Source organism: Vulcanisaeta sp. JCM 14467 (assembly GCF_001316245.1).
Classification (GTDB): domain Archaea; phylum Thermoproteota; class Thermoprotei; order Thermoproteales; family Thermocladiaceae; genus Vulcanisaeta.
The window spans coordinates 1-54,237 of sequence record NZ_BBDM01000003.1 but is presented as its reverse complement, the minus strand read 5'-3'; the positions used below and the strand labels follow the sequence as shown (position 1 = coordinate 54,237).

Here is a 54,237-nt window from a genome sequence, read left to right as displayed (position 1 = left end):
TGGCAGGTGAATCTTATGTAACCCCATCTTCTTCATCTCCCTAATAGCGTCATACAATGGCGAACCTGGCGCAACCCTATCCCTAGGCTCCATCCTATCAACCTTAATGGATAACGGCCTAAGGACCTCCTCAGCAAACCTATGCATGTTCTTCCTTATTAACTCATCATCACTGTCTAATCTATCAAGGTCTAGATAACTCATCATAAACTTATTATAGTTGTAGGTATTTTAAACGTAACTACTATATACTATATATTAATTTATTAATTATAATATATAGCATTTATATAAATAAACCTCTAATATAATTGAATATGTACTAATAATGTATGGCAAGCGAGGGCTTTGTATATCCAAGTCCACAGTGGGCTGAGGCCTTTTGCAAGGCAATAAATGAGAATCAGGAGTATAGGGAGGCGGCCAAGGATTGGAAGTGGGATGTGGCCTTTGTTGCGACTGAGATACCGGATAATGTGGCTGATAAATTGTCAGAAATCCTTGGACTACCCAAGCCGAGGGATCTCGGTGTTAAGGTTAATTCCGGCGCAATAAAGCTTGTGCTTAGGAATGGTACGTGCCAGGGCAGTGAGTTTTACATTGATTTACCGACTAACTTACCGCCTAATGTGAGTGTGCCCGCCAATGTTAAGATTGGTAAGGTGGATGCCGACTTCATACTGGAGGCCACGTACTCCTTCTGGAAGGACATAATCACGGGTAAGGCAGACCCAGTCGCCGCATTGCTCTCTAGGAAGATAAAGGTGAAGAAGGGTAGCTTCCTAACCCTAATACAGTATTCATCGGCCGCCGTGAAGCTTGCAAACACCACGAGGAATGTACCAACAAAATTCGTAGACTAACCACCAAATATAGTCTCTATTCTTCAAAATTATCCTGGTTATTTACGTAATCAATACGAAGTAAATTATCGGTATTTGTATATTCTAAATATAAGTTAAAACTAATAATCCGTGAAGTAATAAGGCAAGGTATGAAAGCAGCAACATACAAGGGACCAAATAAGCCATACCTGGAGATTAAGGAGGTATCAACACCAAAGCCAGGCCCCGGCGAAATACTCGTTAGGGTTGCCGCGACCGGCATATGCCACAGTGATATACACCTATTCAAGGGTGATTTCGGACCTGTTATGCCAGGTTTCATACCTGGGCATGAAATCTCAGGTTGGGTTGAGGACTTTGGGCCCGACGTTAAGAACCCATGGGGTTTAAAGAAGGGTGACCCAGTCATTGTCTCCTGGATAGTCCCAGACGGCATTTGCAAGTACTGCGCCAGTGGTAAGGAGAACTACTGCCCGGCAGCGGCGGGTAGGATGCCGGGCCTCGTCGGGCTTAATGGCGGCCATGCAGAGTACCTAACAGTGCCTGAGATAGCCGTTATACCGCTTGAGAAGGGTGTTGATATTTACTACGCAGCACCGATAGCCTGCGCCTACGGCACCGCCTACCACGCCCTCAGGGAGGCGGGTGTCGGTCCTGGCACCAGCCTAGTTGTAATCGGCGTCGGTGGTGTTGGGCTGTCTGCGGTTCAGTTAGCCAGTGCCATGGGTGCATACCCAATAATCGCAGTCGACATTAGGGACTACGCGCTGGATAAGGCCAAAGAGCTCGGTGCAACCCACGTCATAAACTCAACAAAGGAGGACCCAATAAGCAGGATAAGGGAGATACTACCAGACGGCGCTGACGTGGTTCACGAGGCAAGGCCAGAGCCGGACCTCAAGCTCTCCATGGAGGTTGTGGCTAGGGCCGGTACGATAGTGGTTACAGGCCTCGGAGGGCCTAAGTCCTACTTCAGCGTTAATGTACTGCCGTTCGTGGTGAATGGCATCAGGATAATTGGTAGCCTTGGCTATAGGCCTAGGCTTGACCTGCCCGAGATAATTAAGTTGGTGGCTTCAGGTAAGGTTGACGTTAAGAAGCTCGTTAGCCACACATACGTGCCTGAGCAGATAAATGAGGCCTATGAAAACCTCGAGAAGGGACTCCACGCAAGGGCTATTGTTAAGTGGGGCTGAGTTTACTATTTTTAACCTGCTTTTAAATACGCAAAATGATTATTTCCTACCGAATAATGCCATTAATTGCCTAGTTATTGGTGTTGGTACTGCGTCAGGGTTTACTAATACGTCTGCAATGCATGGTTTACTAACTCCATATATGCACTTCTCAAGCCCGTCCTCAAGCTCCTTCTTATCGCTGATCCTGACACAATCAATGCCTAGGGACTCTGCGAATTTACAGAAGTCCATGGGGTACGTGTGCGATGCGTAGACCTTACCACCATAGAGAAGTCTCTGCTGCAGCTTCAGAACTCCCTGAGCCCTATCATTGAATATCACGAATGCAACCTTAAGATTTAACTCGGCCGCTGTCGCGATTTCCATGCCTGTCATGAAGAATGCGGCATCACCCGTGGTAGCCACCACGGTGGCCTCCGGCCTAGCCACCTTGGCGCCGATCGCCGCCGGTATTGCGAAGCCCAGTGACGTGAATCCGGCCGGGTTGAAATAGGTTCTTGGCTTGTAGACAGGTAATTCGAACATTGCAACTTGATTACCACCCGCGTCGCACGTGACAACGGCCTTCCCCTCACGCATGTCATTATCGATCACGTGGGCGAGGGCTTTAACCAAGTCGCTTGGGTTTATCCTGGACTCGTCATAACCGAGCTCCCTCAATTGCGTATTACCGACAGATGCCCTAACCTCATTAATCAGCTTAACACCCCTATCCCTGCCCGGCCCCTGCCCCTGACCCTATCATAGAGTGCATTTAGGAATTCCAACGCATCTGATACTATTGCCATGTCGGTCTTGTAGTTCCTGCCCATGTCATTGGGGTCAACATTAACGTGGATCAACCTACCCCTTATCGGCAACGACCACATGCCAGTACCCAACTCGCTAAACCTAGTGCCTATCGCGAGTACCACATCGGCATTCTCAACGAGCTTCACGGCAACGGTATCCCCAAAGTAACCCGCCGCCAAGCCGCCATGCAGTGGGTGGTCGAAGGGTATTGCTCCCTTACCCATGACTGAAGTAACCACTGGGGCGCCCAACTCCTCGGCAACCTTGATGAGGGCATCACTTGCATTTGCGGCTATTACGCCACCGCCAACGTAGATCACGGGCCTCTCGGCATTGAGTAACTCCTTGGCTGCCGCATCCACTAGGCCTGGGTCGGGCTTAATCCTCGTGGGCTCCTCCCTAACATAGCCAATCCACTCAGTCTCACTCTCAATAACGTCCCTAGGCAACTCCACATAGACTGGGCCAGGCCTACCCTCCCTAGCCACCCTGAAGGCCCTCGCCAATACCTGGGTATTTCCCTGGGGTCCTCAACCCTAACCGCGTACTTAGTGAATGATTTGAAAATATTTAATTGTGCATTTACGTCCCTAAACTCGTGGTAGTAACCCCTACCAGCCGTCCTTATTGGCGTTAAGCCGGCAAGTGCTACAATAGGCACGCCCTCGACAGATGCCTGGGCAAGTGGCGTGACTAGGCCTGTGGCGCCTGGGCCTGCTGTGACTATTACGACGCCGACCCTACCACTAGCCCTTGCATAGCCATCGGCCATGAACCCCATGCTTGGTTCGAATCGGCCAAGCACGTGTTTTATCCTATCACGGTAGTCATGAAGCGCCGCGTATAGGCCCAGTACGTGGGTTCCAGGTAAGCCGAATACCGTATCCACGCCCTCCTCAATGAGGGATTTAGCGATTGCTTCACCGCCGGTTACCATAACCACCCTCACCTCTTAAATGCCATTAATGCGTCCCTAACACCCTTAGCCACGTATAATGTGTACCTCTTCACCGACTCCCGCGTGACCCCCGCAATGTGACTAGTTATGAATAGGTTCGGCACCTCACCCCTCCTAAATGCCCTAAGTAACGGTGACGTCTCCTCGGTTGGTGGTTCACCAGTGAGAACATCTGTTGCGTAGCCGGCTATTTTGCCGCTTTTCAAGCCCTCTAGGATTGCATTCTCATCAACAACCTCACCCCTCGCCGTATTAACGATGTAAACACCATCCTTCATGAGGCCAACCTCCCTCCTATCGATTAATCTCCTGCTCTCTCTGGTCAACGACGTGTGTATTGTTATGAAGTCTGACTGCCTGAGTAAATCGTCAAGATTCTCAACTTGTGGCATTAACCTCGGTGAACCTCTCCCTATCCACAAACGGGTCATAAGCTAGAACCCTCATTCTAAAGGCGTTGGCTATTGATGCAACGTAGGAGCCAATCCTCCCAAGTCCGATAATGCCCAGGGTCTTACCGAATAACTCAATACCCGGTGTTAATAGTGAGCCCCACTCACCATTCCTAACCCTGCCCATGTTCTCGGGAATCCTCTTAACCATCATTAATAATAAGCCGAAGGTGAACTCGGCGACGCTATATGTCGAAGCACCAGCGGCGCTGACGACCTTAATACCCTTACTCTCCGCATACTCAACGTCGATGTGGTCGGTACCTACTGATGCCGTACCAATGACCTTAAGGTTCCTGCCTGCATCAATTATGTCCCTAGTGACCCTATGCCAGACACTGACGATGACTGCGTCATAATCACGTACGGCCTCCCTCAATTGTTCCGTGGTCATTGGTCTAACATCAACATCACCAACCTCACTGAGCCATTTCATTGCTTGAGGACCTACGTCCGGATCCACGAGTGGTATCGTGACTAAAATCCTCATATAGTTATTAAATTAGAAATCACGTGGTAATAAATATACCCATTATTTATAATATAGGAATAATGATTTAGTTTTAATTAATGTGTGTAAGCCTATATACTTGATTATCACTATTTGCTACGTGCGGTGTTTATTAAGTCTACAAGTGTTGCCGCATCTAGTATGTTACCTACCACTTTAAGCGCTCCTGAGAAGTATGCCTGCATTGCGTCGAGCTGGCCCTTAATCATCTTCAGCAGGTTATCCTTATTCACCTGTATTGTGGCTGTTGGTGATCGATGAGTACCCTTATTGAACTTCACAGTGCCGCCACCAACCTCAACATAGAACGGTTCGTAGCCCTCCCCAGTAAATTGAAACACCTTAACGGGCCCACTAAGTTTGCTGGTGATTTTTGGTAAGGCTTGCTCCGTCATTGACTTGAGAAGTTCAAAGGGATCCTCAGACATATTAATCGAAAAATATCACTTAATTTCTTAATTTTAAGTAATGTTGCTATTTATACTATATATTCATCACTCGCCCTTAAACTCGGGCCTCCTCCTCATTGCAAATGCCATAACACCCTCCTGGGCATCCTTCGTATTAACCGCCATGCTGAAGAACGCGGCCTCAAGCATCATACCTATATCAACCGGCACCTGCGTGCCGAAGTTTATCGCGTACTTCGCATACGTCAGGGCTATTGGTGGGCCCTGGGCCAGCCTCATGGCGAAGGACCTGACCTCCTCCTCAAACTTCTCCCTAGGCACAACCCTATTAACAAGGCCGATCCTATATGCTTCATCAGCCTTAATCCTATCGCCAAGCATTATCAATTCCTTAGCCCTACCAAGGCCGACATACCTAATCAACTTCTGCGTGCCTCCAGCGCCCGGTATTATGCCGAGGTTAATCTCTGGCTGGCCAAGCTCGGACCTGTCAGTGGCTATCCTGAAGTCACAGGCCATGGCAATCTCCAAGCCACCGCCAAGGGCGTAGCGTCAATGGCGGCTATAACGGGCTTGGGAAACCTCTCAATCTTGTTAACTGCCTCCTGGAACTTCCTATTGTATATGAAGAAGTAGTATGTGTGTAGTGGTCCCTGAAACGATGTAACATCAGCACCGGCTGAGAATGCCCTGTCACCTGCCCCCCTGATTATTACGACCCTAACCTCCCTATCATCCCAAAGCATGTCAAGTACCTTGCTTATTTCATCAAGCATTGTTAGGGTTAGGGTATTAAGTCTCTGCGGCCTATTCAGTATGATCCAGGCAAGCGGTGGTTCCTTCTTAAATATTATTTCCTTGAACTCTGTTACGCCGACAGCACCATACTCATAGAATCCCCTACCACTCTTCTGACCGAGCCTACCCTCCTGAACCATCTGCGTCAGTAATGGGTCTGGCTTGAATAATTCATAGCCATACTTAGAGTATAACTGATTAAGTGCCTCAACAACCTTATCAATGCCGTACTCATCGGCATACTCAAAGACTCCCTTCGGCCAACCGAGGCCGAGCTTAACGCCCTTGTCAATGTCGTCCCTTGAGGCAATGCCCTGCCTAAGGAGCCAGGCAGCCATGTTTATGGCAGGCGCAAATATCTGCACTAAGTCAACCTTCTCACCAGCCTCCCTCGGTATGTTAGCCCTCTCGTATGGGCCACCCTTGTACTCATAGAACCCACGGCCACTCTTCTGACCAAGCCAACCCTTCTTGTACAGGTCCTCAATTAATGGACATGGAACCCTAAGTAATGGATCCCTTATGGCAACTGCCATGCCAACCATGTAACCAACGTCTATCCCCGTGAAGTCCTGAAGCTCGAAAATCCCCATGGGCAGCCCAGCCCTGTACTTAACCGCTGAGTCGATCTCAACAATTGAGTACACGTTATTTGCCGCCAATAAACACGCAGCGGAGTTAAGTGCTACTAATATTCTATTAACCACGAAGCCGGGCACATCCTTATTAACCATTATTGGCTCCTTACCGAGACTCTTGACGAAGTCGTAAGCCCTCTTGGCAACCTCATCACTTGTTTGCGCGCCCCTGATTACCTCAACGAGGGGCATTAAAACCGGTGGATTGAAGAAGTGAATCCCAACGACCCTCTCGGGCCTCTTTGTGGCACTTGCTATTTCCGTTATTGGCAGGCTACTCGTGTTTGTTGCCAGTATTGCATGGGGCGGCGCGTTTGCGTCTGCCTCTGCAAAGACCTGCTTCTTTAGGTCTAGATTCTCCGGTACGGCCTCAATCATTATGTCGGCGTTCTTAACGGCCTCCGCTATGGATAGTGAGGTCTTTATTCGACCCATGACCTCGCCAACCTTCTCCTTACTAATCGTACCCCTCTCAGCCAACTTATCAAGGCTCCACTTAATCCTCTCCAACGCCTTATTTAACAAGTCCTGCGATACATCAACCATTACAACCTCATAACCTGCCAGAGCGGACACCTCGGCTATTCCATGACCCATTGTGCCGGATCCTATAACCGCAACCTTCCTGATCTGCGTACTCATCATTCCTAACTTTCTGGTCTAAGTTATTAAGTGCGATTTCAATTTACTCAAATTACTTGCATCGAGGCAATATATAATGAATATAGTGATAATGACCAAGCAATAGTGAACAGAGGGGCATTACTATTTAAGGCGTTTTTCGAAATATATGGGGAGTTATGAGGGGGGTGGCTATTGTTGGGGTTGGACATGCGAAGTTTGGGCGTAGGACTGATGTAAACCTTGGCGAGCTTGCCTGGGAGGCCGTTAAGGAGGCCCTTGAGGATGCAAGGCTTGATCAGAAGGATATTCAGTACTTCGTTGTTGGTAATGTTGGCGGTTGGAGCGCGGAGCCTTTGCCTGCGGTTGTCATTGGTGAGTACTGCGGCTTAAACCCAAAGGGTACTATGAGGGTTGAGGCGGCATGCGCCACTGGTAGCGCTGCCCTTTACAATGCCTACTTAGCCGTGGCCTCAGGAATGGCTGACATAGCCATGGCCATAGGCGTGGAGAAGATGTACGAGTCGCCAACACCAACAGTGGTTGAGTTCATCGGTAGGGCAGGCAATTATTTCTGGGAGTTCGAGAACTTCGGCCTGACATTCCCTGGCTATTACGCACTTTACATGACTGCATACATGAATAGGTTTAGGGCCACTGAGGAGGATTTCTGCAGGGTGGCGGTTAAGAATCATTACTACGGCTCCATGAACCCCAAGGCCCAGTTCTACGGGTTGAGGATAACCGTTGATCAATGCCTAAAGTCCAGATACGTTGCGTGGCCCATAAAGCTCTATGACTCAAGCCCAATAACTGACGGCGCAGCCGCCGTAATACTAGTTAGTGAGGAATTAGCTAGGAAGATAACGGATACACCTGTGTGGATTAGGTCGGTTGGCGTTGCCACGGGCACTGCAAACCTAAGTAGAAGGTCTGACTTTATAGGGCTTGACGCTGCTTACCAGGCTGCTGAGCAGGCATTTAAGAGGGTTGGTATTGAGCATAGGGATACCTGGAGGTACTTCGATGTTGCCGATGTTCATGACTGCTTCACAATAGCCGAGGTTATGGCCTATGAGGACCTGGGCTTCGTTGAGAGAGGCATGGGCATTCAATTGGTTAGGAATGAGCAGACGTATAAGGGTGGTTTAATACCAGTTAACCTGGACGGTGGGTTGAAGGCTAAGGGGCACCCAATAGGGGCCACTGGCGTTAGTATGGCCGTTGAGATGACCAAGCAGTTGAGACAGAGTGTTGAGCCTAGGGATAGGCAGGCCGATATCCATGTTGGTTGGGCATTAGCGCATAATGTCGGCGGTACTGGTCATTATGCCTATGTCACGTTATATTCATTGGATAAGGATGGATCACCGAAGGTGAAGCCTAAGAGGTGATGGGGATGTCCGTGGAGGCTAGGTATGAGGAGTTTTGGAGGCAATCCATTAAGCAATTGAATGAGGTTGTCAAGGCCACTGGACTACCCATAGCGCCTGATGAGAAGGGGCAGTACAACCTTTGGTATGATGTTAGGGAGTTGAGACTTAGGTTCTCAATAAGTGTTGAGAGGATTAAGAGGTTCTTCGAGGGATTGAAAGAGGGCAAAATATACGCGACCAGGTGCAGGAGGTGTGGTAGGTATTACTTCCCACCACAGATTGATTGCCCGTACTGTAAGACTAGCGACATGGATTGGGTCGAGATTAGTGGTGAGGGTGAATTGCTCACTTACACTATGATAAATACGAAGCCACTGACGTACTCCCACTACCCTGACTACATAGTCGCCATTGCCAGGATGAGGGAGGGATTTAACGTGCTGGCTTGGTTGAGGGTTAATGACCCCGAGAAGGTTAGGGTTGGCATGAAGGTCAAGTTGCAAGTAACTAGGAGGGAGCCTGAGGGTTACTTAACGTATGAGTTTGTGCCAGCCGAGCAGTAGGTGGTGTTGAATGTATAAGTACGTACTTATTGATGATAGGGGACCCATAACAATATTCACACTCAATAGACCAGAGAGGCTCAATGCATTAAGCCCAGAGTTAAGCTGAGTTGTTGGATGCCCTACGTAGGTTCAATAATGACCCAAGTAAGAGGGTCGGCATAATAACTGGCGCAGGTAGGGCCTTTTCGGCCGGTGCCGACATATCCATTAAACCAAGCGGCCCTGGTGCAATTAATCTCGAGGATGAACTCAGGAACTCCTTCCACTTAATCCTGAGGGAGATAAGGTTTAGTGATAAGATATTCATTGCGGCAGTTAATGACGTGGCGGCAGGCGCGGGTATTAGTATAGCCCTAGCATGCGACTTTGCCTTCGCCTCGAGGAATGCCAGGTTCGTAATGGCCTTCCAAAACATCGGCCTAATGCCGGATACCGGTTTGACACTCATGATGCTAGGTTGGCCGGCGCCAAGGCGCTTAGGTACTTGCTCATTGGTGGTGAGTTTACCGCTGAGGAGGCCGAGGCCATGGGCCTCGTTAAGGTTGTTGATGACCCATTGGGTGAGGCTATTAAGCTTGCTAATGAGGTGGTTCAGGGGCCGTTTAAGGCTTATTCATACGGTAAGAGACTGATTAATGAGGCCTTGTTTAAGGATCTTGATCAATTCCTGGCCACGGAGGCTAAGTTACAGGGTGAGTTGGGTAACACGCAGGACTTTGTGGAGGGCGTCTCTGCATTTCTTGAGAAGAGGAGACCCAGGTTTGTTGGTTATTAGTCACTATATGTATATAAAAACGGCATTCGTCTAATATTTACTCGGTGTTTATAAGTTAAAATATGACGCATTATTTAAAAATAGGCAAGTATTTTTATTTCTATTAATGGCAGAGTATTACTTCGTTGATTTTCACGTACATCCGGCTGTGGAGCTCAAAAAAATTGAGGGATAAACTTCATAATGCCGGTGCCGTCGCATCAACGCTCTACCCAATCGATGTCGACCCAACACTCAGCCTAACGCTTAATGGCTTGTATAGGTTGGCTAGGGACTTGGGTATGTATGTTGATGTTAAGTCCGTGGTTAGGGAGGTCTATGACTTGATTAGTAAGTGGCCTGAGTATATGTTTGATAATATGAAGCTTTGGTATGAGATCTTCAAGGAGGGGATGAGTGACTTCTTCATCCCATTCTCAAGCATTAACCAAGCTTCGGCAGTAAGTATGTTAAGCAGAAGATCAAGGAGCTGGAGCACCTGGGCCTAAGGGGTGTCTTTGTCTCGCCAACGCTCCAATTCTTTAACCCAGCCACAAGCCCAGCCTTCAAGCAGTTAATGGAGTATGCGGAGAAGAATAACGTGCTCATCATAATGCACCTTGGGATGCCCAGGGATGTTGATGAGAGAATAATAACGCATGTAATGCCTAAAAACCTCGTGGAGGTCCTTGATGAGTATAGGCCCTACATGGTGATAAGCGGGCTTGGTACACCACCCGAGAGGTTTAGCCTATGGGTTAGGGAGGTCCTCAGGGTTATGAGGAGGTATGACAATACGTACCTGAGCACCCCCGGAATCAATTGCTACCTGTTCAATGATGAATCGGCAAAGCCCATATTGAATACCCTGGGCCCTGACAGGGTCTTATTCGGCAGTGGTTATCCGTATAGGAGGTTCAGGGACTTGATTGGCGATATTAAGTGCGTTGAGGGTAGTAATGAGGTTGGTGGTGTTGATAAGGAGATGATAATGATGAATAACGCCATCGAATTGTTTAAGTACCACGGCTTCAAAATAAATGAATACCTAAGTACCTAGGGTTATTGGGTTACCATGCCCGGGATAAATAACCCTGGGTTTCAGGCTAAGTAACTTATTGAAACTCCTTACCGCTTCATCCATGTCAAGCGTGAAACTCCTCGGCGGCAATGCCGGTTTACCACCATGCTCAACAACCGCGTCCCCAGTGAATAATAAGCCATCCTTGTAATAGGCGGTGCTACCCGGCGTATGTCCTGGCGCATATACTGCTCTGTAACCCCCAATTATGTCACCATCATTGACCTTAACATCCACACTCACGGGCTTAACCCTCATGATTGCGAAAATGAGTGATTGAAGAGCTCCAGCGGACCTCGGTTTCTCCCTACCCTCAACCACGCCGGAGTCAGGTATTGATGCAACTACCTTACAGTTAAATGCCTTAACAATATCATGGGCATACCTAATGTGGTCAACGTGGTAATGCGTTATGAATAGGTACTTAACATCAATGCCGTGTTCTCTGGCGATTCTCATCACATCACTTGCCTTCACACCAGCATCTATTAGCACGCCATCACTCGTTAAGTAACTATTCGACATACCTCTTATTACGAAGACCTCCATCACAACTCACAACCCTGATTATCTTGACTATATTTTTAACTCACATTTTCAAGGGATTAAGGGCCAAGGGTTATTTGAAACCTCTCCCTAAGCACCTTCTTATCCACCTTGCCAGTGCTCGTCTTTGGCAATTCAGACTCAACAATTATTACCTTGTCTGGTATCCACCACTTAGGCATTTTACCCTCATTAACCAAGCCCATTAGGTATTTCTTGATGTCGTCTTCCGTAACCCTCTGGCCAGGCTTGGGCACAACAATTGCCACGGGCCTCTCACCCCACTTCGAATGCGGAGCTCCGATTACTGCTACTTCGTAAACTGCTGGGTGTGTGCTTATTAAGTCCTCAAGCCTTGTGCTCGATATCCACTCACCACCACTCTTGATAACGTCCTTAGCCCTATCCATAATCCATACATAGCCCTCGCTATCCCAAACCGCTATGTCATCAGTGTGGAACCAACCATCACGCCATGCATTCTTCGTCTTTTCAGGATCATTCAAGTACTCCCTAGTTATCCAGGGAGCCCTAACCACTAATTCACCCATTGTCTTACCATCCCTAGGCACTTCCCTGCCCTGCTCATCAACAACCTTTATGTCCACAAGTGGTATTGGCAAACCGGCACTAAGGATCAGGTTCCTCTTTTTGTCTTCTGGCCAATCTTTCATCTTGGGCTTCTCCATTGACAATAGGATGACTGGCGCGGTCTCTGTTAAGCCAAAGCCCTGAACACGTGTATGCCCCTCCTCCTAGCCTCCTTGAGTAAGCCCCTGGGTAGCGCCGAGCCGCCGACTATGAACTTCAGCTTGCTTAGGTCGTACTTGGGCGAGTCTGGGTGGTATAGTAGGTTGTATAGTATTGTGGGTACGCCATTAGCTATTGTCACACCCTCATCATTGATCAACTTAAGGACCCAGCCCCACTCGAATCTCCCTGGATAGACCTGCTTAATGCCGGTGAGCGTCGCTATGTACGGCAGTCCCCAGGCATGCACGTGAACATGGGCACCAGGGGCATTGCCACGTCATAGATATTGGCGTTTATTGGTGGCGTAGTTATTGACAGGGCAACGGACATGGCGTGGAGCACCAACTGCCTATGCGTGAAGTACGTGCCCTTGGGCCTCCCTGTTGTTCCTGATGTGAACATCATCGTGGCCACGGTATTCTCACTAAGCTCCTGGAAGTTGTAGGGCCTTGCTCCTTCATTAAGTCCTCATACCAATAAACCTCAGCCCCATCAAAGCTAACCTCACCATGCTCGACCTTATCGCTCATTATCACGACTTTCTTAATCGTCTTCACGAGGGATACCGCAACCCTTGCGAGGGGTATGAAGTCCTCATTTATGAAAAGTACCTCGTCCTGGGCCTGGAGTAGCGTGTATATTATGTCCTCGGGAGCCAGCAACACATTTACCGTATGCAGTACGGCACCATACATGGGCACTCCAAAGTAAAGCTCGTAGTGCCTAATGGTGTTCCAATCAAGGACCGCAACCTTACTACCGAACTTACCAGCTCGCCAGGCCTTACGCCCAACTCCTCGAGAACTGAACCAAGCCTCTGTATTCTATCCCACTCATTGGCATAGTTTGACCTTATTATTGGTCCGTTGGGTGGTGCATAAACAATCTCGGTGTCTGGGTACACTAGGGCTGCCTTACGTATTAACTTATCCAGCGTTAATTGGTAATCATAATATTGAGAACTCATGTCATTCTAAGCTATTAACTAAATGAAATAAAGTATTGCCCATATATTGACTATATACCTATTTACGTGAGACTAAGTAGTAATTAATAAAGCTACCAATCCTAATAATTCCACTCCTAATGATGGTAAAGCCCACGCTGGAGACCTCACCCTCCAACTCACCCTCCCTATAAAGCCTGTAGTACCTGGGAATATCCCTATTAAGGCCGTGACTCCAGGTAATGAAGCCCTCACAATCATTAATTGGTCTCAACCTCCTGACCGTGGCCTCATTACAACCCCACACGGTTGCCACGAATAGGCCTCCCGACTTTAATACTTCGTATATGTCGCGTAGTGCATCACCTATTAGGGACTTGGGTATGTGGTGTAGCGTGGCTATTGAGATCACGAGGTCTACGAATCCACGCCTCATTGGCACGTACGTTGCTGAGCAATTAATCCAGTCAATTGGCTCGTGCGACGCCCTTATCATACCAAGACTCAAGTCACAACCAATGTAAAAAGCCCTGCCTAGAAATGACTTGGTAACCCTCAGGTTACCGCCAACCCCGGCACCCACGTCAAGCACTACTGATGGACTCGACCCACGGATTAAGTCCCCAATGTCATTAAGTAATTTCCTAGCCAACAACCCCTCCTCCCTAGTTTCCGCGTAAATCCTCGAAATGGTGTCATAAACCGCCATTAAGTCCCTTAAACGCTCCACAATGGAGTTCTCGGTGAGGAGCTATAAAATTAATTCTCCAGAGATGCAGAAGACTTATTACAGCCTTAAACCATATTATGGTGAGTTAGGATGCAGGAACTACCTAAGCCCTGGTTCGACCTGGAGGGCTACAAGAGGGCTAGGCTCCTCGAGGCTAAGTACGAGGCAGAGTTGGCGCTTAAGTTCCTCGAGACTGGGCTTTACAGGAACGCGGCTGGCAAGGCGTTCCAGGCGGTTAAGGCGTTGTTGGCTGCCCTAGCCGTGGATCATAGGGATAGGTTGGCTCAGAAGTATATGGGTACGGTGAAGCTCAGGGGTGGTAAAACCCTCGATAGGGTTGATTGGTTAATAGCCGTAATGCCCACGAACCACATGCTTGGGTTATCTGCGATGATCAGCGATGACATTCATTACCTAACTGCAATAGCGCTTTACCTACATCAGTATCAGTATAATGGGCCTGACAGGGAGGGCTTGTTGAGCCAGTATAGGAATGATGATGAGGCTAAGGAGGACATATTGCTGGTGGTTAATGGCGTTAATAAGATTTTAAGTAAAATAGGTATTTAGGAGATTGATTTAACCACTGGCCATGCTTCGAATTGAATGGTTATCGCCAGGTTTGATGATAGCGGCACCTCGGCGTGGAATGAGTCGTAGGGTGTCTCCGTATAGTTTATGGCCGTGCCATTAACGTAAATACCCTCGAGAGTGTACCCATAGATTGGCCACGCGATTATGAATAACGTGGTATTCATCGGCACCAGTAATGATTGTGTTGTTGGTCCATTAATGATTAATGATTGGCTTGTTGCAAAGCCCGGCGTACTAAGTATCGCTATAACGCCTCCACCGCTGGTTACGTTTATCGTGGCGTTGATATGTGGAACGCACTCAATGGTTATGTACTCATAATTGGCACCCTCAGACAGCGTTATATTACTTGATGGTTCATATGTGATTAATGGGTACTCACAACCTGATAGTGATGTGACGTTAAATGTCACAGTGGTACCTGGCTCACCAACATAGGCGGGCCCGAAGACTTGGAAACCGCTTCCCTGGTAATATGCGTACCAACCATTGGACGCATTTGCGTATATGACCCAGTTGGCATAGCTGGGTGCCGTGATGTTTATGAAAAGGTATGATGGTGGTGGCGGTGTTGCCGTCGATGATTGAGTAGCTGGCACGTACATGCTCATGGATAGTGCGTAATGAGTAAGTAGTACTGTGATTGAGGGTATTGCTGCAAATAGTATGTACTTCTTTCAGGTCATATTTCAATCAATATATCCTAATAAGGTACTTTTTAAAGGATATCTTTTACATATATCTAATGATGCCGTAGGCATATCCTCCACATTCTTGTTGTGAATAACAATCATTAATGCGTGGTCATATGCTGTGGGAAGTTTACACTCATTAAATGACAAACTTTAATCGTTAGTATCATCAGTATCCCGACCCTGCCTTAGCCACGGTAATTCATTAAGCTCAAGCCACCTACCATACTTAATGATGCTCAGCATGTTCCACATTATGAGCCCCGCCACAATGTGCTTACAGACCTCGCCCCTAATTACCGAGGCCTCACAGGTGCATTTTGCGCCGTATGGGCCAACGGACACGTAGTAATACGTGTTATCCCTGGTCTCCGATGGTACCTTAAGCCTAACGCCACCTATCGCCTTACCATCATCCCTAACGTCAATTATCTCCGAGCGCTGTGCCAGCTTATACGAGTCCAGGACCTTATCAACCCTCCAATTAAGTTTACCGGCTAACTCCAGTAACCATTCCTTCAACCTCCTACTCAACTGCGGCGTTAACTCCTCAGTCAAAATTAATCACCGACTGATTCTACGGTGAGTTTCGAAATTGGCTTAAATTAATCTTTCTAGCCCATGAATAGGTATTACACATTTAATGATTAATCGCTAATTCGAGATAGAGCTCATCAATTACTGAGTTCCAATCAAATATTAATGAACCATCAATGTTCCTAAGCGCCCTCCTGGCCGCATCACGTAGCTTCCAACTAACTCTGAGACCACACCTAATGCAGTAAACACTGACGTTCTTACTATCCTCCTCCATGAACAACGCACCACCACACCTTGGACAGTCAAGGTTTAGTCTAATCCTCATCAACTTCACGCTAAGTAAACGCCTATTTAACCCCTCCTAACACACTAACTAATTAGAACAGCAAAACTTTCACCTAACTCCCAACGACTCAAGGAAGCCCCTGACGAATTCGGCATTCCTACTAACGACCACGCTAAACCTCCTATCACCACTCACCAACTCACTACCCAACTCACCACCACTCAGCGTATACGTGCTGACCTTCATGGCCCTGGCAACCACGTAGGCGCCGGCTATATCAAATATCCTAAGCCTATTCCTAAGGTCCATGAAGGCCAGGAACCTGCCCATGGATGCCATGACCATCTCAAGGCTCGCCGCGCCAAGGCTCCTAATCTTAAACCTACCAAACCTATCATAGACAGCCCTAAGCCCCTTCAGCAACCCCTCATTGGCGTCAGGCTCCAGGTAAAGCGACACTACTGGCCTATCAATATCCTCACTAAGGTCGCCCAGGTCGTCGCCCTTAAAATCAACGCCTCCCGAACCACCGTAGTAAATGGCGTCCTTGGCTACGTAGTAAATAACGCCGTCGGTTAGATCGCCGAACCTGAGGATACCGCTATACTTACCAGCGGCAATCGATACTGAGTAGAATGGTATCCCAAGCACAAAGTTCAGTGAGCCATCTAGTGGATCAACCACGAATGCATGCTCAGGATCGCCATCACCGACCTTAACGACCCCCCTCTCCTCCGTGATAATCACAGCCCTCAACCCCTCCTCCTCAACGCCCCTAATAATCACGTCCTCAGCCTCCAGGTCAATCCTCCTGGAAACGTCTGTCGCGCCCCTCTTCATTATTTGCCTATAGCCAATGTCATTGGCCTTAGACCTAATGAGTGAGCCAGCCCTGGTGGCTAGGTCCTTAATGAGTGATTCCAGGTTAACCTCCACGTTGGTTAACCCTCGATTGCTTTATTTAAAAATCCTACCTAGCCCCTAACTAGGAAGTAATTCTTCAACTTACTATCCTCAATGATTAAGTAAGCCATCCTGAGCACACCCTCAGAGTACTCACTACCCGCATTAATCACGGGAACCCTAACGCCATTATTACTCCTGACGTAATCAACGCCAGGCGCCTCGTGTATATGCCCATGAAGCCCCATTAACGGTGAGTACTCCTCAATCAACGCCCTAACCGACTTACTACCCACGTGGGTCCTAAGGACCTCACCACCCCTGACCACGGGCTTAAAGTCCTTGGTCAATTGATATGCCTGATCAATGAGTGTGTTGTATGGTGGGTCGTGAATCACCATGATAAGCCTATTAAGTCTTGACTGGTCAACCTCCCTAATCAACTTCTCAACCCTAGCCCTAAGCTCCTCCTCACTAACCTCCCTGGGCGTGTTCCAGGGCGTTGGCGTTGAGTAGCCAAAGCCAAGGAAGTAGTAACCGTTGAATTCAACCACGTCCTCATCAATTGGCACCAGCACGTCTGAGGCTTGCTTCTTCACGTAATCCGCAACCTCTGGGTAATCATCATTGCCGGGCATTACGAGCAGCTTAACCCCAGTCTCCCTATACCTATTGACCACCTTGCCCAGGTCCTCCTCGAGCGCGTTAATCATGAGCTTCACGAACGTCTCCCTAACCCTATCCCTATTGTTGGCTAGCTCCTCATAACCAGTCCTGTCAATGATGAATGGGTAGTAGCCCCTACTCCTCAATTCCTTAATTACCTTATCAAGGTCCTTATCACCCACTGCCTTAACATCGCCAAAGACATTAACCACATACTTACTAACGCCAGAACCAAGGCTGAAGGAACCATCCTCCCTAACAATGGCACAAGGGCCTTACCAGTGAGGTCGCCTGCGAAGACCACCACATCCGCCTTATAGAACTTAATGGCATTGGACAACTTACCAAAGGCCACGCTTGAACCATGCAGGTCCGATACGAGTAAAACCCTCAACCTACCCACAAAGGGGTTCGTTTTAAACAATATTTAAACCTAACCCATTAAAACATGAGAAATACAGGCTAATTCATTTAAACAAATAATTAAACACGGAAACAAAGAAATTATTAACTGGTAGTACCACCAGTAACTGGTGGTGGTACCAGTGCTCTTCGACCTAAAGCCCAAGGAGAGACTCGAGGAGCTTTATGACTTTAGGGATGAGATTGATCGGTTAATGACTTGTTACAGGGATGGTAGGATGGCATTAATACTGGGCCTTAGGAGGATGGGCAAGTCGAGTCTATTGAGGAGTTTCCTGAATGGTTATGGTATACCGCACATACTGATTGACGCTAGGAGGATTGTGGTTAATGAGGGTAGGATGAACATTAGGGGGTTCATGAACGAACTCTCGCAGGCGTTGACGGAATTCCTAAGGCGTAGGTCTGGCATTAGGGATAGGTTATTAGACGTGTTGCGTAACATTGATGGAGTCTCCATAGGCACGTCCCCACTTAGCGTATCAATATCCTGGCGTAGGGGCAGGACCGTGTTGACGGCATTGCTGGATGCGGTGAACAGGATTGCGGAGGGGTTGGGTGAGAAGGTCGTCCTGGCGATTGATGAGGTTCAGGAGTTGAGGGCCCTGGGCCTTAACATACCCATGCTCCTTGCTTACATCTATGATAACCTGGGCAGTATCGTGGCCATACTAACGGGCTCCCAGGTGGGCATGGTGTATGATACGCTGAGGCTTGACGACCCAAAGTCGCCACTATACGGTAGGGCCGTGGTTGAGGTTAGGCTTAGGAGGTTGAGTGAGGAGGAGTCCATGGACTTCCTGAGGAGGGGTTTTGAGCAGTATGGCATTCACGTCGATGATGGGGTGCTCAGGTCGGCAGTGAATAGGCTTGATGGGATAATTGGGTGGTTGACGCTGTTTGGTTGGAATTATGTCCATGGTAATAGGGACCTGGACTCAATAATTGACACGGCTGCTAGGCAGGAGGTTGAGGAGTTGAGGTCATTCATAACCAAGTCCAGGGCCGAGGCTAGGTATAGGGCCATTCTTAGGTTTGTTGCTGAGGGGCTGAGGAGGTGGTCGGAGATTAAGAGGGCTGTTGAAGCTGAGGAGGGGATCACGGTGGATAGTCACAACTTCACTGATTTACTGACGCACCTGGTTAAGATGGGCATACTGGAGAAGCAGGGAGATACCTATAGGGTGGCCGACCCAGTAATGGAGTACGCCATTAGGAAGTACCTGCGCCCATAGCACCCTGGTCAGTGATTAACGGTTAATAAGGGGATACAGCTCTGCAAATTTGGAGTTAATACATGGTCACTAGCCTGATAGACGCCATGAGGTCCATGGACGTAGACTTCGGCGTAATTGCGGGTAACCCAATCAGGGTTGGGTTTAGGGATAGGGAGGGTGAGGCTAGTGAACTTCTCAGGGCCTTTAGGTTTGATGGTGTCAGGATCATCTATGGACCACTGGGTTGCGGCAAATCCACGCTATTGAACATCCTGGGCAGGTCAATTAATCACCTTAGGGAGACTGAACCGAATGCTACCATTAGGATTGGCGAGACCAACGTGAGTGTTGAGGACGTGTTCTACCTATACATTAATTATGAGAAGTATAGTGTTGAGTTAACGGCGCCCTATCTAACCACGGATAGGAGGTCCAGGGTGTTAAACGCATTAATGGAGCTCATTGACTCGATAGCTGTTGGGAGTGGTATCGCCAGCATCTCCGGGATTTATGACCTACTAAACAAATTAGTGACCGAGTTCAGTATGGACTTAAGCAATAAGTGGGTCTTCATAATCCATGACGAGGTTGATAAGGCCTATGCAACGCTTGTGAATAGGGCTGGGGTTGGTAATGATTACGGCGGCCTTGAGGGCGTGGTAGCCAGCTACGCAGGTCTCTTCGAGAACTTCAGGGATGAGTTATACAGTAGGTCAGGGGCTAGGCATGTGGTTGTGGTATTCTCAATGAGCGACCAAGCGGCGGTTAAGGTCACAGGGAAATTGAGGGGCAAGGGATTACTCACTCAATACTTGCTATGGAACCTGCCCAGGGAATCATTCATAGACGTAGTTAATGAATTAATGACTAAGGTGCCGCCCAACACCCCCGTGGATCATGAGTTACTGTGGAAATTACTCGGTGGTAACCTGAGGGCATTGACCGCGTTAGCAATTGTTTATTCCTGGGACGTCAGTAAGTGGCTCGGGGCTGAGGTGATTAATGGATTGGTTAATGGCTTAATTAGGCAGTTGATCGGCCATGGAAGGGCTTACGAGGACGAGGAACAATTCATACATAGCCTAAGGAGGGTTAGTGCTGAGCCAGACGCAGTGGAGGGCATAATCAACGCCGGTAATGCCGCGTATAGGTCTAACGTGTTGATTGAGATCTCAGGCCAATCCATATCGCAACTGCCCAGGGAGCCCTGGATCGGTAGATACGTGGCCTATCAATTACCTGCATATTACTGGGCGTTAAGGTCCATGGCCAGTAGGGGCTCAATAAACGTGGAGCCAATCGACGTTATTAGGGAGATAGGCTAGCAGTCCCAACGCCTCAAGCCACCCATTAATGGTGGTATTCCCAACGTAGGGTTTAATAGGCACTGGTGCCCCACCAGTTACTGGTATGCCACCAGTTTACTGCGGCTTCTTCGACACGAGACCCAAGGCCAGTAGGGACTTTGTGTTTGGGAGGGATGACGTCATTAATGAGCTTGAGCGATTATTGAATAATGGCTTCTGGCCTGTGATCCTTGGCCCTAGGAGGGTTGGTAAGACCACGGTAATGAGGGTCGTGATTAATGAACTTGGTGGCATTTACATTGACGCATCCACGGCAATGGGGCTCAGAGGCCTTGGCCTTAGGCTCGTTGATGAGGTTAGGAGACTGAACATTAGAGTCAGGCTCAACCTGGCGGTGCTTCAATTAGATATTGAGAGAAAGCCAGCGGCCACCATTGAGCGCTTAATTAAGGAGTTGGGCGACGTGATCATCGGTATTGACGAGGTCCAGAACATAATAAGCCCGAGACTCCCCGCACTACTCTCAGTGGCTTATAACGAGTCCAGTGTTAGGTTCATCTTCAGCGGCTCATTAGTGGGCACCACGCGGTTAATAATGAGGAGCCCAGAGTCCCTGGGTAGGCCCCTGATTAGGTTTGAGCTAAAGCCGTTCATCAGGGAGCAGTCCATGGAGTTCCTACGACTCGGCTCCAGGAACTGCGGTATTGGCATTAGTGATGCGAGATTGAGGATGCCGTGAGCAAGTTTGACGGCATTGTTGGGTGGTTAACCTACTACGGGAGCCTCAGGTCGAGCAGCATGGACCACGTGAGAGCCATGGAGACCCTAGAGGGTATTGCCAGGGAGGTCATTAAGGACGAGTTAAGTAAGTTGAGTAAGTACGAGGCAGTCACCTATAGGGCCTTGGCCACGTTGGGCAGGGCTAGGTGGGTCGAAATTAAGAGACTCGCCGAATCCCTAATGGGCCGCTCTATCGATGATAAGACATTCACCACGGCCCTAAAGGCCCTGGTTAACATGTACATGGTTAGGGAGGTTGAACACGGCATTTACGAGGTCGTTGATGGGTACATGGCCAGGTTAGTCCGTGAGTACGGCATTTAACCTCAGTCATCACTAGATACACTGGCCTTTACTGCGTATGCTATTACGCCCGTTGCCCAGGCAATCATCAACCCAACACCAACACCCCTAAGGTATTGACTCTTCACGACATAGGATATTAAGAGGAATACCACGCTTAGGACAAACTCGAATATTACTAAAACAATGTCAAGGCGCCTCAACAATCTAACCCTCCATCCAGGATGCATGATTATCTACTTGGCTTGACCTCCCTATCCAACTCCCTAATTAATTCATTGAGCACCTGATCCCTATTAAACCTAGTTAATTCAATGACTTTAAACCCATGCCTACTAACGAAGGAGGCCACGGGCTTATTGGTTTTGTAGGCCATGTATATAGTACCCAGGAAATGAACCCTATCAACCACCTCCTCAAGCGCCTTAAGAAACTCGCCATGTAGAAGCTCCATTTTGCCGATCTCGTCAATGACCGCCAAAGAGCCGGGAGTTGCCGCCTTAATGGATGGTATACCAATTTCCTCCATGGCCCTCAGATTAACGTTGTACCTACCAACCATTGGACCGCCCCTGAATAGACTTACGTGAGCCAGCCATGCCTCCCTGCCGCTGTTTACATCAACGATTCTAAACCCGATTCTTGAGCCTCCCTCCCTGACCTCCGTGGTTATGAATCCGTAGACCCCCACGCCCAATGACCTGGCGTGCTCTATTAATCGCTTGATGAGTGTGGTTTTCCCCACGCCTGGTGGGCCCGTTATTAGTACCCTTAGCATTGCCCTGGTAGTTAATGGGAGAAGATTAATTAATGCCTTGCGTCTACGTCATGTGGTTGAGGAGGAGATTAGGAAGGTCGTGGCTTCGGGTAGGTCTTCAATAGCCATTACTATCCCTAAGAAGTGGGTTTCGGCGTTGGGTATTGATGTTGGCTCCTACGTATTACTTAGGTTCATGGGCGACCACGTGGCCGTTGTGCCGTTGGGCCGCTCCATGCGTGATTCTGGCATTAGTAATGTGGTTGATGTTGATAGGGATAACCCTGACTACGTGCTTAGGAAGTTGATAACCCAGTACCTTAGGGGTGTTGATGAGGTTAGGGTCAGGTTTAATGGGTATACGGGTATTAAGGGCGTGGTTAAGGACATGGTTAGGGAGAGGATTTCTGGGGCTGAGGTCATTGAGGAGGGTAGTGACTACGTGGTTTTTAGGTTCGTCACGCCAACACCTGAGGTGCCAATTAAGAGGTTGTTAAATAGGATGGTGCTCACCGTCCTCGGCATGCTTAAGGACTCACTCGACATGCTACGCGGATCCGTGGTTGAGCCGGAGGACATAATTGATAGGGATAACGAGGTTGATAGGCTTTACCTACTCATTGAGAGGTTGGTCATGATGGGGATCACGGATCAGTCAGTTCTGTCGAAACTCGGCGCAGGCAATTCCAGGGAGTTGGTTAATTCCCTAATGGTCTCCAAATCAATAGAGAGGGCTGGTGATCACGCCTGGAGGATTGCCCAGATAATTGGTGAGGCAAGTAGGATGTGTTGTAAGCTTGGTGAGCTCCCGATAGTGGATAGTATTGTTGAGCTTGGGCTCAATTCCACGGACATACTTAGGGAGCCGTAATGGCCTTCATAAACGGCGACATCAATGATGCGATGGAGGTTCTGGACAGGAGGGTGGTAATGAGGAGCAAGAGCCTTGATGTTATTAAGTCGATATACGGTAGTGGGCTTCACGTTGATATTGGTGGCAGGTTGATGATGATTGTGGAGAGTATTAGGAGGGTTTCCGAGTATAGCTATGACATTGCGGAGATAACCCTCGACACTTATGGATGATCATTATGTCGTCAATACCAATATTTAACAGGTATGCCAGGGATTATGACAATTGGTACGTAAAGCACACAGACACGGCGGAGTCTGAGGTTAAGGCCGTGTCAATGCTCATACCTAGGGGTCTCGGGATTGAGGTTGGTGTTGGTAGTGGCTTCTTCGCGGGTAGGTTAGGCATACCGATTGGTCTTGAGCCTGCCCTGGCAATGGCTGAGTTAGCCAGGGATAGGGGTGTCGATGTTATGGTTGGTGTTGGAGAGTCCATGCCTCTTAGGGATTCGTCATTTGATTACGCAGTCATAATAGTGACCATATGCTTCCTAGACGACCCAAGGAAGACCCTTGCCGAGACCCTTAGGATACTTAAGCCAGGTGGTAAGTTAATCACCTGCATCGTGCCTAGAAATAGCGAGTACGGTAAGTACTACGTGGAGTTGGGCAGGAGAGGTCATAGGTTCTACTCGGTGGCTCACTTCTACACAGTGGGTGAGGTTAAGGACGTGCTTGAGTCGCTCGGCTTCTCCGTGAGTGATAAGGCTGTTGCGGTATTATCGAGAGGTGTTGGCGATTATTACGAGGATCCACAGGTGGTTACGTTGGAGGAGGCTGAGAGGTTTGGGTTTGCGTGCATTGAGCTGTGCGTAAATAAATTACTACTTCACCAGTACCTTACTCATTGCCAATGACCTTATGACCTCCGCATCGCGCGTGAACTCACTTGGTAGTGAGTCAATGAATTGGGAGACGACCTCATGTATGATTAAGTCGGTGACCTCATCCTTACTTATACCCCTGAGTCTCAGGTAATTAACCTGGTCCTCATCTGGCGATGCATCTGCCGCGCTGTGTCTCGCGCCATTCACGTCGCCAGTATCAACCATTATTATGGGCACGGATGCTGCGTGGGCCCCCTCATTCATTACGAAGACCTTACCCTCAACACTCGTGTCACTCCACCTGGCCGTCTCGATTATCCTGCCCAGGGCCCTATGTATTATGAAGGACTTGTCCCTGGCTATGCCGAGGACCCTTGAGTAGCTCGTGCCGTACTCACCAGTGTGTATTGCATTTACCTGGTAATCAATCCTTGATGTTCCATAACCAACCTCAAGCCCTAGATGATTTAGGCTACTCCTCACTCCCTGCATTAGGTAGTCCTCTCTATGGTGGTTCATGGAGCCTCCCATGATTAGGGTCCTCGCTGTTACCGATGACTCATCAGCGGCAATCACCTTGATTAGGGTGTACGCCGGCACTTGCTCATGAACACCCGTGATTAGTAGGTTCAACCTCGAGTTCCTGCCCAGGTAAATCTCCACGGTGGTTGATGGGCAACCGCCAGCGCCGAGCATGAATATGCTTAATGAGGCGTTGACCCCATCATTAATGAGTACCGTGTAGTGAGTTGGCAGTAGTACTTGCCTTGATAATGAGGATGCAACCCCAATCCTAAGAGGCTCCCTTAAGACGTCATTAACCTCCACGTATACTCCAGTGACTAAGTTGCTACGTGCCTCGCCAAGGCCTTGGATTCGGAAATATCTATTGATTTGAATAGTAATTTACCAAATTCCTCACCAAACTCGTTAATATTCATGGCAGTAACGCCACTTGGCACCTTCGTAATACTCACGCTACCGTTTATTGACGCGACGTTTAATTCGTAGGGAATCTCCAGTGGCTGTGGCTTGGTTAGGTCCTCGGGGCTTGGGTCGGCGCAGTGATCAAAGACTGTCCAGTCAGTGTAATACTTGACTGAGGGTGAATCCCTGATTTGTTGGTAAGGTATTTTCTGGGCCAGCTCCCTCGCCCTTAGCCTTAACTCATCAAGCCACTTACCCATTAGTGATCACCCAGTTTATGGCTCTCCCTTTTAAATCATCCTACCTTAGATAACTTGCTGAATTCGAGCTCGATGACCCTGTTCAGGGTCATTGCATACTCCGTGGGCAGCCTAACGGTTATGTCCTGTATGAAGCCGAGAACCACTAGGCTCCTGGCGGTGCCTCATCGAAGCCCCTACTACGCAGGTAAAACAGTTTGTCCTCACTGATCCTGCCCGTGTATGCTTCATGCGTCACGGTTGCCGTCTCCTCAAAGACTTGGTCATGAGGTATTGTGTAGGCCCTTGACTTATCGTCCAGTATCAACGAATCGCAGGACACGAAGGACTTGGCATACCTAGCACCCTCCCTAACATAAACAAGACCCCTGTAGACCACAGTTCCTCCATTAATGCTCACGCTCTTATTCACAATCTTGCTTGATGTCCTTGGCGCGTCATGGTATGCCTTGGCCCCATTCTCCTTCCAGAACGGACCGTTGGCTATTGTGACACCTATTATGCTCGTCCTCGCACCCTCACCCTTAAGCACGGTACTTGGGTATGTATAGCTAACCTTACTGCCCAGGCTACCCTCCATCCACTCGACAGTCGCGTTCTCCATGGCTACGGCCCTCTTATTATTGAAGTTTATTATGTTCCTACTCCAATTCTGTATTGTGTCAATCCTCAAGTGCGCATTCCTAGCTGCGTAACCCTCAACCATACCATCGTGGAAGCTAAACCCCTTATACACAGGGGCTGCGCAGCCCTCAAGCCACTCAACACTTGCACCCTCGTCAGCAATTATCAATGAGTGCTCGAACTGACCCTCGCCAGAGCTACCTATTAGGAAGAAAGACTCGATCGGCATGTCAAGCTTAACACCTGGCGGCACATAAACGAATGTACCACCACTCCACAACGCAACGTGTAATGCGGCGAACTTGTGCTCGCCCGGTGGGAATACCCTAGCGAAGTACTGCTTAACAATGTCCGGGTATTTCTTAACGGCCTCATCCATCGTGGTCACAATGGCGCCCTTCTCCTCAAGATACTTCTTAACGTGTAGGTAAACAACCTCCGAATCAAACTGGCCAAGTAATCCAGCTAAAACCTTAGCCTCTAGTTCGGGCATTCCCAAGGCCTCGTAGTACCTCCTAATCTCCTTGGGCACGTCATCCCAGGACTTAGCTCTTTCGACGCTAGGCTTTGCATAGAGGACTAGGGACTCAAGGTCAATCTCCTCCTTAATCGGCAACCACTTAGCTCGGGCAGCTTCTCGAACATTTCCAGAGCCTAAGCCTAAGCCTCCTCATCCAGTCCGGTTCGCCCTTAATCCTACTCAATTCCTCAACCATGTCCTTCGTAATCCTACCTTAATCACAGCCTCCCAGGGGACGAACTCCATCTCCGGACCGAGCAATTCCTCAACAGAGCTTTTCTCAATAACGGTCTTCAATGACTCTGCCGAATTGCTGCTCATCAGTGTCACCGAGCTTCCCTACTGTGGCTATTTAAAAACCAGTCCCCGGCAATAACTTATAATGAACTACCCAACACCGCCCATCCTCGAGAGCTCCAGCTCGATCGCCCTATTGAATATGGACACGTACTCAACGGGTAGGTTAACCATTATATCGTGGAAGTAACCAAGGACTATTAAACTGCGCGCCTCCTCCTCGCTTAAACCTCTGCTACGTAGGTAGAATAATTTATCCTCACCAATCCTACCCGTATAGGCCTCGTGGGTGACCGTGGCAGTATCCTCAAAGACCTGCTCGTGCGGTATTGTGTATGCCTTTGACTTATCATCAAGGATGAGTGACTCACAACTTACGGATGACTTGGCATACCTAGCACCCTCCCTAACATAAACAAGGCCCCTATACACTGACGTACCGCCATTAAGGCTCACACCCTTACTCACGACCTTACTATATGTGTGCGGTGCACTGTGGAAGACCTTGGCACCCTCCTCCTTCCACGTTGGCCCGTTGGCTAGGGCCACGCTTGTCACAGTGGTTCTCGAGTTAATGCCCTTGAGGACGCTCATTGGGTATACTATCGTAACCTTACCACCCAGGGAACCGCTCAACCAATCAACGCTTGCGTTTTCCTCGATAATGGCCCTGTTATTGCCGAAGTAAATAACGTCCTTGCTCCAATTCTTCAGGTCAACAAGCCTAACCCTGGCGCCTCTATGTACGTAGGCCTCGGTCATCCCATCGTGCAGACTAAGCCCCGTGAAGACGGGCGCTGCGCAGGCAACTATGAACTCGGCATTGGCATTCTCACCGACAACGATTAATGAATGCTCAAACTGACCAACACCAGCACTGCTTATCAGGATTACTAATTCAATGGGCATCTTAACATGGACACCAGGCGTACGTAAACAAAAACGCCACCACCCCAAAGGGCTATGTTCAATGACGCGAACTTATACTCCGGCGGGAATACCCTAGCGAAGTACTGCTTAACAATGTCCGGGTATTTCTTAACGGCCTCATCCATGCTCATTGCAATAATGCCGGCCTTCTCAAGATCCTTCTTAGTATTTTCATAAACAACACCACCATCTACCTGCCCAATAACCCCAGCTAGCACCTTCGCCTCGAGCTCGGGTATTCTCAATGTCTCATAATACTCCCTTAATTCCCTGGGTAATTCATCCCATGACCTAGCCCTCTCCACACTTGGCTTAGCGTAAAGGACCAAGGACTCGAGGTCAATATTACCCTCAAGCGGTAGCCAATTTGGCCAGGGCTGTTTCTCGAACATTTCCAGAGCCCTAAGCCTAAGCCTCCTCATCCAATCAGGCTCATTCCTAATTTTGCTTATTTCCTCAATGACATCCCTCGTGATCCTGCCCCTAATCTCCACCTCCCACTTAATTGGTTTTGCACGGCCCAATATGCTTGAGTACTCCTCGGTCTTCGCAACCTCGAGCCTAATGCCGTCCCTACTCATGCTATTCTTTAGAATACTTACTTAATTGTTATTAAGCTTTCTAATGATAAGCCCACATAGACACTGCCGAAAAGTTTTTTAATCAGTGTCACAAGAGCTACGTGACCAATAATGACAAGGCTTGAGGTAATTAACCTAAGCGTTGAGGTTGATGGTAAGAGGATACTAAACAACGTTAACCTAACCGTTGAGTCTGGCGAGGTCGTAGCCATAATGGGCCCAAACGGCAGTGGAAAAACCACGCTCTTCCTAACAATTGCCGGCCACCCCAAGTATAACGTGGTTAGTGGCGATATTAGGCTTGATGGTGAATCAATACTGAAGCTATACCCTGAGGAGAGGGTTCAGAAGGGAATACTACTCGCCCTACAAAGTCCAACTCCAGTCCCTGAGGTTAGACTCTCAACACTAATAACGGCAATGCTCAATAAGAAGGCTGGTAAGCGAATAACGGACCCACCACAGCCACAGATCGTTGCCGAGATGACAAAGTTAACTGCTGAGCTTGGTTTAAAGTCTGAGCACCTATCGAGGGGTGTTCATGCAGGTTTCAGCGGCGGTGAGTCTAAGAGGGCTGAGATGCTTCAACTCCTCATGTACAAGCCCAAGGTGGCTATGCTCGACGAGCCTGACTCGGGCCTTGATGTTGATGGCATTGCCATAATAGGTAGGTCAATAGCGAGGCTTGCCAAGGAGGGCACGGCAATACTCGTCACGACACACCACGCGGAGATATTGCACTATGTTAAGCCAACCAGGGTAATAGTAATGGCTAGGGGCTCCGTGGTTCATGTCGGTGGTGAGGAGGTTGTTAAGATGATTGAATCTATGGGCTATGAGAGGTTCTTTAGGGAAGTGGTTAAGTTAGGCGCGTGATTACCGCGGTAAATAACTTTAATTTCGGGTTAATAATTACTCATTAATGGGCGTCTCTAAGGTCGACTTATTAATTAGGGCTAGGGCCTACGTGAGGGGTAGCGTTAAGGAGACCTACATAGGCATTACGGGCAGTGAAATATCATACGTGGGTAACGAGCCCATTGAGACGGGGAACAAACTCGAATTACCAAGCCAGTACCTCCTACTTCCAGGTTTCGTGGATATTCACGTTCATTTCAGGGACTTCGAACTATCCTACAAGGAGGACGCCATCAGCGGGACACAGGCTGCACTAGCTGGTGGTTACGTGGCCGTTGGCGACATGCCAAACACAAGACCTCCAATAAAGACTGTCGAGTTGCTGAGGAGGAAGATCGATGAATTTAGTAGGAAAACAAACCTACACATCAGGCATTACTTCGGCGCTCCCCAAGACCCATCAGTACTTAAGGATGCGCTAAGCAATGGAGCCTATGCCGTTGGTGAGGTACTTCCTGAGGAGGTTCTTGAGTATGGTGGTGATCAATATCTCGAGTCCCTATTCAGGGAGGCAGCTAGGGTTGGGATACCAGTAATAATGCATTGCGAGGACCCATTAATCATTAATCAATACAGTGGCCCAAGGGGCTTTGAACATCATAACGTAATTAGGAACCCAAAGGCTGAGTTGGCCTGTATTCACAACATTATTAAGTTGGTGTATAGGTACGGCACCAGGGTCCACGTAACGCACCTAACCCTTCCCCAATCAATTAATGCAATTAGGCTGAGTGGGCTCGACATAACCTTCGACGTAACCCCACACCACATGCTCCTGAGCCAGGAGGAATGCCTTGCCAGGCTGAGAAGCCGGGTTACTGCAAGGTTAATCCACCACTTAGGGACGAGGTCACGAGGAGGGAGTTACTGACAATGTTCGTTAGGGGCGAGATACCAATAGTGGCCAGTGACCATGCACCACACGCAGATTGGGAGAAGGATAAGTCATACGACGACGCGCCACCTGGTATTGTTGGTCTCGAGACTACGGCACCCTTATTACTCACGCTGTGGCGTCGTGGGTTTGTTGACCTTGGAACCGTGATGAGGGCCATCCAGGAGAGACCAGCCAAGTTCCTTGGACTCACAGCTGGGATTAGGCAGGGCTCATGCGCAGACCTGGCAATAGTAAACACCAAGGCCAGGCATAGGATAGAACCTGAGAAGTTTAGGTCAAAGGCTAAGTTCTCACCATTTAAGGGCTTTGAGGTCGATGTTGCCGTAGTAGCGACAATACTCCACGGCAGGTTAGCATACCTCAGTGAGGAGTACATTGATGATGCCACTAGGAAATCGTTGGAGAGTTTATTGGCGCATTAATCCGTAGCAATACATAAATTAAAATCATTTATCATGAATTAACTGCCTCGTATCAATCTCCCTAACTTACGGGCCTTATATTGAGAATTTCAACGTCATCCAACGGCATTATCCCGTACTTGTCCCTGACCTCCCCTGGTATTGTGAATTGCCTACTAGCCGTATGCCTAGTCCTGAGTAAAAGCACACCACTCAGTGTGATTACCCTATCATTGTGCCTAATGGTTATGTCAGCATACCTAGCCCACTCAATACCAAGCATTCTAACGAGCTTCGCCGGTAATAGTACCTGGTTATTAATGTATATCTTTGTTTTGTATGGAAGCCCATTGACGGGCTTGGGGCCTGGCATTTAAGCCCTAAATTCAATCCCTAAATAAAAGGCCTTCGTTAAAGATGCCAAAGAGAGATTGATGGATTAAGTCAATATATTTGGGGAATAGATTGTAGATAATATCAATTTCTAATCCTAAATAATTCATTTTTATTGCCTCCATATGGATACCCATGGTGAGTACTCCCTCCTGTATATGGCTATTTTCCTCACCACCTCAGCAACCTCAGTCCTCATCATGTCCTTATACAACCTCGTTCTCACAGTAACCACGCCAAACCTCTGGTCACTACCACCCTCAACATCCAACACCTCACTCACAGCATGGAGAGTATCTCCATGAAACACGGGTACCTTCAACCTAGGCTCAGTAATCCCAAGGTCCGCCGCAATATTCATAGTCAAGTCCATTGATGATAAGCCACAGGCAAGACCAACAATGAACGACCCCTGCACAACGGGCCTACCATAATCGTGGTAAAGCATGTACTCCTCATCAAAGTGCAAGGTCGCCGTGTTCATTGATAATACTGTGCTTAACACATTGTCAAACTCATAAACAGTCCTACCAAGCCTATGAACAATAACCTCGCCAGGTCTGAAGTCCTCAAGGAATCTACCTAGCCAAGGCTCGTGACCCAATTGCATGGTTGAGATTAATGAGTAGTCAATGGGTCTCGAACCACCGACTGGCTTAATCTCAACCTTACTAACCGGTTCATTCCTTAAGAACTTGAGCCATGGGGACTCATCACGCTTGTATACCAGGTTGCTCCTCCTAACCTCATAAACCAACTCACCTCTTTGATTATACGCCCTATGAACCCAGGTCACAATACCCACATTAGGCCTGCTCCTGGACCCGCGCTTATCCACCACCTCAGACTCAACACATATCGTGTCCCCTGGATACACCGGTTTTACCAATTTCTCATAGTCAATGCCCAGGAAGGCCATGGTATTTATACTCGTGTCCCTAGTGGCAATGCCAATTACTAGGATAGTAAGAACCTTGGGTTCATTACAATACCGCCAAAGTCAGTCCTGGAGCGTACTCACGGTCCAGGTAAAGCGGTGTGTAATCTAGGGTTAATGAGGACCAGAGGACGTTGTCGAAGAACTCCACAGTCCTACAGGGCCTATGCCTAACCACTGAACCAACGACGAAGTCCTCGAAGAACGGGCCAAAATAACCAGAGGAAACCATCACTTAATTCATGCGGAACTATTATTCAGTGTTATGCTGCGGCAATTCCTCATCACAATAGGGATTTTGTGATTGAGACTATCATTGATATGCCGAAGTAGGCTATGGCGATCGCCAGCGCAATAAGCAAGGCCCTGTATACCGAAACCCTTACCCTACTCATGGAGCCAAGTGACGCGATTAACGTCAGCCACGCATAGTCAAGCCACACGTGCGAAGCTACAGTACCCCTATACCCACTAGGTACATTGATTGGAATGCCTCCATTATCAATGGCGTGCCAACACCAATCCACCACGCGATGAAGTACGGGTTGAATAGGGACAGGGCGGCGCCGGTCGCTATTGCCGAGCCATACCTCGGCGCATCATTTACATTAAAGCTGCCCCTCAGGGCATCCCTCAGCGTTAGGTAGGCGAAGAAGAGTAGGAAGGCACCGCCTATTATGCCGAAGGCGTGTTTACGGTGGGTATTTGAAACACGTAGTGTAGTCCATACGCTATTGCGAGCACTAACGGGAATTCCACGATCATGTGCCCAACAGCCTCATTAAAGCCCGCTCTCCAACCTGCGCGTGCACCGAGACTAGCCGCTGACGCGGTTAGTGGACCCGGCGCAAGCGCTCCCGAAGCGCTTATCACAATCACCCTAACTATAAAGTCGGGACCAAGCACTAATTAGATTAGGTAGTCCCTGCTTTTAAGTATTTAGTCTCTATTCGTCCTAACGCTCATCCCTTAAAGACCCTACTCAATATTTCGTTAAACTCCTCATCAGGACCCCTCGGCATGAGCTTACCCCTCAACTCACGCAACTCCTCGAGAATTATCTTCCTCTCTATCGAGTCTATGAGAAGCCTAGTGGATATCACGGCATCTGGGTTCACGGACACGTAGTCAATGCCGGCCCTAACGAGGAACTCCGTAATCTCTGGGTAAACCGATGGCGCCTGCCCACATATGCCCACGCTCTTATTCATTGCATGGGCCCTCCTAATTATCTCGTACATAGCCCTCAGTACCGCCGGCTCCCTCTCATCAAAGTACCTCGGGTTTTGCCTAACCAGTATGTCGTTATCCCTATCCACGCCCATGACTAACTGCGTGAGGTCATTACTACCTATTGAGAAGCCATCAACGTACTTTGCAAAGTCCTCGACTAGTAGGGCTATGCTCGGTATCTCGGCCATGGCATACACCTTGAAGTCCCTATCCCTCTCGAGACCCTCATCACTGAGTATCTCCATGAACTTCTCCAACTCCCATGGAGCCCTGACGAATGGCGCCATTACGTGGACATTCGTCAGGTTCATCTCCTCCCTAACCTTCTTAATCGCCTTAACCTCAAGCCTGAAGGCCTTCTCATAATCCCTGCTTATGTACCTGGAAACACCCCTCCAACCAAGCATTGGATTCCTCTCCTCGGGCTCGAACTTCTCACCACCCGTCAACTGCCTATACTCATTACTCTTAAAGTCGCTGAACCTAACAATTACGGGCCTCGGGTATATTGCCTTGGCAACATACGCCACGCCCTCAGCAAGCCTATTCACGAACTTCTCCTCATTACCAATACTGACCAGGTAGAGTGGATGGTCGCCGATGTAGCTTGATAGTACGAACTCGATCCTCATGAGACCAATGCCATCGAAGGGCAGGTCCTTATACTCATCAATCTTCTCAGGCACGCCAAGGTTCATGTAAACCCCAGTCGCGGTCCTTATTGACCTGTAAATGTGGAGTATTATCTCATTACCGCTGGGTGCCGCCACCTGCACCTCCTTAGCCACCTTCGCCTTACCCACAAGCTCCTCAACCTCACCCTCATAAACCACGCCGTGAATCGCATCCACCGTGTATACCTCGCCGTCCTTAAGCACCTTGGTCGCATTCCCAGTCCCAACAATGGCCGGTATACCCAACTCCCTTGACACTATGGCCGCGTGGCTCGTCATACCACCCTCATCGGTTATTATTGCCGAGGCAATTTTCATGTATGGGACCCAGTCAGGGTTCGTTATCCTTGTCACCAGTATGTCGCCCTTACCCATCTTAGCCCTGGCCTCCTCAGGTGTTAGGCAAATCCTGACCCTACCCACGGCAATTCCCGGGCTGGCCGCAATGCCCTTGACCACGGCTCTGCCAATAGCCGCGTCGGTCTCAGTAACTGCCTTAGCCTTACTGGTGCTATGCACGGTCTCGGGCCTCATCTGAACTACGTATATGCTTCCAGAGTCTGAATCGAGGGTCCACTCAACGTCCAGTGGATAGCCAATGCGCTTCTCAAGCTCAATACCAATCCTCGCCAGGGCCAGAACCTCCTCATCACTTAATGAAGGCTTCTCCACAAGGTCTGTGGGGACCTCGACGACCTTCGTGAGCCCAGCATCATCCCTGATAATCATCACACTCTTTCTAGACACGGTCCTGTCCTTAATTACGAGTCTTTCCTTATCCACGACCCACCTGTCCGGCGTCACCATACCGCCAACCACAGCCTCGCCAAGTCCCCAGGAGGCCTCTATAACGACTTCATTACTATCGCCAGTCACTGGGTTTATCGTGAACATCACGCCAGCGGCCTTACTATTGACCAGCTTCTGAACCACCACGGCCATGTGAGCAACGTCATGCGGTATATCCTTCTCATCCCTATACGCCAACGCCCTGGCATTATACGTACTAGCCCACACGTGCTTGACGTATTTAATGACATTCTCAACACCCCTAACGTTTAGGTACGTGTCCTGTTGACCAGCGAAACTCGCGGTCCTCAGGTCCTCGGCACTGGCGCTGGACCTAACGGCCACCGCCACGGCATCGGTATTGAAGGGCTTGCTCAACTCGGTGTAAGCCCTAGCTATCTCGTCGTATAGATCCTTCGGTATTTCTGTATTGAGTATTAACTCCTTAATCCTCCTCTCCGCCTCCTCGTACTCCTCAGGCTTACCCTCACTAATGACCTCCTCAATTATGTTGAGAACCCTATCCCTAAGCTTACTCGCCGTCATGAAGTAGTCAAAGGCCTCTGTGGTTATTACGAAGCCTGGCGGTACGGGCACGCCCATCAGCATTAATCTGTTTAGGTTTGCGCCCTTACCGCCGAGTATTGATGGGTCTTTAACCTCTTCATTAAGCCATACTATGAATTTATAATTCGCCACGTGGGGTTCGTACCATGACGACTTAAATAATTTAGTAAGAATAAATAATTATTATAATTTTAAAAATCGACCTTTGTTAATCAATGCTCTGCCTAAGTAATGCTCAAGCCTAAGGATCTATATCGCTAGAGATGCAGTACTTGCGCCAATGGTTACGTCTTCCCAAGCTTATAGAGAATGAGGGAAGTCTTACTACTAATGTCGCACTTTAATGATGTATTGGGAATAGGATTATTTCGTAGCTTTTTACGTCATTTTCATCCATGCCTTAACAGCCCAGTTATTGGCTACGGCATTCATTAAGCATCATAGGTGGGCTTAGGAAAGTTTAAGGAAGTTCTTAAGAATGTCCTTACCAACAGGCGTACCAATGCTTTCTGGGTGGAATTGAACACCAAATATTGGGTAATCCCTATGCTGTATCGCCATCACCTCATTATCATCCTCCGAGACCGCCGTTACAATAAGCTCGCCAGGCACATCATCAATGACCAGGCTGTGGTACCTCATGCCCTCGAACCTATCTGGTAGTCCATGGAAGATCGGTGATGGTTTAATCACCTTAATCATGCTCGTCTTACCATGCTTAATAGTCCTAGCCCTCCTAACCCTAGCCCCAAAGACCACACCAATCAGTTGGTGGCCAAGGCAAACACCCAGGATTGGCACCCTACCCCTGAAGTACTGAATAACCTCCCTGGAAACACCCACATCCCTAGGATTAAGCGGGTTGCCAGGCCCCGGCGATATTATTATGCCATCAGGCCTTAGTCTCTCGATGACTCTGACCGTGACCTCATCATTCCTAAAGACCAGGGGCCTAGCCCCAAGCTCACCCACGTACTGGGCTATGTTGTAGGTGAAGGAGTCGTAATTATCTATTATGACCACCAGGTCCATTCACACCACCCCCATGGCAATCTTAAGGCTACCCAGCTTATGCTCCGTCTCCTGAAACTCAAGCTCGGGCACTGAGTCATACACAATACCGGCTCCAGCCTGTATCCTAGCCGTGCCACCCATTAGGAATAATGTCCTAATCATTATCGCAAACTCACCCCCACCACCATGCATCAACCCAATTACCCCCGCGTACGGACCCCTGGTCTCGCCCTCGTACTTCGCTATTAACTCCATGGCCCTGGGCTTGGGCGCACCACTCACGGTACCTGCGGGGAAGGTTGCGAATAGGGCGTCAACAATGTCATTGCCACGCTCCAGGACTCCCTCAACCCTCGAGACCAGGTGTTGGACGCTCTGGTACTTCTCAATGGCATACAGCTCCTTAACCCTCACAGTGCCGAACTTGCAGACCCTGCCGATGTCGTTTCTAGCTAGGTCAACTAGCATCACGTGCTCGGCCTTATCCTTAATGCTATTGATCAACTCCTCCTCAAGTCTCAAATCATCGATTGGTCCCTACCCCTCGGCCTAGTACCGGCTATTGGGTGCGTCTCAGCCTATCACCATCAACCTTAACCAGCAATTCTGGGCTGGTCCCAACTATGTACTTGTCCCTAAACCTGGCAATGTACATGTATGGTGATGGGTTTAGGTCCGCAAGTCTCATGTATAGGTGCATGGCATCACCCTTCACGGAATAGTCCTCATACCTAGACAGGACTATTTGGAAGATCTCACCATTCCTAATATCCTCGAGCGACGCCTCAACCCACCTAATGAAGTCCTCCCTCCTGGTACCACCAACCCTGCTAATCACCTCGAAATCATCGATATCCGTGGAGACGCCGCTGGGTAATTCACCCTTCACGTAGCCCCTACCAAGTAGGTTGTCGTAAATGACCACATTGCCTGGTATGAAGAACTCGGCAATGGGCCATTGAGGCTTCCTCAGGTAATTCCTTAGGTAAGGCTCCATGTGGACCACGGCCTCGTAGGATAAATAACCAAGAGCCAAGTCACCACTCTCAAACCTACCCAATCTCCTAACCAAACCCTTTAGCTCACCGTAAAGGTCACCATCCCAATCAACCACCAGGTGCTCCGAAGCGCCCCACGCAACTATCGTGTACCTAGACCTCTCTGGAAAGCCAGGACCACTCTCGAGGAGCACCACGAAGTCCTCACCGGACTTAAGTAGGTGGTTCGTGAGGTCCCTAGGCCTTGGCAGGTACTGTATTGGGACCTTCCTAACTGCCATGCCTAACCACCTCCGCAACCCTCCTCACTAACTCCTCATCCTTAACGCCCGGACCCCTCTCAACGCCTGAGCTGACGTCGATTAGGTATGGCCTATAACTCATCACGACAACCACATTGCTTGGGTTAATACCACCGGCAATACCGACCTTGGGTAATGAGCTTGCCCTCCTAATCACGTTAAGTGGTAGCTTGAGGCCATACTCATACCTATTAAAGCCCACCTTGGGCGCGTCTATGAGTACGTACTCAACATAATCGCTGGACGCGAGTTTGGCTGCCTTCTCAATTATTGATTCATCACCCACGTAGGTGAGTACTGGCGCCAGCCTAATCCCGAGACGGTTAAGTAGGTCTATGGCCTCACCATTGAGTTCAGGGTCTCCGTGATACTGGAGAACGTCGAAACCCAGGTCGCTGGCTAGTTTAATGGCCTCAGTAATCCCAAGACCCTCAACAACGCCGACGGTCTTAATGCCCTTGACAGACCTAATAATGTCCCTGGCAACATCCTTACTCACCAGCCTTGGCGTTGGGATTGATGAGTGTATTATCACGCCAATGTAGTCAGCATATTTACTAATCATGACTGCATCCCTATTGTTTGTGACCCCGCAAACCTTGAGTAGCGTCATGACCTGCTCACCCTGGCCAACTCATTGACGTAACTCCAGAAGCCATCATCTAGCCCTGACTCCACGTACTCAACACCATCCCTTGGATCCTTAACCACGCCAGCTACGTATAGGGTGTAGGCGGTGTTGGCGATTATGAAGTCCCTGGCAGCCCTGTCCTCGCCAGAAATGGCTCGCCTAACCTTCTCAATACTATCCAGTGGGCTTGAGACCCTAACCTCATCAATCCTATGCGTGCCAAGCCCAAGGTCCCTGGGCTCTATGGAGTACTTATCCACATCACCCCTCCTAACCTCAATGATCATGGTCCTACCGAATACCGATACCTCATCAATCCCTGGCTCACCGTGCACCAACACGGCATGTTCATAACCAAGTAATGCTGCTGCCTCCGCCATCCTCTCCATCAGTGATGCATCGGCAACGCCGATTAACTGTCTCGTTAGTAATGCAGGGTTTGCCAGTGGGCCGACTAGGTTGAATATTGTCCTAATGCCAAGCTTCTTCCTGATGGGCATCACATTCTTCATAGCTGGGTGGTACGCAGGTGCGAAGGCGAAGGTGAATCGGTGATTAACTGCCATCTCCGCGGCCTTATTTGGTTGTATGTTTATGTTGAAGCCCAGGGCCTCGAGGAAGTCCGCACTGCCCGATGTTGATGAGACGCTTCTATTACCGTGCTTAATCACGCGGGCTCCCAGGTAAGCCGCTATTAATGCGGCTGCCGTGGATACGTTAAGGGTTCCAAAACCATCACCTCCCGTGCCCGCCGTGTCCACGTACTTGCCCCTATCGTCTATTGGTATTTTAATGCAGAAGTCCCTGAGCGCCCTTGCAAAGCCCGCGATCTCGCTTGATGCCTCGCCCCTGACCCTAAGGCCCATTAGCACGGCGGCCGACAATGCATCGTCAATGCTTACGAGCATTCCCTTGGCAACCTCATACGCCTCATCAACACTTAAGGCGAGTCCCCTAGCTATCTTCTCAAGGATCTCCTTCACACCCATCACCCCACACTACTGTATGCATCAACATCGAGTAGGCCATGGCCCGATAGGTTGAAGAGTATGACCGAGTCCCTCGGCATTTTCCTGGCCTCATCAATCACGGCCTTAATGGCGTGGGCTGACTCAGGCGCTGGTATTATGCCCTCGGCCCTGGCGAAAAGCTAGCCGCCTCCATAATCTCCTCCTGCCCATAGGCCCTCGCCTCGACGAGACCCTCCCTAACCAGTAATGACAGGCTGGCGCTGCGCCGTGGTACCTAAGCCCAGCTGCGTGTGTTGGTGGTGGTACGTAGTCGTGACCCAGCGTCAACATCTTAACCATTGGCAGCAACCCTCCTGTGTCGGGGAAGTCATACATGTACCTGCCACTGGTCAGCTTAGGCGCCGCCTTCGACTCAACGGCCAGGAACCTAGTCCTCTCGAAACCCTCACCCCTCAACTTAGCACCAAGCATTGGGAATGAGAAGCCACTGAAGTTACTACCGCCACCCACACAACCAATGACCAGGTCGGGCTCCTCAGGCATTTGTTGGAGGACCTCCTGCCCAATGACGGTCTGGTGGAGTATTACGAAGCCAAGCACACTACCCGGTATGTACTTCCTACCCTCACCCATTAACGTGAACTCAATGGCCTCTGTAATGGCTAGACCAAGGCTACCTGGGTGGTCAGGCCTAGCCTTAAGCGCTCCCTGCCATACTTAGTCAACTCACTTGGGCTTGGGTAGACCTCGGCTCCGTAAGTCCTCATGAATAGGACCCTCTGCTTCTTATTGAAGTATGAGTTCCTCGTCATGAATACCGTGGCCTTAACACCCAATAAAGCAGCGGCCAGAGACACGGCTAAGCCCCACTGACCGGCGCCCGTCTCCGTAACCACCTCCTTGGCCCCATCCTTAATGGCGTAGTAGACCTGCGGTATTGCCGTGTTCAACTTATGGGAACCAGTCGGTAATGCGCCCTCGAACTTATAGTAAATCCTAACCCCGTTACCCAGTGCCTTCTCGAGACCGTAAGCCCTCCTGAAGGGTGTTGGCCTACCCATTCTCTCGTAAAGCTCCCTAACCTCATCGGGTATCGGCACGTACCTAAGCGGCGTGAATTCCTGGTCGATCAACTCACTGGGTAGTATCCTCATGAGGAGGGCGATCCTCGAGTCTGCCTCGTATGGATCGATCGGCGGTGGTAGTGGCTTTGGCAGGTCAACATTTATGTTATACCAGTAGTGCGGCACCATCATGGCAAACCACCCCTGAGCCTTGTCAGGAATTCCATGCATGACCTTTGATCACCCAACTTATCCACGAGTGCCGTGCCCACGACAACCGCGTCAGCCCCAGCACTGATTACAAACTTAACCATCTCCGGCGTGTTTATTGCGAAGCCAGCGACCAGGGTTACGCCATCAACCAACTTCCTAACCTCCCTAACATTCCTCTCTATGTAGAGCGGCAGCTTGATGCCCGTGGCCGCGTATAGGCCTAGGTAGATGAATAATGGCTCATACCTAACCAGCGCGCTAATTAACCTATGCGGCGTATTGCTTGAGACGAAGAACGTGGCCTAAGCGAGTAGTCTCTCATCACGTTCACGTAGGTCTCGAGCATGTCCAGGTGCTCGAACAATAAGTCGGGGAATAATACCGAGGATGCACCAACTTCACTAGCCGTTTCAGCAACTAGTCCCAGGTTATTTACGTAATCCTCCACGTAACCCATCAATATGGTTGGCACATCACCGTATTTAGCCACCTTAACGGCATCTAAGCCCTTGAGCTCAGCTTCAAAGTGAGTCCTCCTTATTACCGGCCCATCATACTTAGGATTTAACGTCGGTATACCAACCTCGAGGAAGTCTGAGACGCTTGATAGGCATTTCACTGTATCTAGGAAGGTTTCTTTATTTGGGTAGGTAGCCGTTATGTACGTGCCCAGGCCCGGCCTCCTTATGACCATTGGGGCATGGAATTCACCAATGGACCTACCAATGACCTCTTTAAAAGCTTTATGTACACCTCAATCATTAATAATTACCCTCGATCAACAAATATATACTTATCAGTGTTAATATATAGGTTAGGAAATACTTATATTTAGCCCCTCGACTTCCACGCCGTGGACTTCCTAAGCATTATTGGCGAGTTAACGAGGAAGCGCGTCGAGGCCCTTAGTCGATGCTAGGGCTCCAAGCATGGTTAAGGCAATCGAAAGGCGTAACTCAGAGGGTTACCTGGCACTCATCGCCGAGTACAAGAGGGCTAGCCCGAGCGGTGTCATTAGGCTTGACCTGGACCCATGGACATACTTCAACCACATAAGCCAGTACGCCACAGGCTTCAGCGTCCTTGTTGAGCCATTCTACTTCCTTGCTCGCCAATATTTGTGAAGGTTGCCCTAACCTACGGTAAGCCAGTGCTGTATAAGGACTTCGTGATTAGTAAGGAGCAGGTCAGGGAGGCCAGGGAATTAGGCGTGAGCTCAGTACTATTAATCAAGAGGCTCCTGGGTGATTCATTATGGGAGCTTGCGGATTACGCCATGAGCCTTGGGCTGGAGCCGCTTATTGAAGTTGATAATGAGGAAGATGCCGTGGAGGTCGTTAATACTAACCCAAACGTAATGCTTGGGATTAACTCCAGGGATTTAGGCAACCTATCCGTATCCCTGGATAGGGCCGTCTCGATTATTAGGGCAGTCAGGGGCAAGGCCGGCATAATCATTGCGGAGAGTGGTGTTAAGGGCATTGATGATGCCTCAAGACTTGCCAGGGAAGGAGCCAACGCGGTGCTAGTGGGTACGGCGTTAATGAGGAATATGGAATTGGCTAGGGGATTATCAAGCGTTGCCATTAAGTAACGCGTTGATTATTAGATTGACTACGTGCATTGCATAATCAGCGCCCGCCCTCCTTAACTCATTAAGGTTAATGCTCATGACCTCTCCGTTAACATCCCCCACATACTTCGTCACCAACTCCCTACTTGGGGCGTTCACAATTAACTTCTTGGCACTTAATGCCTCCCGGCCATCCTTAATCAGTCTAACGTCAAAGAACACGGCAATTTCGGGACTAGTCACAGGACCCCTAACGTGTATTGGCTCCTTCGAAACCCTAACATGCACCTTCGCAATGGTCTCCCTACGCTCCGGATCATACTCTGGGTAGGAAATCACGTAAAATCCCCGCTTGATCAGGCTTTGAACCAGTTGATCGGCCACTACGTGTATTCCATCCCCGCTTTTACCATAAAATATTATTTCATGTACCTCGGGCATACGATTTCACTGATATTCTAGATTTAATAAAAAAGGTTTGTATGAATTCTTAAGGAATTATAATTAAGAATTTCGTTAACAGTAGAAAACCCAGTTAACGTACACAGTAATTATGATGAATTAAGCATCTTAATCTCAGCACCAAGTCTCTCCAGGTCCCAGATAAAGGTTGGCCAGGACTTATTAACGCCCTCCCAGTTAATGATCGTGATCGGTTCCCTAGCCGCCAACGCACCGATTACACTCATCATCACGATCCTATGGTCATTCAAGGCATCAATCTCGCAACCACCCCTAACCTCACTGGTGCCCTCTATCTCAATAATCCCATTTGACTCATCAACACTCACGCCAGCGCCGAGACACCTTAGGACCGCAGCAATGCCCCTAAGCCTATTACTCTCCTTATAAGCCAGGTGCTCCACACCCGTAATCCTCGACCTACCACTAGCCCTAGCCAGTAATAGGACCAGCGGCATTACGATATCTGGCGAGTCACTTAGGTCTGCGTTTAATGGCTTGAGCTCTTTAATGGATGAGCCATTAACAATTACGGAGTCCTCAAGCTCCTTAATCTCCACACCAACCTCCCTGGTATACTTAATGAAGCGTACTCACTCTCTATGGCTTTGTCCCTATGCAAATTCGTTATTCTCAGATCCACGCCCACCAGCACTGAGAGTGTGATGTAGTACGCTGCCAATGAGTAGTCGCCGGGTATTATGAACTCCTCACCAACAGCCCTAAACTCCTGGGACCCACCCACGTAGATCGAGTCATCACTCCTCTCAACACTTATCCCGAAATCCCTGAGAACACTTATTGTTGCGTCTATGTATGGTCGTGACTTAACAGGCGGCTTTATACTCACCTCAATACCTCCCTCAGTCAGCGGCGCCAGGTATAGGAGGCTGATATGTATTGGGAACTCACCGAGCCGCTTATCATCACGTAACCACCGACCAACCTGCCACCCACGATCCTCACCATGCTACCTAACCTATCAACCCTGGCGTTCAGGTTTCTCAGTGCGTTTATTAATTCGTCAATGGGCCTACCAATAAGCGAACCCCTCGGCATTAGCAACGTCACTCCATCAATCCCTGAGTAAACACCAGTGAGCGTCCTAAACGTGAATCCACTCTCACCAACATCAATAACCCTAAACCTATCAAGGCCAACCCCACGCCTAACCCTCACATAATCACCCCTGATTTCAATCTCTGAAATGGGCTTGACACCCCTAATCATGGACCAGGTATCATCGCCCCAATTCAACTTCCTAAGGGTTACCCACACCCTAGATAGGGCTGAGGCAAGAAGGTACCTAAGTTAGGGCCTTGGATGGTGGAGCCTCAACAATGTTATCCCGAGCCCTAAATCCATTAATGACTAGCCTACTCATTCATCATCATTATCGTAATTAGATAAAAAGCTTTATGGCCTATGAATTAACGAGCTTTAGCGCCGCATCCATTATAGACTCCTCATCAAGCCCATAAAACCTAAGCAGCTCCTCCTCAGACCTACCCCAATGCCCATAACCATCAACACCCAGTATCCTAACCCTTGCAAAACCACTAACGAGCTCCGCAATTGCAGAGCCAAGGCCACCCCTTGGTGAGTGTTCCTCAACAACGACTATGTTGCCAACCCTACGGGCAATCCTAACAACGGCATCCCTATTAAGCGGCTTTATCGTTGGCACGTTGTAGACACCCATCTTAATGCCCATCTTCCTAAGCTCCAGGGCAGCCCTCACGGCGTTATGCAGCACGGGCCCGTAGCCCATGACAATCACGTCATCGCCATCAACCAACTCGTAAACCTCCCCAATCCTGAACTCGTAGTCCAGGTCCATGGTTATTGGTGGCGAGTAATCACGGCCGATCCTCACGTAGACGGGCCCATTATACTCAATGACCTTGGGTATCACCCTCTCCACATCCCACGCGTCCGCTGGCGCCACGACAACCATGTTACTGAGTGTCCTCATTAGGGCCACGTCCTCCAGGGCCTGGTGGCTCGGTCCATCAGCGAAGTCGCTAAGCCCTGCGTGGGTTGCGATGAGCTTTACGTTTAGGTTCATCCTGCCCAGGGAATTCCTTATCTGCTCCCAACCCCTCATCATGAACATTGCATAGGCCATTGCCACCGGCACGTAGCCGCCGAGAGCGAGACCAACGGCAACGCCGATTAGGTCCTGCTCAGAAATGCCCACGTTGAAGTACCTATTTGGGAATCTCTCGCCGAAGTACCTAGCCCTAGTGGACTCGCCAACGTCTGCCGTTACAACGACCAGTCTGTCATTATCCTCACCAAGCCTTGCCAATGTCGTGCCAAGGGCTTCCCTCATCGAGAATTGTGGCCTCGGCGGTGAGTTTAGGGTCTGCTTATGGGTATTCTCCAGGTTCTTAATGCCCCTGCCCCTCACCGTGCTTAGGAATATGACCGTCGGTCTACCCTTGACTTCACGAGCCTTACTAATTAGCCTAATTATGTCCTCATAGTCATGCCCATTTCCGTAGAGCACATTCCAACCAATGGCCTCGAAAACCCTCGCGTAGTTAATGGGCTTAATCGTGCTTGATGGACCATCCAGTTGGTAACCATTTAGGCTCACTATGGCTACTAGGTTGTCAAGGCCGTACTTAACCGCCGTCATCGCAGCCTCCCAGGCCTGGCCCTCATTCAACTCACCATCACCCATTAAGACATAAACGACACCATCACCACAGCCCCTAACCCTACTGGCCAGGGCAAGCCCAACACCCATGCTTAGGCCCTGCCCGAGCGAACCAGTCGTGGCGTCTATGTAGGGTAGGTCCAGGTTATCGGCGTGGGTCGATATGCTTGAGGATAATTGGTTAATCTCCATGAGCTATCCACGGGTATCAAGCCCTCAACAGCCAGTATCGCGTATAGTGCGGGCGCCACGTGACCAATACTCAGTATAAACCAATCCCTGCAATCACCATTGCTCCTCCTCATGACCCTAATGAGGACATTGATGATGTCTAAAGCCGCCAGTGACGAGCCCAGGTGTATGTATGGGAACTCCCTATCCAACTTAATCAGCAATTCCCTAGCCCTGTCCCTAACCTCAACAAGCCTATCCACGTCAATGGAAACCTTCGCTCCATCAATTACCATTGGAATTCCTGATATTCCATACGGAGCTGCAGGCGTTTAACAAATATTTAAGGATTATCCTAGCCTATATTATCTATATTCTCAATACGTAACACATAGAAAATCACGACAATAAGTACCTAGTACCAACTAGCCTAGTGACTAGGTAGTAACCCCAGGTACTCCTTATATAATCTATAAATGGACCCTCATCACCTGGCTTAAAGACCGCGTATATTGATGGGCCATTACCACTAACCCCAGACGCCAATGCCCCAAGCCTCATGGCGGCGCCTATGGTCTCTAAAGCCCTGTGATAACCCAGGGATTCGGCAACGAGTATTCCATTTATTGTTGCCACCCTCCATAAATCGCCGTTAAGTGCTATGCTGAATAACTCCCTGTAAATCCCTGACAGGCCCCTCAACCTATCGATGCCCTGTAAGTTCTTCCTATTGCCATAGCCCGTTATGACCACGGTCAGTGGTTCTATGTTCAATTGCCTAATAACCCTTAACGACTTATTATCCGTGAATACCACGCCACCCAGTATTGCCGCCGACGCATCATCGAATGCGCCGGTTATTGATGAGCCATGGGCTAGTAACCTCAGCCGCCAGCCTAGCCGACTCCAGCGGATCAACATCACCTCCCCTGAGTAGGCTTAACACGGCGTGGATCACACCCACTGCTACGGCACTATTACTCTTCAAACCACTGCCCTGGGGAACCTCACTATCAACCTCAACACAGATTTCATAATCAAAATTAAACCTGCCCCTTAGGTAATTAATGACGAATCTTATAAAATCACCCATTTCACAGAAGCCCTCCCTAGCCCTAACCCTTACCTTAAGGTCTATAGCCGCTGCGCCGCCTAGCCATGCAGGTACTGCATTCACTATAGATATGCCTCCATAGGTTATGTATTCACCGTACACCAAGCCCATGATCTATTTAGTATTAATTTATAGAAACAATGTTTTTAAAGTTCTAAGTATTAATACCTAGTAATGTCTACATGGGACAAACTACTGATGAGCAAACCCACGCTCGTATGCGCCATGCCATTGAGGAAGCCATCATTTTACTACCTACCCACATCCTGCGAGGCCGTGGAACTTAGGTTGATTACATGGAGAACCTAGCCCTGACGCGGGAGGTTAAGAAGGTCATTGAGGATTACGCATCCCACTACCCAACAATCGTCACAGTTAGGGAGCGCGGTGAGGGTGGTAACCGCAACGTTAGTCCCGAGGTTAAGTACGGCATCTTAGAGTTCGGTAAAAGCGTTGGTGCAGTGCCTGACGTAGAGGTTGATTTATTGATCAAGTACCCGGACGTGTATGGTGACATTGCCGAGGGATCGATACTGTCAAGACACGTGTTTAGTAAGGACGTGAATGCTTACGAACTTGCCCTAAGGGATCTCGATGTTGCGAGGAGGTTTAAGGCACTCGTGTATAAGGTATTCTCGATAAATGATGATGACTTCCTAAACCTACTCAGGCTAATCGGTATTGGTGATGTTCACGTGGCGGTGATACCGAGGAACCCAGCCTATAGGGCTGTGTCCATAATCCTGGGCTCAGCCTCATGTACTGCTCAGTGCGTGGCAGGACAGGGCCTGGGCAGCTGAGCATTGGCATGTGTAATAAGATTAAGTTACTTAAGAGTTCGTTATCATTGCTCAATAGGGAGTAAGGAGTTAAATCAATCCTTCACGCAACTTCCCAAGCACATCTCGCCAGGTCGGTGACTCAAAGGTCCAAGCCAAATCCTATCAGCCTCAATTGCCTGCCTAACCAGTATCTCAAGACCATCTATGAAGGGCACGGATTCCTCCATGGCATGCCTAGTGAGACTCGTAACACCACCTGGCTTATATGCCAGGTCCAGCACAAGCCCTGCCCCAACGTCTCTAGGTCTAATTGGGAATTCCTCGCCGACACCCAGTGGTGTTGCATTAATTAGTAATTGAACCTTAAGGCCAACATCTCGCTGAATACCGAGTGCCGTGCAATCAATTTTCCAGGAATTAATCAATGAGCATAGCTCACGACCGTGCTCCACCGTCCTATTCATGACGTAGACCCTACCACAGCCCAAGTCCCTAAGGGCTAGCGCTACCGCCCTGGCAACACCACCAGCGCCAATGATTAGGCATCACCACCCGAGTAACCACGCTCACTTAGGGCTTGCTTAATTGCCAGGTAATCAGTGTTGTAGCCAATCAACTCACCGTCCCTATTAACCACCGTATTCACACTACCAAGCTCCTTTGCCGGGCCAACGACCTCATCTATTAAATTGGCTATCGCGACCTTGTGCGGTATGGTCACGTTAAACCCACTTAGGGAGTCCCTGGCAAACTCCACGAAGTGACCCAACCTACCTGGTGATACCCTAAGCGGCACGTAGACTGCGTCAATCCTCAGCGCCCTAAATACGTAGTTGTGTATGTTTGGTGACAGTGTGTAATTGAGTGGGTAGCCAATCACGGCATAGACCTGCATTCCTCAATCACCAACCTAACTAACTCCCCAACACCCACCTTGACAAGGCTCCATTTACCCACATCAGTAACCACGGGTAGTTTAATGAAGTCACCACTCCTCTTCTTATCCCTAACCATGGCATTAACAAGGCCATTAACATCAATATCAACCTTATTGATTAAGTCAAACTTGGATAGGGCACTCAATAATATGTCAGGCACGTCCCTTGGCGTATAGCCAAGCCGAACACCAATACGTGACTCACAAATCATTCCCAGGGCCACGGCCTTACCATGGCTAACTGAGAAATTCGTCACAGCCTCAATGGCGTGGCCAACCGTGTGTCCATAGTTAAGCACGGCCCTGACCCCAGCCCTATCCAACTCATCAGCCTTGACAATCTCTGCCTTATCCCTCAACGACCTGTAAATCACCTCCTCAAGGATTACTCGGTCCTTACTCAATAACTCACCTGAGCGATTAATTACCTGGTCGAGTAAGTCCTTATCCAATGTTACGCCGTACTTAATGACCTCGGCAAACCCATCAATGTAATTGGGCGTGGGTAATGATTCGAGGAAGGATAGGTCGACAATCACATACCTGGGCTGCCTAATGACCCCAATTATGTTCTTAAGACCCAGGGCATTAACCCCGGTCTTACCGCCGAGGGATGCATCGACCATGGATAGCATGGTTGTTGGCGCATTGACATAATCAACACCTCTGAGGTATATCGACGCCGAGAAACCAACGACATCAAGGACGCTACCACCGCCAACCCCTATGAATAAGCCGTCTCTGTCGATACCGAGCTCATGGGCGCTCCTGACAATACTTAGCGCAGACTCAATACTCTTACCTTCCTCACCATCAACCACTGGAACCACGGGGCACTTCGTGCGAACTTTATCTACTATGCTCCTCGATACGAAGGCCACGCAGCCCGTGTAATTCCCCAAGACGCCCTCTATTGCCGCGCTGTGATCAACATTTATCAATACCCTGACCTCCCCATCGCGCGATTTATACGTGAACTCCCTCATAACGACCTACCAATCGCCCTAGCCACCTCCCTACCCTTAACCATCAACTCCCTAAACATGTCAAAGGTCAACTGCTGCTCAGCATCGGAAAGCGCCTCCCAGGGCCTTGGGTGAACCTCCACAAGTAGCATGTCGGCTCCAGCGGCTATTGCAGCCAGGGCCAGCGGTATCACCAGGTCCCTCCTACCTGCCGGGTGCGATGGATCAACGCAGATTGGTAGGTGCGTCAACTTCTTGGCAACGACAACGGCACCAAGGTCCAGGGTAAACCTGGTAGCATGCTCGAACGTCCTAATACCCCTCTCGCAAAGCACCACGTCCCCATTGCCCTCCAGTAGTATGTACTCAGCCGCCTGAAGCCACTCCTCAACCGTATTACCAAGGCCACGCTTGAGAAGCACGGGCTTGCCCGCCCTACCAACCTCCTTAAGTAGGTCGAAGTTTTGGGCATTCCTAGCACCTACCTGGAGCATGTCCACGTACTCAGCCACCGTCCTGACCATCCTCGTATCCATAACCTCCGAAACCACGGGCAAACCAACCTCATCTCCAACCCTCCTAAGTATCCTGAGCCCCTCAACGCCAAGCCCCTGGAAGCTGTATGGGCTAGTCCTAGGCTTAAAGGCACCACCCCTGAGCAATTTGGCCCCGGCTCCTTAACGGCTATTGCCGTATCCCTAACCTGCTCATAACTCTCCACGGCGCAGGGACCAGCCGCAACCACAACCTCACCGCCGCCAATCCTAACGCCATCAACATCAACGATCGTCCTATCTCTCCAGGCATTACTGACCAATTGGTACTTGGCCTTAACCTCAATAATCACAGCGTTTGGATCTATGGACTTAATGGCCCTATCATCAACCTTAGCGTCCGGCCAGGTGACTATTACGTCCTCACCATAAATCCTAACAATGTTGAACCTAGCCCCAGTCTTATCCAGCATGCTCGCTATGTCGTCAACCCTATCCCTAGACGCCCTGATTATCATTACCCACCACCCCGATACTACCCATCTCGAGCTCCCTAACAACCTCCTTTAATAAATCACCCAACTCACTAACCACAGCCCTCGAGTATGGGTTAAGCCTAAACAACTCACCACTGACCTCGGGCTGCTCAAGAACCCTCTCCAGGCCCTTAGCGTGTACCTAAGGCTGTGGGTAGCCAGTGGCGTGTCTAGGCCGATGCCAGCCCTCCTCATCGCCTTATAAAGCGTTAGCAACAGTACGTGGTGAATAACCTGGACATAAGCCATCAACCTATCATGCTCCTCAGGGCTCTCCAGAACCACGACATTGAAGCCCGCACTTGCAAAGAGCTCCCTGGCAATACCGAACCTATTACCGCTAGACCTGGACGGTATTAGGACCACGGTCTCACCAATCGGATTACTCAACTCCCCAAAGAGTGGGTGGATACTGACATAGTGAAAGCCAGACCTCAGGGACTCGTCCTCAATAAGCCTGAACATGGGCGTCTTAACGGAGAAGGCGTCCATGACGACGGAACCCCTAAACCTGCCTGAGTACCTACTTATTAGGTCCAGGGCTTCCTGTGTCGGCCTCATGGTTAATATGACAACGTCATTAGGAATCAAATCCTCACTGTGCCTCTGGATAGTCACGCTCGCCACCCTACCAAGGCCCTTGCCAATGTCCTACCAACCCTGCCACTACCAATTATCGTCACGCCAATGTCCAGCTTACCCGTTAATTGAGCCCCGGTAGACGCCCTAATCACCGCCTGGGCAATATCAACGGCCGTCTCAACGTCAACTCCGAACCTGCCAAGCCCCTCAACCCACCTGGCAATAACCTCCCTCTCCCTATCCCTATCCACGATCGGCATGCCAAGGCTCCTCTTAACCCTACCAATCTCAGCAGCAAGCCTAACACGCTCACCAATCAACCTAATCAACTCCTCATCAACAGAATCAATACCACGCCTCAACTCACTCAACATAACAACCACCAACGAACCAGCAATCACTACCCATAACTACACCAACACGCCAATGGTTTTTTACGAAGAACCTCACGAGTCTAGATATTCCATAGAGGTCCCAAGGCTATTAAGAGACTATATTTTTAAACATTTTCCGCCACTACTTACAGCATTAACGAAACACCTAAACCCAACCACGGCATCCCTCATTAACCTATCCGGCAATACATACCTATCACCCTCCCTAATGAATAATGAGTAGTCAAGCAACGCCTTAATCAAGGAGTCAACAATTGAATTATTCAATTCCCTACCCTCCAGGGCCTCAAGGGACCTCTTAATATCTGACCAACGACAACCATTCATGCAGGTCTCGAGGATCCTCACGTACCTACCCTCCGCAAGGTGCCTACCCTCACCAATGAAGTTACATACCTCCCTGCGAATTAAATTAACGGCCTCCCTCCTGGTCTCCCTCAACGCCTCGTCAAAGCCAGTCCTAAGGCCCTATAGCCGAAGTAGGTGAGCCAGCCCGGGTTACCACAAAGCTCCTCGTAAACCCGCTCGGCCACGCCAGGGTCGAGGTTAATGCCATGCTCCATGAAACCGCGCCTTAGGAATTCAATGGCCTGCTCCCTGGTGAAGGCTTGAGCGTTATGTCGATGTATGCTCTACCGAAGAGTGGCGACTCAGTATCATTCAACTTCAGAAATCTAGTGAACACCCTAAACTCAGACCCAGTTATGATGAGCGTCGTATTCCTAAGGTTGTCATAGGCGTAGGCAATCACGGGCAGTACGTTGAAGCCCTAGCCTTAACAAGCTCCTGGGCCTCATCAAAGACGATAATCGCCCTAAGACCCTCATCACCAGCCCACTCATCGATCGAGTCAAGCACATCAGCAAACATAACCCTGTCCTTACCCCAGGAGAGGCTAACCCTAGCCACTAATGCTAACTCCCCTGATCCTCGATAATATGCTCAGCAACCTCCTCGACCTAGACCTGGCGTTTATAGCATCCTCAAGCGCCTTGACAAAGTCCCTGTAACTCACGTAGCCGCTCTCCTCGAACCTCCTGAGGTCAATGTAGAAGTAGTTATTGGGCGCATACTCATTGAGCACGGCCTTAATCAGTGATGACTTACCAACCCTCCTCAGGCCAAAGACGATGATTAAAGGCTCGTTGAGGCTATCCCTAAGTCTCCTAACCTCATCATCCCTATCAAACAGGTCCTTAAGACTCTCCTTAATACGTATGTCAAATAGCAAGTTACCCCCACCTAACCAGATTACCCCCTCCCAACATTTTAAATTATCTCTTGACAACCCTCGGTATCAACCCAGCCCTCATTGCGTGGTCCACGAGGACTATCGCCGTCATAGCCTCCGCAGCCAGTATGGCCTTTGGCGCCGTCGATACGTCGTAACGCCCCTTGAAGGTTATGGTCGTCTCAACCATCCTCTCCAGGTCCACAGTCCTTTGGGCCTTCCTAATGCTCGGTGTCGGCTTAAAGGCCACCCTAAACCTGATTGGCTCGCCAATGCTCATGCCACCCAGGGTACCGCCGACCCTATTGGTCTCGAGTCTCGGCCTACCTCCCTAAGCACTATCTGGTCATTAGTCTCACTACCCCTCATCCTAGCTAGCCTAAACCCAAGCCCAAACTCCACACCAACGGCGCTGGGTATTGACATGACCGCCTTTGCCAGGTCAGCCTTCAACTTATCGAAGACAGGCTCACCAAGCCCCGGTGGGACCTCCGTAGTGAGCACCTCGCCAACCCCACCCACGCTGTCGCCCTCCTTAACCGCACTCACCAATACGTCTATGGCCTTTCTCATCGCCTCATCATCGACTATTGGCAGGGGCTTCTCCCAGGACTTAACCACATCCTCAAAGGTATAGTCCTCCCTAGAAATGGCAACACCACCAAGCTCCACAAGGTGGCTAGCCACGTCCACGTTAATCGTCTGCCTAAGCACCGCCTTAGCAATGGCACCAGCCACTATCCTAGCCACAGTCTCCCTACCACTAGCCCTACCACCACCCCTATGGTCATAGAACCTACCAAACTTAAGGTAATAAGCCAGGTCAGCATGGCCGGGCCTAGGCCTCATCCAAAGCTCCATGTAGTAATCCGAGACAGCCCTCCTATTCCAAACAACAACCGCTATCGGCGTACCCTCAGTAAACCCATCCTTAACGCCAGAAAGTATTTGAAACTCCTCATCCTCACACCTAGGGTTGAGGACAGGCAGGTGGCAGAACCGCCTCCTCTCGAGCTCCCTCCTAATCACAGACTCATCAAGGGCTATGCCAGCGGGAACACCATCAACCACAACACCAATGGCAGGCCCATGGGACTCCCCAAAGGTAACGACCCTAAACAAACGCCCAAAGACACTACCCATCAAAACAAGGCAGTATTTAGCCTATATAAACATTCAGGAGAGACGCAAGGAAACGATAAACATGAGCAAATAAACAATAAACCCACAGCACAAAACCTCTTCATACTAAATAGCTAAAATGTATCTTCAAATATAAGACATACTATTTAGTTAACATGTCTGCAATGTTAACTAAGTAAAAAGAGACCAGGGGAATAAACGTAGAGCCGGCAATCTAGCGGAACTCCGTGATCGAACACCACCGTGAAGTAAGTCTATGGATGGCCAAGGACTACTTGGAATACGACCGTCGACGAAGAGGCGCGGAGGTAGGCGGGCCAAATACCCTAACGCAGTAACTCGACCACAAACCTTAAAGTCCTACTAAGCGTTAATTCCCTCTCACCCATTTCACCACCGCACACGTACCTTACCCTTACGGTCTTTAGTTCCTCGCTCGTTATGATGTACGTCACATGGTACCTTGGCCTTAGTAAGTCAGTGCTCAGGGCCCTTACCTGCTTGGTGACCTCAACATCATTGTTAAGCACCTCGATGTGGTAGTCGCCAAGGCACTCCATGCTTAGGGCTGCTGCGTAAATCGGATATATCAACCTCGAGGACTCTCGGTGGAGGATGATGCTAACTGGTCCTGAAGCACGGTCAGTGCCTTATTAATTGTTTTGAGAGTTCTATGTTGGTATGTTTAGTGCTCAAGATGAGGCTATGGAATTTTGCACGGAGCTATTAAGGAGGAACCACTTCTGCATGGGCGTGAAGAGGGGTAAGAAGTACGTCTGCGGTGGTGAAGCCAATGAGGGTGCCGTGAGCGAGACCGTTGAGTTGTTAAGTGAAGCGATCGAGCGAATACGGCGCTGGCGTG

The 54,237-nt window shown here is 49.4% G+C and carries 70 protein-coding genes and 10 pseudogenes (1 of these 80 only partly in view); 24 read left to right on the top strand and 56 right to left on the bottom strand.

Annotation, left to right across the window (positions count from 1 at the left end; genetic code table 11):
* Positions 1-207 carry the start of an acyl-CoA dehydrogenase family protein gene (locus JCM14467_RS15615; RefSeq protein ID WP_252900649.1) on the bottom strand. It extends 345 nt beyond the left edge of the window, so only the first 207 of its 552 coding nucleotides appear in the window; the start codon lies at positions 205-207; its stop codon lies off the left edge, out of view.
* Between the two features lie 125 nt (positions 208-332).
* Here JCM14467_RS15615 and JCM14467_RS04020 point away from each other — a divergent pair, with 125 nt between their 5' ends.
* Both JCM14467_RS04020 and JCM14467_RS04015 read left to right on the top strand, forming a co-directional pair.
* Positions 333-863, top strand: coding sequence for an SCP2 sterol-binding domain-containing protein (locus JCM14467_RS04020; protein ID WP_054849253.1), 531 nt, complete (start codon positions 333-335; stop codon positions 861-863).
* Positions 864-994: 131 nt separating this feature from the next.
* Positions 995-2,041: a zinc-binding dehydrogenase gene (locus JCM14467_RS04015; protein WP_054849252.1), complete on the top strand. Its 1,047-nt coding sequence runs from the start codon at positions 995-997 to the stop codon at positions 2,039-2,041.
* Between the two features lie 39 nt (positions 2,042-2,080).
* Here JCM14467_RS04015 and JCM14467_RS04010 read toward each other — a convergent pair whose 3' ends face one another.
* The 7 genes and pseudogenes from JCM14467_RS04010 to JCM14467_RS03985 form a co-directional block, all read right to left on the bottom strand.
* Positions 2,081-2,704, bottom strand: a complete 624-nt coding sequence (locus JCM14467_RS04010) for a thiamine pyrophosphate-dependent enzyme (RefSeq protein ID WP_054849251.1) — start codon at positions 2,702-2,704, stop codon at positions 2,081-2,083.
* A 35-nt stretch (positions 2,705-2,739) separates the two neighbouring features.
* Positions 2,740-3,156 carry a hypothetical protein gene (locus JCM14467_RS04005; RefSeq protein ID WP_252900754.1) on the bottom strand — a complete coding sequence of 139 codons (417 nt, stop codon included), beginning with the start codon at positions 3,154-3,156 and terminating at the stop codon, positions 2,740-2,742.
* A gap of 41 nt (positions 3,157-3,197) precedes the next feature.
* A complete protein-coding gene (locus JCM14467_RS04000; RefSeq protein WP_054849249.1) occupies positions 3,198-3,785 on the bottom strand; it encodes a thiamine pyrophosphate-binding protein in 588 nt (195 codons plus the stop codon).
* Positions 3,782-4,186, bottom strand: coding sequence for an NAD(P)-dependent oxidoreductase (locus tag JCM14467_RS15610; protein WP_252900648.1), 405 nt, complete (start codon positions 4,184-4,186; stop codon positions 3,782-3,784). Before JCM14467_RS15610 ends, JCM14467_RS04000 begins: the two co-directional genes overlap by 4 nt.
* Positions 4,173-4,736: an NAD(P)-dependent oxidoreductase gene (locus JCM14467_RS15605; protein WP_252900647.1), complete on the bottom strand. Its 564-nt coding sequence runs from the start codon at positions 4,734-4,736 to the stop codon at positions 4,173-4,175. Before JCM14467_RS15605 ends, JCM14467_RS15610 begins: the two co-directional genes overlap by 14 nt.
* A 110-nt stretch (positions 4,737-4,846) precedes the next feature.
* Positions 4,847-5,185, bottom strand: a complete 339-nt coding sequence (locus JCM14467_RS03990) for an SCP2 sterol-binding domain-containing protein (protein ID WP_054849248.1) — start codon at positions 5,183-5,185, stop codon at positions 4,847-4,849.
* A 66-nt stretch (positions 5,186-5,251) separates the two neighbouring features.
* Positions 5,252-7,248: pseudogene (locus tag JCM14467_RS03985) on the bottom strand (3-hydroxyacyl-CoA dehydrogenase/enoyl-CoA hydratase family protein).
* A gap of 155 nt (positions 7,249-7,403) precedes the next feature.
* On the opposite strand from JCM14467_RS03985, the gene JCM14467_RS03980 reads away from it, so the two are divergent.
* The 6 genes and pseudogenes from JCM14467_RS03980 (at position 7,404) to JCM14467_RS15585 (ending at position 10,980) form a co-directional block, all read left to right on the top strand.
* Positions 7,404-8,618 carry a thiolase domain-containing protein gene (locus tag JCM14467_RS03980; RefSeq protein WP_054849247.1) on the top strand — a complete coding sequence of 405 codons (1,215 nt, stop codon included), beginning with the start codon at positions 7,404-7,406 and terminating at the stop codon, positions 8,616-8,618.
* The gene (locus tag JCM14467_RS03975) at positions 8,618-9,163 is read left to right on the top strand and encodes a Zn-ribbon domain-containing OB-fold protein (protein WP_054849246.1); all 546 of its coding nucleotides are present in this window, start codon (positions 8,618-8,620) and stop codon (positions 9,161-9,163) included. Before JCM14467_RS03980 ends, JCM14467_RS03975 begins: the two co-directional genes overlap by 1 nt.
* Positions 9,164-9,273: 110 nt before the next feature.
* Positions 9,274-9,561, top strand: a pseudogene (locus tag JCM14467_RS15600) (enoyl-CoA hydratase-related protein); the annotation flags it as partial.
* A 62-nt stretch (positions 9,562-9,623) separates the two neighbouring features.
* A complete protein-coding gene (locus tag JCM14467_RS15595) occupies positions 9,624-9,941 on the top strand; it encodes an enoyl-CoA hydratase-related protein (RefSeq protein WP_252900646.1) in 318 nt (105 codons plus the stop codon).
* 164 nt (positions 9,942-10,105) lie between these two features.
* A complete protein-coding gene (locus tag JCM14467_RS15590; RefSeq protein WP_252900645.1) occupies positions 10,106-10,429 on the top strand; it encodes a hypothetical protein in 324 nt (107 codons plus the stop codon).
* Positions 10,402-10,980, top strand: a complete 579-nt coding sequence (locus JCM14467_RS15585) for an amidohydrolase family protein (protein ID WP_342765466.1) — start codon at positions 10,402-10,404, stop codon at positions 10,978-10,980. The genes JCM14467_RS15590 and JCM14467_RS15585 overlap by 28 nt, the downstream gene beginning before the upstream one ends.
* Here JCM14467_RS15585 and JCM14467_RS03960 read toward each other — a convergent pair.
* The 3 genes and pseudogenes from JCM14467_RS03960 to JCM14467_RS03950 all read right to left on the bottom strand — a co-directional run bounded on the left by JCM14467_RS03960 (position 10,969) and on the right by JCM14467_RS03950 (position 13,976).
* A complete protein-coding gene (locus JCM14467_RS03960; RefSeq protein ID WP_054849245.1) occupies positions 10,969-11,550 on the bottom strand; it encodes an MBL fold metallo-hydrolase in 582 nt (193 codons plus the stop codon). The two genes, JCM14467_RS15585 and JCM14467_RS03960, sit on opposite strands and share 12 nt — an antisense overlap.
* 56 nt (positions 11,551-11,606) lie before the next feature.
* Positions 11,607-13,267, bottom strand: a pseudogene (locus JCM14467_RS20365) (long-chain fatty acid--CoA ligase).
* Positions 13,268-13,325: 58 nt separating this feature from the next.
* A complete protein-coding gene (locus tag JCM14467_RS03950; RefSeq protein WP_054849244.1) occupies positions 13,326-13,976 on the bottom strand; it encodes a class I SAM-dependent methyltransferase in 651 nt (216 codons plus the stop codon).
* A gap of 90 nt (positions 13,977-14,066) precedes the next feature.
* Here JCM14467_RS03950 and JCM14467_RS03945 point away from each other — a divergent pair, with 90 nt between their 5' ends.
* A complete protein-coding gene (locus JCM14467_RS03945) occupies positions 14,067-14,546 on the top strand; it encodes a PaREP1 family protein (protein ID WP_054849243.1) in 480 nt (159 codons plus the stop codon).
* Here JCM14467_RS03945 and JCM14467_RS03940 read toward each other — a convergent pair.
* The 6 genes from JCM14467_RS03940 to JCM14467_RS15580 form a co-directional block, all read right to left on the bottom strand.
* Positions 14,543-15,181 carry a hypothetical protein gene (locus JCM14467_RS03940; RefSeq protein ID WP_252900644.1) on the bottom strand — a complete coding sequence of 213 codons (639 nt, stop codon included), beginning with the start codon at positions 15,179-15,181 and terminating at the stop codon, positions 14,543-14,545. The two genes, JCM14467_RS03945 and JCM14467_RS03940, sit on opposite strands and share 4 nt — an antisense overlap.
* Positions 15,182-15,415: 234 nt before the next feature.
* A complete protein-coding gene (locus tag JCM14467_RS03935) occupies positions 15,416-15,820 on the bottom strand; it encodes an SWIM zinc finger family protein (RefSeq protein ID WP_054849241.1) in 405 nt (134 codons plus the stop codon).
* Positions 15,821-15,902: 82 nt separating this feature from the next.
* Positions 15,903-16,127, bottom strand: a complete 225-nt coding sequence (locus JCM14467_RS03930; protein ID WP_054849240.1) for a hypothetical protein — start codon at positions 16,125-16,127, stop codon at positions 15,903-15,905.
* A gap of 69 nt (positions 16,128-16,196) precedes the next feature.
* Complete coding sequence (locus JCM14467_RS03925) at positions 16,197-17,024, bottom strand: inositol monophosphatase family protein (RefSeq protein ID WP_054849239.1); 828 nt, start codon at positions 17,022-17,024, stop codon at positions 16,197-16,199.
* Between the two features lie 38 nt (positions 17,025-17,062).
* Positions 17,063-17,869, bottom strand: coding sequence for a metallophosphoesterase family protein (locus tag JCM14467_RS03920; protein ID WP_252900643.1), 807 nt, complete (start codon positions 17,867-17,869; stop codon positions 17,063-17,065).
* Positions 17,812-18,060, bottom strand: a complete 249-nt coding sequence (locus JCM14467_RS15580; protein ID WP_252900642.1) for a metallophosphoesterase — start codon at positions 18,058-18,060, stop codon at positions 17,812-17,814. The genes JCM14467_RS03920 and JCM14467_RS15580 overlap by 58 nt, the downstream gene beginning before the upstream one ends.
* A gap of 130 nt (positions 18,061-18,190) precedes the next feature.
* Here JCM14467_RS15580 and JCM14467_RS03915 point away from each other — a divergent pair, with 130 nt between their 5' ends.
* The 4 genes from JCM14467_RS03915 (at position 18,191) to JCM14467_RS15570 (ending at position 21,708) form a co-directional block, all read left to right on the top strand.
* The gene (locus JCM14467_RS03915; protein WP_054849238.1) at positions 18,191-19,315 is read left to right on the top strand and encodes an AAA family ATPase; all 1,125 of its coding nucleotides are present in this window, start codon (positions 18,191-18,193) and stop codon (positions 19,313-19,315) included.
* 62 nt (positions 19,316-19,377) lie between these two features.
* Positions 19,378-20,622, top strand: a complete 1,245-nt coding sequence (locus JCM14467_RS03910) for an ATP-binding protein (RefSeq protein WP_054849237.1) — start codon at positions 19,378-19,380, stop codon at positions 20,620-20,622.
* A gap of 85 nt (positions 20,623-20,707) precedes the next feature.
* Positions 20,708-21,343: an AAA family ATPase gene (locus JCM14467_RS15575; protein WP_252900641.1), complete on the top strand. Its 636-nt coding sequence runs from the start codon at positions 20,708-20,710 to the stop codon at positions 21,341-21,343.
* The gene (locus JCM14467_RS15570; protein ID WP_252900640.1) at positions 21,340-21,708 is read left to right on the top strand and encodes a hypothetical protein; all 369 of its coding nucleotides are present in this window, start codon (positions 21,340-21,342) and stop codon (positions 21,706-21,708) included. Before JCM14467_RS15575 ends, JCM14467_RS15570 begins: the two co-directional genes overlap by 4 nt.
* 2 nt (positions 21,709-21,710) lie before the next feature.
* On the opposite strand, the gene JCM14467_RS03900 is transcribed toward JCM14467_RS15570, so the two are convergent.
* Together JCM14467_RS03900 and JCM14467_RS03895 are read right to left on the bottom strand one after the other, a co-directional pair.
* Positions 21,711-21,917: a hypothetical protein gene (locus tag JCM14467_RS03900; protein WP_054849236.1), complete on the bottom strand. Its 207-nt coding sequence runs from the start codon at positions 21,915-21,917 to the stop codon at positions 21,711-21,713.
* 2 nt (positions 21,918-21,919) lie between these two features.
* Positions 21,920-22,495: an NTPase gene (locus JCM14467_RS03895; protein ID WP_256359207.1), complete on the bottom strand. Its 576-nt coding sequence runs from the start codon at positions 22,493-22,495 to the stop codon at positions 21,920-21,922.
* A 22-nt stretch (positions 22,496-22,517) separates the two neighbouring features.
* Here JCM14467_RS03895 and JCM14467_RS03890 point away from each other — a divergent pair, with 22 nt between their 5' ends.
* Genes JCM14467_RS03890 through JCM14467_RS03880 form a run of 3 tightly spaced genes read left to right on the top strand, consistent with a single transcriptional unit; the run spans position 22,518 to position 24,213 of the window.
* Positions 22,518-23,315, top strand: a complete 798-nt coding sequence (locus tag JCM14467_RS03890; RefSeq protein ID WP_054849234.1) for a phosphate signaling complex PhoU family protein — start codon at positions 22,518-22,520, stop codon at positions 23,313-23,315.
* Positions 23,315-23,530 carry a hypothetical protein gene (locus JCM14467_RS03885; protein ID WP_054849233.1) on the top strand — a complete coding sequence of 72 codons (216 nt, stop codon included), beginning with the start codon at positions 23,315-23,317 and terminating at the stop codon, positions 23,528-23,530. Before JCM14467_RS03890 ends, JCM14467_RS03885 begins: the two co-directional genes overlap by 1 nt.
* Positions 23,527-24,213 (top strand): class I SAM-dependent methyltransferase, encoded by a 687-nt coding sequence (locus JCM14467_RS03880; RefSeq protein ID WP_054849232.1) that lies wholly within the window; start codon positions 23,527-23,529, stop codon positions 24,211-24,213. The genes JCM14467_RS03885 and JCM14467_RS03880 overlap by 4 nt, the downstream gene beginning before the upstream one ends.
* On the opposite strand, the gene JCM14467_RS03875 is transcribed toward JCM14467_RS03880, so the two are convergent.
* The 4 genes and pseudogenes from JCM14467_RS03875 to sufB (JCM14467_RS03865) all read right to left on the bottom strand — a co-directional run bounded on the left by JCM14467_RS03875 (position 24,181) and on the right by sufB (JCM14467_RS03865) (position 28,322).
* A complete protein-coding gene (locus tag JCM14467_RS03875; protein ID WP_252900639.1) occupies positions 24,181-25,011 on the bottom strand; it encodes a SufD family Fe-S cluster assembly protein in 831 nt (276 codons plus the stop codon). The two genes, JCM14467_RS03880 and JCM14467_RS03875, sit on opposite strands and share 33 nt — an antisense overlap.
* Before the next feature lie 14 nt (positions 25,012-25,025).
* The gene (locus tag JCM14467_RS15565) at positions 25,026-25,370 is read right to left on the bottom strand and encodes a hypothetical protein (RefSeq protein ID WP_252900638.1); all 345 of its coding nucleotides are present in this window, start codon (positions 25,368-25,370) and stop codon (positions 25,026-25,028) included.
* Between the two features lie 35 nt (positions 25,371-25,405).
* Positions 25,406-26,835: pseudogene (gene sufB, locus JCM14467_RS03870) on the bottom strand (Fe-S cluster assembly protein SufB).
* A gap of 66 nt (positions 26,836-26,901) precedes the next feature.
* Positions 26,902-28,322: pseudogene (gene sufB / locus JCM14467_RS03865) on the bottom strand (Fe-S cluster assembly protein SufB).
* Positions 28,323-28,433: 111 nt separating this feature from the next.
* Here sufB (JCM14467_RS03865) and sufC point away from each other — a divergent pair.
* Genes sufC through JCM14467_RS15560 form a run of 3 tightly spaced genes read left to right on the top strand, consistent with a single transcriptional unit; the run spans position 28,434 to position 30,560 of the window.
* Positions 28,434-29,198 (top strand): Fe-S cluster assembly ATPase SufC, encoded by a 765-nt coding sequence (gene sufC, locus JCM14467_RS03860; protein ID WP_054849231.1) that lies wholly within the window; start codon positions 28,434-28,436, stop codon positions 29,196-29,198.
* A 46-nt stretch (positions 29,199-29,244) separates the two neighbouring features.
* Complete coding sequence (locus JCM14467_RS03855) at positions 29,245-30,111, top strand: amidohydrolase family protein (RefSeq protein ID WP_252900637.1); 867 nt, start codon at positions 29,245-29,247, stop codon at positions 30,109-30,111.
* Positions 30,030-30,560, top strand: coding sequence for a dihydroorotase (locus JCM14467_RS15560; RefSeq protein WP_252900636.1), 531 nt, complete (start codon positions 30,030-30,032; stop codon positions 30,558-30,560). The genes JCM14467_RS03855 and JCM14467_RS15560 overlap by 82 nt, the downstream gene beginning before the upstream one ends.
* Positions 30,561-30,621: 61 nt before the next feature.
* On the opposite strand, the gene JCM14467_RS03850 is transcribed toward JCM14467_RS15560, so the two are convergent.
* From JCM14467_RS03850 to JCM14467_RS15545, 13 genes and pseudogenes are all read right to left on the bottom strand, one after another.
* Positions 30,622-30,912 carry a hypothetical protein gene (locus tag JCM14467_RS03850; protein ID WP_054849230.1) on the bottom strand — a complete coding sequence of 97 codons (291 nt, stop codon included), beginning with the start codon at positions 30,910-30,912 and terminating at the stop codon, positions 30,622-30,624.
* 132 nt (positions 30,913-31,044) lie between these two features.
* Positions 31,045-31,851 (bottom strand): MaoC/PaaZ C-terminal domain-containing protein, encoded by an 807-nt coding sequence (locus tag JCM14467_RS03845; protein ID WP_054849229.1) that lies wholly within the window; start codon positions 31,849-31,851, stop codon positions 31,045-31,047.
* Between the two features lie 64 nt (positions 31,852-31,915).
* Complete coding sequence (locus JCM14467_RS03840) at positions 31,916-32,101, bottom strand: hypothetical protein (protein ID WP_054849228.1); 186 nt, start codon at positions 32,099-32,101, stop codon at positions 31,916-31,918.
* Between the two features lie 219 nt (positions 32,102-32,320).
* Positions 32,321-32,494 carry a LysE family transporter gene (locus JCM14467_RS15555; RefSeq protein ID WP_252900752.1) on the bottom strand — a complete coding sequence of 58 codons (174 nt, stop codon included), beginning with the start codon at positions 32,492-32,494 and terminating at the stop codon, positions 32,321-32,323.
* 50 nt (positions 32,495-32,544) lie between these two features.
* Positions 32,545-32,775, bottom strand: coding sequence for a LysE family transporter (locus tag JCM14467_RS03830; protein ID WP_054849226.1), 231 nt, complete (start codon positions 32,773-32,775; stop codon positions 32,545-32,547).
* 56 nt (positions 32,776-32,831) lie between these two features.
* On the bottom strand, positions 32,832-35,264 hold the full coding sequence (gene ppsA, locus JCM14467_RS03825) for a phosphoenolpyruvate synthase (protein ID WP_054849225.1): 2,433 nt from the start codon (positions 35,262-35,264) through the stop codon (positions 32,832-32,834).
* 318 nt (positions 35,265-35,582) lie between these two features.
* Positions 35,583-36,164, bottom strand: a complete 582-nt coding sequence (locus JCM14467_RS03820; protein WP_054849224.1) for an anthranilate synthase component II — start codon at positions 36,162-36,164, stop codon at positions 35,583-35,585.
* Positions 36,165-37,425, bottom strand: a pseudogene (locus JCM14467_RS03815) (anthranilate synthase component I family protein).
* The gene (locus JCM14467_RS03810) at positions 37,415-38,059 is read right to left on the bottom strand and encodes a phosphoribosylanthranilate isomerase (RefSeq protein WP_054849223.1); all 645 of its coding nucleotides are present in this window, start codon (positions 38,057-38,059) and stop codon (positions 37,415-37,417) included. Before JCM14467_RS03810 ends, JCM14467_RS03815 begins: the two are co-directional and overlap by 11 nt.
* Positions 38,056-39,066 carry an anthranilate phosphoribosyltransferase gene (gene trpD, locus JCM14467_RS03805; protein WP_054849222.1) on the bottom strand — a complete coding sequence of 337 codons (1,011 nt, stop codon included), beginning with the start codon at positions 39,064-39,066 and terminating at the stop codon, positions 38,056-38,058. Before trpD ends, JCM14467_RS03810 begins: the two co-directional genes overlap by 4 nt.
* Positions 39,066-40,304 (bottom strand): annotated as a pseudogene (locus JCM14467_RS03800) (TrpB-like pyridoxal phosphate-dependent enzyme). The gene trpD and the pseudogene JCM14467_RS03800 overlap by 1 nt, the downstream one beginning before the upstream one ends.
* On the bottom strand, positions 40,301-40,579 hold the full coding sequence (locus JCM14467_RS15550; protein WP_252900751.1) for a tryptophan synthase subunit alpha: 279 nt from the start codon (positions 40,577-40,579) through the stop codon (positions 40,301-40,303). Before JCM14467_RS15550 ends, JCM14467_RS03800 begins: the two are co-directional and overlap by 4 nt.
* Before the next feature lie 8 nt (positions 40,580-40,587).
* The gene (locus tag JCM14467_RS15545; protein ID WP_252900635.1) at positions 40,588-41,019 is read right to left on the bottom strand and encodes a tryptophan synthase subunit alpha; all 432 of its coding nucleotides are present in this window, start codon (positions 41,017-41,019) and stop codon (positions 40,588-40,590) included.
* A 235-nt stretch (positions 41,020-41,254) separates the two neighbouring features.
* Here JCM14467_RS15545 and JCM14467_RS15540 point away from each other — a divergent pair, with 235 nt between their 5' ends.
* Both JCM14467_RS15540 and JCM14467_RS15535 read left to right on the top strand, forming a co-directional pair.
* The gene (locus tag JCM14467_RS15540; RefSeq protein WP_252900634.1) at positions 41,255-41,449 is read left to right on the top strand and encodes a hypothetical protein; all 195 of its coding nucleotides are present in this window, start codon (positions 41,255-41,257) and stop codon (positions 41,447-41,449) included.
* Positions 41,446-41,919, top strand: coding sequence for a hypothetical protein (locus tag JCM14467_RS15535; protein WP_252900633.1), 474 nt, complete (start codon positions 41,446-41,448; stop codon positions 41,917-41,919). Before JCM14467_RS15540 ends, JCM14467_RS15535 begins: the two co-directional genes overlap by 4 nt.
* Here the strand turns inward: JCM14467_RS15535 and JCM14467_RS03785 are convergent.
* The 7 genes and pseudogenes from JCM14467_RS03785 to JCM14467_RS15510 all read right to left on the bottom strand — a co-directional run bounded on the left by JCM14467_RS03785 (position 41,899) and on the right by JCM14467_RS15510 (position 46,421).
* The gene (locus tag JCM14467_RS03785) at positions 41,899-42,339 is read right to left on the bottom strand and encodes a 2-oxoacid:acceptor oxidoreductase family protein (protein ID WP_054849221.1); all 441 of its coding nucleotides are present in this window, start codon (positions 42,337-42,339) and stop codon (positions 41,899-41,901) included. The two genes, JCM14467_RS15535 and JCM14467_RS03785, sit on opposite strands and share 21 nt — an antisense overlap.
* Positions 42,340-42,449: 110 nt before the next feature.
* On the bottom strand, positions 42,450-42,920 hold the full coding sequence (locus tag JCM14467_RS15530) for a hypothetical protein (protein WP_252900632.1): 471 nt from the start codon (positions 42,918-42,920) through the stop codon (positions 42,450-42,452).
* Positions 42,890-43,638, bottom strand: a pseudogene (locus JCM14467_RS15525) (hypothetical protein). The gene JCM14467_RS15530 and the pseudogene JCM14467_RS15525 overlap by 31 nt, the downstream one beginning before the upstream one ends.
* 145 nt (positions 43,639-43,783) lie before the next feature.
* The gene (locus tag JCM14467_RS15520; RefSeq protein WP_252900631.1) at positions 43,784-45,217 is read right to left on the bottom strand and encodes a transketolase C-terminal domain-containing protein; all 1,434 of its coding nucleotides are present in this window, start codon (positions 45,215-45,217) and stop codon (positions 43,784-43,786) included.
* Entirely contained in the window at positions 45,151-45,492 is a 342-nt protein-coding gene (locus JCM14467_RS03770; RefSeq protein ID WP_054849220.1) for a hypothetical protein, read from the bottom strand. The genes JCM14467_RS15520 and JCM14467_RS03770 overlap by 67 nt, the downstream gene beginning before the upstream one ends.
* 103 nt (positions 45,493-45,595) lie before the next feature.
* A complete protein-coding gene (locus JCM14467_RS15515) occupies positions 45,596-46,117 on the bottom strand; it encodes a hypothetical protein (RefSeq protein ID WP_252900750.1) in 522 nt (173 codons plus the stop codon).
* Positions 46,038-46,421, bottom strand: coding sequence for a GHMP family kinase ATP-binding protein (locus JCM14467_RS15510; protein WP_252900630.1), 384 nt, complete (start codon positions 46,419-46,421; stop codon positions 46,038-46,040). Before JCM14467_RS15510 ends, JCM14467_RS15515 begins: the two co-directional genes overlap by 80 nt.
* Before the next feature lie 63 nt (positions 46,422-46,484).
* Here JCM14467_RS15510 and JCM14467_RS19345 point away from each other — a divergent pair, with 63 nt between their 5' ends.
* Together JCM14467_RS19345 and JCM14467_RS03760 are read left to right on the top strand one after the other, a co-directional pair.
* Positions 46,485-46,619 (top strand): hypothetical protein, encoded by a 135-nt coding sequence (locus JCM14467_RS19345; RefSeq protein ID WP_256359202.1) that lies wholly within the window; start codon positions 46,485-46,487, stop codon positions 46,617-46,619.
* Positions 46,607-47,110 carry a type I 3-dehydroquinate dehydratase gene (locus tag JCM14467_RS03760; protein ID WP_252900629.1) on the top strand — a complete coding sequence of 168 codons (504 nt, stop codon included), beginning with the start codon at positions 46,607-46,609 and terminating at the stop codon, positions 47,108-47,110. The genes JCM14467_RS19345 and JCM14467_RS03760 overlap by 13 nt, the downstream gene beginning before the upstream one ends.
* Positions 47,111-47,184: 74 nt before the next feature.
* Here the strand turns inward: JCM14467_RS03760 and JCM14467_RS03755 are convergent, their stop codons facing one another.
* The 13 genes and pseudogenes from JCM14467_RS03755 to JCM14467_RS03710 form a co-directional block, all read right to left on the bottom strand.
* The gene (locus JCM14467_RS03755) at positions 47,185-47,580 is read right to left on the bottom strand and encodes a hypothetical protein (RefSeq protein ID WP_054849219.1); all 396 of its coding nucleotides are present in this window, start codon (positions 47,578-47,580) and stop codon (positions 47,185-47,187) included.
* A 50-nt stretch (positions 47,581-47,630) separates the two neighbouring features.
* A complete protein-coding gene (locus JCM14467_RS03750) occupies positions 47,631-47,987 on the bottom strand; it encodes a shikimate dehydrogenase family protein (RefSeq protein ID WP_252900628.1) in 357 nt (118 codons plus the stop codon).
* Positions 47,969-49,015 carry a 3-dehydroquinate synthase gene (gene aroB, locus JCM14467_RS03745; RefSeq protein ID WP_054849217.1) on the bottom strand — a complete coding sequence of 349 codons (1,047 nt, stop codon included), beginning with the start codon at positions 49,013-49,015 and terminating at the stop codon, positions 47,969-47,971. The genes JCM14467_RS03750 and aroB overlap by 19 nt, the downstream gene beginning before the upstream one ends.
* Positions 49,012-50,006: pseudogene (gene aroF, locus JCM14467_RS19790) on the bottom strand (3-deoxy-7-phosphoheptulonate synthase). Before aroF ends, aroB begins: the two are co-directional and overlap by 4 nt.
* A gap of 48 nt (positions 50,007-50,054) precedes the next feature.
* Positions 50,055-50,642 (bottom strand): prephenate dehydrogenase/arogenate dehydrogenase family protein, encoded by a 588-nt coding sequence (locus tag JCM14467_RS03735; RefSeq protein ID WP_054849216.1) that lies wholly within the window; start codon positions 50,640-50,642, stop codon positions 50,055-50,057.
* Positions 50,639-50,980: a chorismate mutase gene (locus JCM14467_RS03730; RefSeq protein ID WP_252900749.1), complete on the bottom strand. Its 342-nt coding sequence runs from the start codon at positions 50,978-50,980 to the stop codon at positions 50,639-50,641. Before JCM14467_RS03730 ends, JCM14467_RS03735 begins: the two co-directional genes overlap by 4 nt.
* 117 nt (positions 50,981-51,097) lie before the next feature.
* Complete coding sequence (locus JCM14467_RS03725; protein WP_054849214.1) at positions 51,098-51,442, bottom strand: hypothetical protein; 345 nt, start codon at positions 51,440-51,442, stop codon at positions 51,098-51,100.
* Complete coding sequence (locus JCM14467_RS19340; protein WP_256359201.1) at positions 51,439-51,564, bottom strand: hypothetical protein; 126 nt, start codon at positions 51,562-51,564, stop codon at positions 51,439-51,441. Before JCM14467_RS19340 ends, JCM14467_RS03725 begins: the two co-directional genes overlap by 4 nt.
* An 11-nt stretch (positions 51,565-51,575) precedes the next feature.
* Entirely contained in the window at positions 51,576-51,752 is a 177-nt protein-coding gene (locus JCM14467_RS15500) for a hypothetical protein (protein WP_252900626.1), read from the bottom strand.
* On the bottom strand, positions 51,749-51,910 hold the full coding sequence (locus tag JCM14467_RS15495; RefSeq protein WP_252900625.1) for a hypothetical protein: 162 nt from the start codon (positions 51,908-51,910) through the stop codon (positions 51,749-51,751). The genes JCM14467_RS15500 and JCM14467_RS15495 overlap by 4 nt, the downstream gene beginning before the upstream one ends.
* A complete protein-coding gene (locus JCM14467_RS03720) occupies positions 51,903-52,232 on the bottom strand; it encodes an AAA family ATPase (RefSeq protein WP_054849213.1) in 330 nt (109 codons plus the stop codon). The genes JCM14467_RS15495 and JCM14467_RS03720 overlap by 8 nt, the downstream gene beginning before the upstream one ends.
* Positions 52,233-52,275: 43 nt before the next feature.
* A pseudogene (aroC, locus tag JCM14467_RS03715) lies at positions 52,276-53,375 on the bottom strand (chorismate synthase).
* 326 nt (positions 53,376-53,701) lie between these two features.
* Positions 53,702-53,968: a hypothetical protein gene (locus JCM14467_RS03710; RefSeq protein WP_252900624.1), complete on the bottom strand. Its 267-nt coding sequence runs from the start codon at positions 53,966-53,968 to the stop codon at positions 53,702-53,704.
* 88 nt (positions 53,969-54,056) lie between these two features.
* On the opposite strand from JCM14467_RS03710, the gene JCM14467_RS03705 reads away from it, so the two are divergent.
* Positions 54,057-54,237: hypothetical protein (locus tag JCM14467_RS03705; protein ID WP_252900623.1), on the top strand; the 181-nt coding region annotated here is incomplete at its 3' end.

What these genes read in the sequence shown, in the direction of transcription:
- JCM14467_RS15540 (WP_252900634.1), top strand. Translation starts at nt 41,255, where the DNA reads ATGGTTAAGGCAATCGAAAGGCGTAACTCAGAGGGTTACCTGGCACTC.
- JCM14467_RS15520 (WP_252900631.1), bottom strand. Translation starts at nt 45,217, where the DNA reads ATGGAGATTAACCAATTATCCTCAAGCATATCGACCCACGCCGATAAC.
- JCM14467_RS03880 (WP_054849232.1), top strand. Translation starts at nt 23,527, where the DNA reads ATGATCATTATGTCGTCAATACCAATATTTAACAGGTATGCCAGGGAT.
- JCM14467_RS04020 (WP_054849253.1), top strand. Translation starts at nt 333, where the DNA reads ATGGCAAGCGAGGGCTTTGTATATCCAAGTCCACAGTGGGCTGAGGCC.
- JCM14467_RS03990 (WP_054849248.1), bottom strand. Translation starts at nt 5,185, where the DNA reads ATGTCTGAGGATCCCTTTGAACTTCTCAAGTCAATGACGGAGCAAGCC.
- JCM14467_RS03770 (WP_054849220.1), bottom strand. Translation starts at nt 45,492, where the DNA reads ATGGTAATTGATGGAGCGAAGGTTTCCATTGACGTGGATAGGCTTGTT.
- JCM14467_RS03960 (WP_054849245.1), bottom strand. Translation starts at nt 11,550, where the DNA reads ATGGAGGTCTTCGTAATAAGAGGTATGTCGAATAGTTACTTAACGAGT.
- JCM14467_RS03900 (WP_054849236.1), bottom strand. Translation starts at nt 21,917, where the DNA reads ATGCATCCTGGATGGAGGGTTAGATTGTTGAGGCGCCTTGACATTGTT.
- JCM14467_RS03840 (WP_054849228.1), bottom strand. Translation starts at nt 32,101, where the DNA reads ATGGTTTCCTCTGGTTATTTTGGCCCGTTCTTCGAGGACTTCGTCGTT.
- JCM14467_RS03850 (WP_054849230.1), bottom strand. Translation starts at nt 30,912, where the DNA reads ATGCCAGGCCCCAAGCCCGTCAATGGGCTTCCATACAAAACAAAGATA.
- JCM14467_RS03760 (WP_252900629.1), top strand. Translation starts at nt 46,607, where the DNA reads ATGGAGAACCTAGCCCTGACGCGGGAGGTTAAGAAGGTCATTGAGGAT.
- JCM14467_RS03940 (WP_252900644.1), bottom strand. Translation starts at nt 15,181, where the DNA reads ATGAGCATGTACGTGCCAGCTACTCAATCATCGACGGCAACACCGCCA.
- JCM14467_RS19340 (WP_256359201.1), bottom strand. Translation starts at nt 51,564, where the DNA reads ATGGAGCATGGCATTAACCTCGACCCTGGCGTGGCCGAGCGGGTTTAC.
- JCM14467_RS04015 (WP_054849252.1), top strand. Translation starts at nt 995, where the DNA reads ATGAAAGCAGCAACATACAAGGGACCAAATAAGCCATACCTGGAGATT.
- JCM14467_RS03820 (WP_054849224.1), bottom strand. Translation starts at nt 36,164, where the DNA reads ATGGACCTGGTGGTCATAATAGATAATTACGACTCCTTCACCTACAAC.
- JCM14467_RS03855 (WP_252900637.1), top strand. Translation starts at nt 29,245, where the DNA reads ATGGGCGTCTCTAAGGTCGACTTATTAATTAGGGCTAGGGCCTACGTG.
- JCM14467_RS15515 (WP_252900750.1), bottom strand. Translation starts at nt 46,117, where the DNA reads ATGTTGATCCGCTGGAGTCGGCTAGGCTGGCGGCTGAGGTTACTAGCC.
- JCM14467_RS03975 (WP_054849246.1), top strand. Translation starts at nt 8,618, where the DNA reads ATGGGGATGTCCGTGGAGGCTAGGTATGAGGAGTTTTGGAGGCAATCC.
- aroB (WP_054849217.1), bottom strand. Translation starts at nt 49,015, where the DNA reads ATGAGGGAGTTCACGTATAAATCGCGCGATGGGGAGGTCAGGGTATTG.
- JCM14467_RS03885 (WP_054849233.1), top strand. Translation starts at nt 23,315, where the DNA reads ATGGCCTTCATAAACGGCGACATCAATGATGCGATGGAGGTTCTGGAC.
- JCM14467_RS03730 (WP_252900749.1), bottom strand. Translation starts at nt 50,980, where the DNA reads ATGTTGAGTGAGTTGAGGCGTGGTATTGATTCTGTTGATGAGGAGTTG.
- JCM14467_RS15510 (WP_252900630.1), bottom strand. Translation starts at nt 46,421, where the DNA reads ATGGGCTTGGTGTACGGTGAATACATAACCTATGGAGGCATATCTATA.
- JCM14467_RS03750 (WP_252900628.1), bottom strand. Translation starts at nt 47,987, where the DNA reads ATGCAGGTCTATGCCGTGATTGGCTACCCACTCAATTACACACTGTCA.
- JCM14467_RS15565 (WP_252900638.1), bottom strand. Translation starts at nt 25,370, where the DNA reads ATGGGTAAGTGGCTTGATGAGTTAAGGCTAAGGGCGAGGGAGCTGGCC.
- JCM14467_RS03980 (WP_054849247.1), top strand. Translation starts at nt 7,404, where the DNA reads ATGAGGGGGGTGGCTATTGTTGGGGTTGGACATGCGAAGTTTGGGCGT.
- JCM14467_RS03785 (WP_054849221.1), bottom strand. Translation starts at nt 42,339, where the DNA reads ATGCCCGAGGTACATGAAATAATATTTTATGGTAAAAGCGGGGATGGA.
- JCM14467_RS15610 (WP_252900648.1), bottom strand. Translation starts at nt 4,186, where the DNA reads ATGCCACAAGTTGAGAATCTTGACGATTTACTCAGGCAGTCAGACTTC.
- sufC (WP_054849231.1), top strand. Translation starts at nt 28,434, where the DNA reads ATGACAAGGCTTGAGGTAATTAACCTAAGCGTTGAGGTTGATGGTAAG.
- JCM14467_RS03845 (WP_054849229.1), bottom strand. Translation starts at nt 31,851, where the DNA reads ATGGCCTTCCTGGGCATTGACTATGAGAAATTGGTAAAACCGGTGTAT.
- JCM14467_RS03810 (WP_054849223.1), bottom strand. Translation starts at nt 38,059, where the DNA reads ATGACGCTACTCAAGGTTTGCGGGGTCACAAACAATAGGGATGCAGTC.
- JCM14467_RS03945 (WP_054849243.1), top strand. Translation starts at nt 14,067, where the DNA reads ATGCAGGAACTACCTAAGCCCTGGTTCGACCTGGAGGGCTACAAGAGG.
- JCM14467_RS15605 (WP_252900647.1), bottom strand. Translation starts at nt 4,736, where the DNA reads ATGAGGATTTTAGTCACGATACCACTCGTGGATCCGGACGTAGGTCCT.
- JCM14467_RS19345 (WP_256359202.1), top strand. Translation starts at nt 46,485, where the DNA reads ATGTCTACATGGGACAAACTACTGATGAGCAAACCCACGCTCGTATGC.
- JCM14467_RS15575 (WP_252900641.1), top strand. Translation starts at nt 20,708, where the DNA reads ATGCCACCAGTTTACTGCGGCTTCTTCGACACGAGACCCAAGGCCAGT.
- JCM14467_RS03910 (WP_054849237.1), top strand. Translation starts at nt 19,378, where the DNA reads ATGGTCACTAGCCTGATAGACGCCATGAGGTCCATGGACGTAGACTTC.
- JCM14467_RS15545 (WP_252900635.1), bottom strand. Translation starts at nt 41,019, where the DNA reads ATGGTCATAAGGAGGCCGGGCCTGGGCACGTACATAACGGCTACCTAC.
- JCM14467_RS03930 (WP_054849240.1), bottom strand. Translation starts at nt 16,127, where the DNA reads ATGAGGATTAGACTAAACCTTGACTGTCCAAGGTGTGGTGGTGCGTTG.
- trpD (WP_054849222.1), bottom strand. Translation starts at nt 39,066, where the DNA reads ATGGGTGTGAAGGAGATCCTTGAGAAGATAGCTAGGGGACTCGCCTTA.
- JCM14467_RS15560 (WP_252900636.1), top strand. Translation starts at nt 30,030, where the DNA reads ATGCCTTGCCAGGCTGAGAAGCCGGGTTACTGCAAGGTTAATCCACCA.